The organism is Phenylobacterium sp. (assembly GCF_030680185.1).
In the GTDB taxonomy this organism is placed as follows: Bacteria; Pseudomonadota; Alphaproteobacteria; order Caulobacterales; family Caulobacteraceae; genus Phenylobacterium.
The window spans coordinates 1-56365 of sequence record NZ_JAUXVZ010000048.1; the positions used below are offsets into that span (position 1 = coordinate 1).

Consider the following 56365-nt stretch of genomic DNA (forward strand, 5'->3'; position numbering starts at 1 on the left):
GGGCGCGGATGATCGTCTCGAGCTCATCGCCGGTGCCCACCGGCACGGTGGACTTGGTCACCACCACGGTGAAGCCGTCCATCAGGTCGGCGATCTCTGCAGCCGCGGCATAGACATAGGACAGGTCCGCATGGCCATCGCCCCGGCGCGACGGCGTGCCGACGGCGATGAACACCGCATCGGCCTTGGCCACCGCCGCGGCGGCCTCGGTTTCGAAGAACAGCCGGCCAGCCGCCACATTGCGCGCCACCAGCCCCTCAAGCCCCGGCTCGAAGATCGGGATGCCCCCCGTCCGCAGGCGCTCGATCTTGCCCGCGTCCTTGTCGATGCACGTCACCACATGCCCGAAGTCGGCGAAGCAGGCCCCGCTCACCAGGCCCACATAGCCCGTCCCGATCATCGCTACTTGCATGCGTTGGTCCTAGATCCTTTAAGAACGCCGACGCCGGCCAAGCCCAGGCTCGCGGCGGCGATGTGGTAGAAGGAGCTGGCGGGCGACGGCTCCTCAACAAACGCCCCAGCGGCGCCCAGCCGATCCCGCCACCCTCCCCGCGCCGGGGTCTCAAGGTAGCGGGCCAGGGCCTGGGCGGGCGCGAGGGCGTCCTGCTCCAGGATCAGGGCGGCCTTCAGCCACTCGGTCTGCGGCCACAGGCGGGCGTTTGCGTCGCGCACGGTGAAATCGTCGTTCAGGGCGTTGATGGCCACGCCGCGCTTGGCGTCTATGCCGCGCAGGCCGGCGGCGTAGAGGCGCCGCGCGGCTTGGCCGCAATCGGCGTCGTCGGTGCGCGCAGCCCAGCGGGCCAGCAGCCAGGCCCACTCGAACTGGTGGCCGGGCTCGATGAGGCGGCCGTCGTCGCCGGGCGCCGGCGCCCAGGTCTCGTCGAAAAACTCCCGCAGGAAGCCGCCTTCGACGTCGATGAAGCGACTCAGGGCCAGCTCGACGATCTCGGCGGCCAGGGCCTGCCACTCCAGCCCGCCGCCGCTCTCGGCCCAGGCCATGGCGGCCTCAAGCAGGTGCATGTGGGCGTTGGCCTGGAAGGGATGGTCACCGGCTTCGCGAAATCCGCCGGCGGGGTGGCGCATGACCTGGAGGGCGGCGAGCAGACGCTGACCCTCGCCGGCCAGATCGGTATGACCGGGATCGGCCTGGTTCAGCGTCGCCATGGCCAGCAGGGCGAAGGCCTGATCATAGAGGGCTGCGGTCTCATCGAGGGGCTCGCCGTCGTTCGACACCACGGCGCGGAACAGGCCGTCTGGGCGACGATAGCGGGCCAGGAAATAGTCCATGCCGTGCCAGGCCGCCTGACGCCAGGGCCCCTGCCAGCCCATCAGGCCGGCGGTAGCGTAGACAAAAGTCTGGCGCGTCTGGACGCGGGAGCGCCGCGGCGCCTCCACCGGCGCGCCTTCCGGGGTCAAGGCTTCGCGGAAGCCGCCGCCCACGTGATCGGCCCCGAGCGTCCACCACAACGGCAGGGCGCTGGTCTTCAGCCACTGGTCGAACCAGACGGCCGCCTGACTGAGGGTTTGGAAAGGCGCGGCCGGCGCCACGGCCTCACGGCCCTTGGCCTTCAGCTGATCCACAGCGGTCTTGACCTGCTGGCTGGAGGCCAGGTCACAGACCAGAACCTGCCCCCCATCGGCCACCACGGCAATGTCCTTGACCCCCACCAAGGTCACCTGAAGGCCCGCTGGCGCGCGGACCAGGCAGTCGCTCGCGCCGACCATCAGGGCGTCGCCCCGGACGGCGTTGCCCGCCTCGTCCTTGTCGCTGGCCTGCCAGACCGCGTCCCAGGCGCCAAGGTCGGACCACGCGAAATCCACCGGCAGCACGGCCGCCCGCTGGGTCTTCTCCATGACCGCATAGTCGATGGAGATCTTGGGCGCCGTGCGGAAGCTCTCCGCCAGGGCGCCTTGGCCCAGAGCGCACGAGCCCACGGCGGCCCGGGCGGCTTGCGCGATGGCGGGTGCGAAGGCGTCCAGCTCGGCCAGCAGAACCTCGGCCCCGACCACGAAATTGCCGCTGTTCCAGAGATAGCCGGCCTCGATATAGGCCTGCGCCGTCGCCGCATCAGGCTTCTCGACGAAGGCCAGTACGGGGCGAACCGGTCCCGGCCCCTGGCCGGGCGAGATATAGCCATAGGCCGTCGACGGGCCATCGGGTCGCATGCCCAGGGTCACGATCTGCCCCTCACGCGCAGCGTCCACGGCGGTCAGGGCGGCGGATCGGAAGGCCGCCCCATCGGGCATATGGTGATCGGCGGCGACGACGACGGCCACGCCTTCAGAGTCGCGGCCAGCGATCCAGGCGCAGGCTGCGGCCATGGCCGGGGCGGAGTCGCGGGGCTCGGGCTCAAGAAGCACCGTGGCGGAGACGCCGATCTCGGCGAGTTGCGCGGCGATCAGCTCGCCGTGGGCGACACCGGCCACCACCACAAGATCGCCCGCCTCACCGAGGTCGGCCACGCGCAGCACCGTCTCCTGGAACATGGAGCGGGCGCCGACCAGGGGGAGAAACTGCTTGGGATGAGCCGGCCGGGACGCCGGCCAAAGGCGCGAGCCAGCGCCGCCGCACATGATGACGGGATAGATGGCCAACTGAAGTCTTCCCCCGCACTATGGCGTGTCGCGATGGGACCGAGATACGCCCCCTCGCGCGAAAATGCGCCGCCTCTCGGTTAGCGTGCAATTCCCACGCCGGCCAAGCCTAAAGCCGCTCATTCTGCGCGGCGGCTGCTTATCGGCTGTATTTATTGCGCGCGCATCACAGACGCCCCTGCGCCTGTGCGCGAACTCTGCGCATTTGGGGCTCAGGCGCCTTCGCCATAAAAGTCGCGACGCCAGGCGACGAAGCGCGGAACGCCCTCCTCCAGCGACACCTTGGGCGCATAGCCGGTGAGCGCCTTAAGCTTGGAGATGTCGGCATAGGTGGTGGTCACGTCCCCGGGCTGCATGGGCAGGAACACCTTCTGCGCCGTCCTCCCCAGCGCCTGCTCCAACAGCTCAATCATGCGCATCAGGCCCACCGGGCGGCTGTCGCCGATATTGAGGATGCGGTTGACGCCCGGCTCGGGCGGGTGATCCAGGGCGCCGATCACGCCATCGACGATGTCGTCGATATAGGTGAAGTCGCGGGCCATCTCACCCTGGCCGAAGACCTCGATAGGTTCGCCGGCCAGGATCTTCTCGGTGAACGAGAAATAGGCCATGTCGGGACGGCCCCAGGGACCATAGACGGTGAAGAACCGCAGGCCGGTCTGAGGAAAGCCGTAAAGCTTGCCATAGGCGAAGCTCATCAGCTCGCAGGCCCGCTTGGTGGCGGCATAAAGCGAGACCGGCGCGTCGACGGCGTCCTCCTCGCAAAAACCCACCCCATCGCCGGGTCGGTCGCCATAGACCGAACTGGACGAGGCATAGACCAGGTGCTCGAAGCCTGGCGCATGCCGGCAGGCCTCCATCACCGACAGATGGCCCGCCAGGTTGGAGCGCTCATAGGCGAAGGGGTTTTCGATCGAGTGGCGAACGCCGGCCTGGGCGGCTAGGTGCACTACACGGCGGGCGCGGCTTTCGGCCATCACGGCGGCGAAGGCCGGCGCATCGGCGATGTCCATGCGCACCATGCGGAACGCCGGATGAGCCTCCAGCCGAGCCGCCCGGGCCGCCTTCAGCGCAGGATCATAATAGGCGTTGAAGTCATCCACGCCGACCACGGCCTCGCCGCGGGCCAGCAGGCGCTCTGCCACATGCATGCCGATAAAGCCGGCTGCGCCGGTGACAATGACGGGCGCCGCCATGACCAAGCTCTGAACTCCGCATCAAGACCGCGGCGATTTGAGACCGCCGAAGCGCGCAGGGGTCGCATGAAACAAGGACAAGGTGAAGCGCGCGCAGCCGCGATGTTTAGTCCGACTTGTGCTGCGGCTTGTCCTTGCGGGAGGTAGAGGCCATCTTCTCCAGCTCCTTCTCGCTCATGGAATCGACCATGGACTTGGAGGCGCCTTTCAGATCGGACTTGGGCGTGTCGCCGCGCTTGGCCGAGAGGGCGGCGCCGGCGGCCTTCTGTTGAGCTGCGGACTTGGCGGGCATATCGCATCTCCTGAACTCGCGGTGATGCACAGCAAACCGAGCGTCATGGCCCGAAGTTCCAGACCCGTCAGGGAGCTTGGTGCGGACGGCGGGAATCGAACCCGCACTTCCTTTCGGAAAACAGATTTTCGTACCACTTCGGCTTTCGCCGCCCGCCCGGTCGCCCGGGCTGTTCGTGGTCTGGACTATCCCTTCGCCCTAGCCGCAAGGCCTTAGGCGCCGCCCGTCTAGTCTCTACACCTTCCCCCGGCGAACCGGGGGCTTGGCTCGGGATTAGCCTAGGTCGCCCCTTAGCCTTCCCCGAATTTGAGCGGTTCTACGCCGCGGATTTCCCCGCGGGCACTCTGAAGTCAAAGTCTGCTGCGTCTACCAGTTTCGCCACGTCCGCATGGTCAGGGTCGTGCCACAGCCACGGACGGCGCGCGAGGGAGAACTGAGCGAAAGGCGTTCGGCGAAAGGCCGGCTTAACCTCGGGCGCCTATGTTTGCCCCCTCGCAACCGCAACGGACAGATCAAGTGGAACGGCGCAGGTTTCCCCGCCCCTCCGTCCGAGCGTCCGACCGTCCCCGGACAAGAGTCGCCGTTCTGGGCGGCGAAATCGATCTGGCGCGCCCTGAAGAGGTGATGGCCGCGCTCACCGCCTGGGTCGAGGCCGACACGCCGGCTCTGATCGCCAACCACAATCTGCACAGTCTCTATCTTCTTCGGCGGCGCCCTGAACTAGCGACCTTCTTTGCTGCGGCCGACCTTATCGAGGCGGACTCGACCCCCCTCCTGGCCTTCGCCGCCCTGCTGGGCCTGCCAGCGCGGCCCTTCCATCGCTGCACCTATCTCGACTGGCGCCCCCACTTCTGGAGCCTGGCCGACCGTCATGGCTGGCGGGTCTTCTATCTGGGCGCGGCGCCCGGCGTGGCGCAGCAGGCGGCCGAGCGCCTGTCCGCTGACTATCCTGGCGCGGCGATCGGCGTCCACGACGGCTATTTCGATGCTGCGCCAGGGTCGGCCGACAACACAGCCGTGCGCGAGGAGATCGCCGCCTTCGCCCCCGATGTCCTGATGGTCGGCATGGGGATGCCGCGGCAGGAGCTGTGGATTTTGGACAACCGCGCCGCCCTGCCGCCTTGCGTGATCCTGCCGGTCGGGGCGGCTTTCGACTATGAGGCGGGCGCCCAGAAGGCGGCGCCCCGCTGGATGGGACGGGCGGGGCTCGAATGGCTGTTCCGCCTGGTGGCCGATCCCCGGCGGCTCTGGCGGCGCTATGGGGTCGAGCCCTGGTTCCTGCTCGGGCCAGCCCTCGCCGATCTCGGTGTGGCGCACCGCGAAGGCCGCCTATGGCGGCGGACGCGCTCAGGCCGCCTGCCGGTCACCCAGCCGGTCGGCGAGGCGGCCCCAGTTCAGCGTGGCCTGAATCTGGGCGTAGACCGCGGCGAGCCAGCCGCGCCGGCGCAGATCGAGAAAGACCTCGTCGCTGAGCGTCCGAAAACGGGACTCGTCGATGGTGAGAAAGCCTGACAGGGACACCTTGACCCCGTCGGGGACGTCCACGACGGCCGTGCGGCTTTCCAGCAGATCAAGCTCCAGCAGTCGTGCGATGAACGGCGTGGTGGCCCGCTCGGCGGCCTGGGCAGACCGGCAGAAGGCCATGGCCGAGTCCAGGATCGCGCTTGGCCCTTCATTCTCGAACAGGGGCGTACCGAAGGTATCGCTCAGCACCTCGGGCTGGTCGTCGATACACAGGGCGATCATCTCGCCGTCCTGCGCGAGCAGGAAGGGATAGCGTCGGACATAGCTGGGCACATAGGCGCCCTCGCGCCAGCGGCCTTTTCCGTCAACGAAGAGGTTTTCGCCGTCGCGCAGGCCGAGGATCGCCAGGGGCCGGGGACGGGCCTCCGCGGTGAAGGCGATCGGATACCACTGCGCGGCCAAGGGGATTTCAGAGAGGGTCAAGGGGACCGCGTTGGCCCCGCTCGCAAACCGGAAGTCCAGGGGCGTGCGCAGACGCATCGCCCCGTGTTTGGCGAAGGTGATCGGTGAAACATTCTGGTAGAAGAGCGGCGTCATGCCGGGGCCCGCCCCCTTATTTAAACGAACTTATCTGGAGTCGGTCCATCTAAACGGCTCCTCCGGCGCGGATGCAAGACTAGGGCCGCCGATAGACCCGGGTCTTTTCGCCCCATCAGCCATTCGGCGTGGCCGTCGCATCCGGCTCCAAAGCCGTATATTCGCCAGGCGCCGACCTGCGCCCTCGTATGAAGAGATACCCAAAAATGCTTCCTCTCCCCTTGGACATCGACCAGATCAAAGGCTTCCTGGATCCGGCGGAGGGGGCTGCTCTGCAGCGGGCGGCCCTGGCTGGCGCGCGCCTCGGCGCCTGTCTGGAGATCGGCGCCTATTGCGGCAAGTCGGCGGTCTATATCGGCACGGCCTGCAAGAGCGTGGGCGCCGCCCTGTTCTCGATCGACCACCACCGGGGCTCTGAAGAAAACCAGCCGGGCTGGGAATACCACGATGCCGAGTTGTGGGACGCCGAGGCCGGCGCGCTGGACACCCTGCCCGTCCTGCGCCGCACCCTGCGGGCTGCGGACCTGGAGGAGACCGTCATTCCGGTCGTCGGGCGTTCAGCCAAGGTCGCCGCCCTCTGGGGCGGGCGGCTGGGCTTTCTGTTCATCGATGGCGGCCACACCATGGAGGCGGCTCTGGCCGACTATCGCGGATGGACGCCCCACCTTGTGGCCGGGGGGCTGCTTGCGATCCACGACGTTTTCCCCGATCCGGCCGATGGGGGGCGCCCGCCCTTCGAAATCTATCAGCGGGCGCTGGCCTCCGACCTGTTTGAGGAGGTCGAGGCGGTCAAGAGCCTGCGGGTGCTGCGCCGTCTCTGACCTCGACGCGTCTCAGCGAACCAGAACGGAGGAGGCTCGCGTCAGGTCGTAGAGGGCGTCGTGGGCCAGGATGGCGGCAGCCTGGGTCCAGGTGGGCCGTTCCTGAGGCCAGATGATCGCCTCCTCGAACTGCCAGCCCATCCAGTAGACGCCGTCGGTATCGCGATGGGCGTCCTGCCAGGTCAAAACCTCCAGGGCCTGGGCGCGACGATCCAGGGCGACCAGGGCCATGACGAGTTCGCAGGATTCCGCCACGGTGGCCCAGGGCTGTTCGGCCACGCAGCGGCAGCCGACCCCGGGCTCGACAAACCGGCTCCATCCCGCGTCCAGCCGTTCCAGCGCGCGCTCGCCCTGAAGGGCGCCGCCGAGCATCGGATAGTACCAGTCCATGGCGAAGCCGGAGCGGTCGGCGGTCCGGTCGAACCGCTCTGGCCGATCGCGCAGAGCTTCGCCCAGCCGCGTCTGGGCCGCCCGCCAGGTCGGTTGGGGCTCGCCGACCAGATCCGCCAGCCGAAGGGCGCAGTCCAGGCTCTTGTAGATCGAGCCGCATCCGGCGCGGACGGCGTCGTCGGCCGATGTCCCGTGAGCTTCCTGCGACCAGGAAATATCCCCCTGCGGGTGCTGCAGGCTCAGGATGAAGTTCATCGCCGCCCGCACCATGGGCCAGTAGCGATCCGCGACCTCGGCCTCTCCGGTCAGGGTGACGAAATGCCAGACCGTGACGGCGCAATAGGCGGCGAAATTGGTGTCGCGAAAGGCCGGCGGCCGAACCCGGGCCATATGCAGACGATCGGCCATGGGCAGCATGTTGCCATACTCGCCCAGCCAGGCGCCGTCCGGGCCCTGCCGGGCCACCAGGCAATCCAGGCCGGCCCGGGCTGCGTCCCATTCGCCTGCGACCGCCAGGGCCATGACGCATTCGCCGTGGTTCCATGGGTCCCAGGGACCGCCTGTGAACCAGGGGATGGCGCCGTCAGGTTCCTGCGCCTCGAGCATGCAGGTCACCGCGCCGCCCAGGGGATCGCGCCGCCGCGGGGGCGCCCGGCGTGAAACCGCGCCAGGACTCATGCCGCCGCCTCGCCGGCCACGGCGGATTTCCGGAAATAGAAGGCGACGCTCTTGCCCATGATCGGATCGGCCAGCGCCTCCAGGCCCCGGGTCAGGGCCGGCTTTTCCATCAGGTCCCACACCAGGAACCGGTGGTAGGCCTTGATCATCGGATGATCGTCCTGGCGGCTCCAGAAGGCGCACTTCAGCCACCAATAGGGGCTGTGAAGTCCGTGCGCATAGTGCTGGCCCAGGAACCGGTAGCCCAAGCGCTCGATCTCGCGGCGCAGACTGTCCTCCTGGAAGATGCGCACATGACCGCCAGGCTGGTCGGCATAGCCGTCCTTGCCCGGCGCCAGCTTCCAGCAGATGGCCTCGGGCCAGGCGCGGGGCACGGTGGGTGAAAAGACACCGCCCGGCTTCAGGACCCGGCTGATCTCCGCCAGCACGGCGAAATAGTCATCCAGATGCTCGAGCACCTCCGAGCAGATGACCGCGTCAAAAGTCCCCGCGGCGAAGGGCAGGCGATAGGCGTCCCCCTTGATGAAGGCGCAGGCCCCGGGGTTTGCGGGCTTTGGCAGTTCGCCCACCCCGGCCATCGCCTTGCGAAGGGAAGGAAGATCCATGTCCAGGCCGACGACATTGACGCCGTCCTCCAGGTGGACGCCGTGGCAATGGCGCCCCTCCCCGCATCCCAGATCCAGAACCCAGTCGCCCGGCCGCAGGGCCAGGCGGTCGATCTTCACGGTCAGCACGCCGAGATCACCGCATCTTCGAGGACTGTCTCATAGGCCGCCGCCGCCCGATCCCAGGAAAACACCTCGCGGGCGCGGCGACGGCTGGCCTCGCTCAAGGTCGCGCGCTTGGCCGGATCGTCGAGCAACTGGGCGATGGCCGTCGCCAACGCCTTGGGATCACCCCGCCGCACCACGATCCCGGCCTCACCGACCACTTCGGGCAGAGCGCCGCCGTCGGTGACGACCACCGGCGAGGCGCAGCTCATGGCCTCGGCCGCTGGAAGGCCGAACCCTTCATAGAGAGACGGCGTCACACAGAGGGTCGCTCGCGCGTACTGCTCGGCCATCTCCTCGCCGGTCAGGTCGCTGATGAAGGTGACCCGATCGGCCAGGCCGAGGCTGTTGAGCAGCTTTCCCGTCGGGCCGTCCGGCTTGAGCTTGCCGATCACCACCAGCTCCAGGTCCGGATAGGCCGGCAGCAGGTCGGCATAGGCCTGGATCAGCACCCCCAGCCCTTTCAAGGGCACGTCGGCGCTGGCCGTGGTCAGCAGCCGCCGCTCGCGCCGACGCAGATCCGGCTGTGGCCGGAAGACATTCTGATCGACGCCAATGGGGATGGCGGTCATCCGTTCAGGCGCAATGTTCAGATACTGGGCGACGTCACGCCCAGCGCTCTTGGACACCACGATCACCCGGTCGAGCTTGGGGGCCACATGCTCCTGCATCGACAGGAAGCTGTACCAACGTCGGATCAGCCAACGGACCTTCCAATTGGGTTCGGCGTCGAGGGCCAGTTCCAGGTCTCGCCGGATCGGATGGTGGATCACGCCGACCACGGGCAGGCCGAGGCGCCGAGCGTCCAGCAGGCCATAGCAGAGCGACTGGTTGTCGATGACCACGTCATAATCGCCAGCATGAGCGCGCAGATGGCGAGCGACCCGGCGGCCGAACGTATAGGGCTCCATGAACTTGCCAGACAGGTGGCCGAAATACTCAGCCAGGTCCGTCCAGCTCAGCAGATGCTTCAATCGCAGGGACAGGTGCCCATTATGGGGTTGGGCATAGAGGTCCAGAGACGGGATTTTCACGAGCTCGACGCCCGCCGGCAGGTCGGGATAGGGCGGCCCTGACAGAATATCGACCTTGTGGCCGCGCGCCGCCAGCGCCCTCGCCGCCTGGAAAAGATACACGCCCTGCCCGCCGACGCGAGGGTCGGATCGATAGGACAGGAAGGCGATCCGCAAGGGACCGCCCTTCCGTGGTCGGCCGAAATGAGGCGGCTGGAGGACGTTGGTTGCTAGGGGGGCTTGGAGCATGGCCTCGGGGGTCTACAGCCTGGAGAAGCAGGAGCCTAGGCGAACCTCGCCATTCCCCTGCGTAAGATGTTCTAGAGAAACGCAGACAAGCGTCATTCGACCATATTCATGCTTGCGTCGGGCCATTGCCCAATTGTTGCGGCCTGTGTCGCGGTCCCAACTTTTCGCCCGCCCAAGGCCAGGCTTGCTACCGAAGCGGGCAAAGTGGACGTTGTTGAGCCCCGACGAAACACCCGTGATAGGCGAATTTTTTCGGCGCGGCCCTTGCGCTTTCTGATCGCCAATGGCCATTGGGCTGGTGTGCTCAAGCTTCCCCCCAGAGCCGGCGCATTTCGATCATAAGCCGCCCCTTAACGGTTCATTAACCATCCAATTTGGGCATGCGGCGCCCATATTGCGCACCGACTTGCTTGCCAAAGTGTCGCAGGTGACCACCTTAGAGTGGAACTTGCGAGGTTATCATGGTCACCGAAGCTTCAGCCCATTGGCCCATTGCGAGAGTGAAATCTCATTCTTCTGATAATTTCACTTCTATGATGTACCGCTTCCACTTGGCGGCAAGCACGCTGTTCAAGCTGACTTCATCGTGGCGCGCGAAGTGCGGCAATGATGCAGAGGCCCTTTATATATATACGGCCTTTTTGCTTGCCCTAGCGGCAGAGGCTGTAAAATCCGTCGGCCTGAACGAAGACGATTTGGCAGATGAAGTCACAGCGACTTTGTCCGCGTTCAGCATCGCATCAATGACCGGCATCCCTAGAGAGACCGTTCGGCGCAAGCTTCGCATCCTTTCAGAACGGGGCATGATCACCCCGGGGCCGGGTTCGGCCTACAGCCTGACACTCGCGCAAGAGGCGATCCGGGAGTTCGTTCAACGTGCGCAACCCCTGGAGCTCCCCTACGACTGGGAGGCCCTCCAGTGATCTCGCCGGACGCCCCTTCAGCTCAGATTTTCAATCTTGAATTGCGCCGGGAACCGGGCGCCGTAGACGCGCCGCAGCCAGCGGCGCCCTATTTCTTCGGTTCTGGCCTGCTCAGTCAGGATGGCGACCGGCGGGTGGTTGAATATTGCCTGCTGGACACCTTCGCCACCATTGCGCTGAAGTTCCGGGCCGAATGGACCCTGGCGCCCAGTCATGGACGCCTGCGCTGGCGCCCCGGGTCTGATGCTCTGGCCGGCCTCTTGATGCTGCGCCTGGCCGTGGCCCGCGAGACGGTGGTTATCGCCAGCCGCAAGGCCGAGGACTCCCTGCTGCCCATCGCCGCCATCGAAGAGGCGCGGCGGGTGGTCGAGGGCCAGGAATTCTACGAGAACCGCCGGCTTCGCGAACATGCGCCCGCCGCCTGCGCACGCATGGCGCGCGCCCATGCCGAAGCACTGGAGACCGAGTTCACCGCCTTTCTGGTGGCCGCTCGCCTGCACGAGGTCTGGGCGATCGGCGAGGAGGCCCTGCGCAATCCGCCAGAAGGCGGCGAGGCCGCCGTGATCGTGCCCTTCCCCATGGAGGAATCGCGCAGTTTCCAACCGCCGGCCCGGGAGCCGCGCCCCGTCGGCGCTCAGCTGCTCTCGCGCCTGCTTGATCCATTTACCGGGCGAACGCACGCGCCGCCCCCGGAAGGAAGACCCCAATGAGCCAGCCAGGCGATATCCTTCGCGCCGTCGTCGGCCCCCTGGGCTACCCGATCACCCGCGACACCCTGCCCTCGCCCGACACGGTGCGGTGGAACGCCCGGCGAAAGGCCGAGCTTTTGCTGGCCATTCGCGCCGAGCTGATCTCCCTGCGCGAGGCGGTCGCCCTCTACAAGCTGTCGACCGAGGAGATCGCGGGCTGGCTCAGCCTGTTCGAGCGCCATGGCCTCGACGGCCTGAAGACCACCCGGGCCCAGACCTATCGGCCGGCCAAGAGCCGCCGCGTCCAGACTCCGTCGCAGCCCTACGGCCAGCCGGCCCAGACCGCCCTCTCCTGACACCATCGGGCGGGCGCGCGCCGGGCCGTGGGTCAGGCCGGCGTTTCGATGACCTGCACCTGCTCGATGCCGGCCTCACGCAACACTGCGATGAGCTCGTTCAGGGTGGTCTCGACCTCATCGGGGTCGCGGCCTCGGATCACCAGGTTCGAACCGAACCCGTCGGCCCCATAGAAGGGGTAGCTGCCCAGCGAGAGCGCGGGGTGCGCCTTGGCCAGCCCCTCGAGGGGCGCAGCGATCGCGCCCTCCCCTGAGCCCTCGACCCGCAGGGTGCGCGAAACCACGACCGCGCCGCCCTTCAGCCGCGGCCCGACATCCTGCAGCATGCCCCGCATGATCTGCGGCACGCCAGCCAGGACGAAGACATTGCCGATGGTGAAGCCCGGCGGCCCCTGGACGGGGTTGTTCACCAGCACGCCCCCCACCGGGATCCGCGCCATCCGCCGACGCGCGGCATTCACCTCAGCCCCCCAGCGGGCCGTCATCATGGCCAGGATGTCGGGGTGTTCGACCAGTTCGACGCCGAAGGCTGCGGCCACCGCGTCGGCGGTGATGTCGTCATGGGTGGGGCCGATCCCGCCGGTGGTGATCACATAGTCATAGCGGGCGCGCAGGGCGTTAAGCGCCGCGACGATCTCCTCCAGCACGTCCGACACCGTGCGGGCTTCGGCCAGCTCCACCCCATGGGCGCCGAGATAGCGGGCGATGTCGCCAAGATTGGTGTCGCGGGTGCGGCCCGACAGGATCTCGTCGCCGATGATCAGCACTGCTGCGGTAACCCGCCCCGCCGTGAAGGGGTCCAAAGCCTCGCCCTCGGTCCTGTCCATCGCGCCCATCCTCACCTAAACCCTGACTGACGTCTCAAGGTACGGACTAACGCCACCGATGGATTTCCCGCAACCGCTCAAGCGCGGCCAGCTCGTGCAACGCTACAAGCGCTTCCTGGCCGATATCGTCCTGGAGGACGGGACGGAGATCACAGCCCACTGCCCCAATCCCGGCGCCATGCTGGGTCTGAACATGCCGGGCCTCCCGGTGTGGGTCTCACGCTCGCCGGACCCCAAGCGCAAGCTCGCCCACACGCTCGAACTGGTCGAGGTCGACGGCGGCCTGGTGGGGATCAACACCATGCATCCCAACCGCCTTGTGGCAGAAGCCCTGGCGGCGGACGCGATCCCCGAACTCACCGGCTATGCCAGCCACCGCCGCGAGGTGAAGTACGGTCAGGCCAGCCGCATCGACTTTCTGCTGGAGGCGCCCGACCGCCCCCGCTGCTGGCTGGAGGTGAAGAACTGCCATCTCCGGCGCGCCGGAACCCTGGCGGAATTCCCCGACTGCGTGGCGGCCCGCTCGACAAAACACCTGCGCGAACTCGTGGCCATGGCCGCACAGGGCGACCGGGCCGTGGCCTTGTTCGTCGTCCAGCGCACCGACTGCGACACCTTCGCCGCCTGTCACGACCTCGACCCGGCCTTCGCCCAGGGGCTTTCTGATGCGGCCGACCAAGGGGTCGAAGTGCTGATCTACGGATGCGATCTCACGCCGGACTACGTTCGCATCGTCCGCCGCATGACCTGGGCGCGTTAAGTCGCACCCCGCATGGGTCGATCCTCGATACTTGATTTTTCAACATCTTAGGTCCGACGCCCCCTAAATCCTGCGCGATCATGTCGCAGCGGTCAGTAACGCTCCGCCCATTCCCCTTCGCGATAGCTCCAACGGTCATTTCAGTTGGGGATCTTCCGTGTCTGCTCACTTGCTTTCCGGCGTCTTGCCGCTCGCCACCGCCCGCCACGCGCGGATTTCCGGCGCCTCGCGCCTTGTCCTCGCCGCCCTGGCCGGCGTCGCCTTAGGTCTGCCGGCGACGGCCGCCGCCGCACCCCTTTCCAATGAGGTCTTGAGCGGCGACTACATCAAGATCGGGCTCAACGACAAAGGCACCCTGGGGGTCGGCGGCAACACATCGCCCGGCGTGCTCTATGACGGGACTGGCATGGGAACCTTCAATCCCGCCTACGACTACCTGACGCCTGGGTCTCCCTTTGAAGGCTTCACGATCAGCGGCGTCGCGGGCTCAGCCTTCACCGCGACGAACAACAATTCCAACCTGGGCTCGGCCAATATTAGCGGCATCCTGACCAGCTATAATGGCGTCGCCCATGACGGCACGACCAGCGACAACCGAGCCGTCTGGACCGGAGCCTTTGGCGGGTTGTTCAACATCACCCACGACTACGCGTTCAACAACGATGGCCAACAGCTCAACATCGGCACGACGATCGAGGCGCTGGTCGATCTTACGAACCTGACCTTTGCGCGATTTATCGATCCCGATGCGGTGGCCGCCGCAGGGGACTCAAGCGCCACCAACAACTTCCGCGGCGCCACCGGCGTGCCGGAATCCGACCTGGTCTATGCTGAGGCGCTGGCCTCCAAATACGTCATCGGGCTCTATACCAACGACGCGACGACCCACAATTCCGCCGTCACGAGCTGGACGCCTGCGACCGCGCCCTATCTCGCCGGGACCAATGTCGGCAATGGCGACAACACCATCGGGCTGGGCTTCGATATCGGCACGCTGCTAAGCGGCTCGAGCATCACCCTGACCTATCGCTACATCTTCGGCACCGACATCGCCGCGGCCGTCCAGGCCAGCAGCGGCGGCGGCGCTCAAACCGCCCAACCGCCACCGCCGCCGCCCACGATCGACACCAGCGCATCCTACAGCGTCGACCAGCTGAAGACCGGCGAGGTCATCCCGGTGTTCGACGGCGGCGCTCTGACCCTGGGTTCCACCGGCGCCACCGACATCGATTTCACCATTCTCGCAGCGGGCGGCACCATCGACACCGCCGGCCACGACCTGACGCTGTCGGGCGCGGTCACCGGGGTGGGCCAGCTCACCAAGACCGGCCGCGGCGTTCTGACCCTGACCGGCGAAAACACCTATGCCGGCATCCGTCTGGCGGGGGGCGTCCTGGCCTTCAACCATGTCGGCGCCCTGGGCGGCGCAGGCAGCCACATCTCGATCTCCGAAGGCGCCCAACTGCGCACGCTGGGCGACGTCACGGTCGGCCAGTCCCTTAACATCGGCGCCGGGCAAGGGGGCGGGATCGACACCGGCGATCACCAGATGCGCCTGAACGGCGATATCACCGGCGGCGGCGCGGTCCAGAAGCTCGGCGCGGGCGTGCTCACCCTCAGCGGCGTCAATGACCACGGCCTTCTGGACATCCAGCAGGGCCGCGTCGTGGTCGAGAACCAGCAGGCTCTGGGCGCCTCCGGTGGGGTGATCCTCCTGCAGACGGGCGGAAGCTTCGCGGTCGGCGGCGACTTCGCCATGGACCAGTCCGTGGTCGTCAACGGCGCTAACAGCCAGTTCGACACTGGCGGCCACACGGTGAACCTCACCGGCGCCATCGCCGGAAACGCCTGCTTCACCAAGGTCGGCCTCGGCCATCTCAACCTGCTCGCCGCCGGCGCCAACGCCATCGGCGCCTGCGTCGAGGAAGGCCGCCTCAGCTTCAATAACCTCTTCGCCGGAAACGTCTGGGTTGAGGCCGGCGGAGAGATGGGCGGCAGCGGCAGCATCGCCGGCGATGTCGTCGCCAACGGCGTCATCGCGCCAGGCAATTCCCCTGGCCGCCTGGTGATCGCCGGTAGCCTGACCCAGGCGGCGGGCAGCACCCTCGCGCTCGATATTGACGGACGTACCGCCGGGATCGGCGCGGGGCATTATGACACCCTGGTCCTGACCGGCGCTGGCGGCGTCTATACCGCAGGCGGAACCATCGCGCCGATCACCCGGGGCATCACAGGCGCTGCGACCAACAGCTTCACCCCGTCCATTGGCGACGCCTTCCAGGTGATTACGGCGCAGGGCGGCGTCATCGGCGCCTATGAGGCCATCGTCCAGCCGGCCAACGGCATGCCGGCCAACGCCCGCTTTGAGGTGGTCTATCAGCCGGACGCCGTGATCCTGGTGGTCACGCCCGACCGCTACGCCGTCCTGGCCGGACGCGCCAACGGCCAGGCCGTGGGCGCGGCCCTCGACACCGTGCGCCCGGCCGCCCATGAGCGCGCCCAGGCCGCGCCGTTCACCCGCAGCCTGGCCGGTCTCAATGTCGATCAGACGGCTTTGACCCTGCATCAGGTCTCAGGCGAAATCCACGCCGCAACCCTCGACACAATGTTGCAGAGCCAGCGCGCCGCGCGCGCGCCGCTTCATGCCCGCATCACTGACGGTTTCGACACCGATCAGCGGGTGTGGGGCCGGGTGAATGTCGAAACCTGGGACGTCGAAGCCGACGCCTGGGCCCTGGGCTATGACAGCGAGCGCACCCATGTCGCCGTCGGCGCCGATCGCCGCCTTGGCGACCGCCTGCTGGTGGGCGCCGCCGTCGGCTATTCCGAGACGGACGTGGACGCGGCCGCCATGGGTGCTGCGACCACATTCTCCCATCAGGGCCTCGTCTACGCCGGCTGGCGCCAGGGGCCGCATTATATCGACGGTGCAGTGTCGGTGAGCCGCGACAGCTACAAGACGACGAGGACCCTCGCCCTCCCGGCCGGTCCCCAGACCGTCTTCGCCAAGCCGCAAGGCGAGGCCTATGGGGTCGATCTTGAGGCCGGCCGCGAGCTGGGTTTCCGGGCCCTGGACGTCACCCTCGCCGCCGGCCTGGCCGCCGACCGCATCGAGCGTGACGCCGTGGTCGAACAGGGCTCGGCCCTCACGGCCCTGGATTTGTCCGCCGCCACCCGCGAGGCCGTTCAGGGCCGCGTCGGCGTGCGAGTCAGTCGCCAGACGCCGTGGGGCGGCCTGACCCTGAAGCCGCAGGCCTCGGCCTTCGTGCTTCAGGAGTTCGCCGATGTGGAGGGCCGCAGCGAGGCCAGTCTCGATGGCGCGACCTTCACCAGCCGCGCCGCTTCGCCCGGCCGCACCAGCCTGCGCCTGTCGGCCGGGGTGGAGGCGATGGCCGGCGCCAACACCCGCCTCAGCTTCAACTACCGCTACGGCGCGTCCGATCAGAGCGAAAGCCACGCCCTGGCCGCGACAGCCTCCATCGCCTGGTAGGTGACTGCCAACGCCCGCCGCGGATGGACCTGCGGCGGGCGTTGAAGTTTTGTGCTAGGATTGCGACATAGCCCTCATTCAGACGTTTCGCCTGCGCCGCCCCTTGGCCGGCTGGCTGACTGCAGACGGACCGGGAGTTTCGCACCGCCATGAGCACCACCGACGTTCTTGAAGCCGAGTACCGCGACGGCCAGATCCGCACCCACGGGCCCGAGGGCTTCGAGGGCATGCGCAAGGCCGGCCGACTGGCCGCCGAATGCCTGGACATGCTGACGCCCTATGTCGTGCCCGGCGTCGTCACCGACGACCTGGACCGTCTGGCCCGCGAATTCATCCTCGATCACGGCGCCCTGCCGGCCTGCCTCTTCTATCGGGGCTATTCGAAGACGGTCTGCATCTCGGTCAACCACGTGGTCTGCCACGGCATTCCCGGCGAGCGGGTGCTGCGCGAAGGCGACATCGCCAATATCGACGTCACCTGCATCATCGACGGCTGGCATGGCGATCACAGCCGCATGTATGGGGTCGGCCCGGTCTCGGCCCGGTCCAAGCGCCTGGTGGAGGTCACATACGAGTCCATCGCCCGCGGCATCGCGGCGGTGAAGCCGGGCGCCACCACCGGCGACATCGGCTACGCCATCCAGTCCTATGTGGAGTCCATGCGCTGCTCCGTGGTCCGCGACTTTTGCGGCCATGGCCTGGGCAAGGTGTTCCACGACGCCCCGAACATCCTTCACTTCGGCCAGCCGGGTCAGGGCGAGGTGCTGAAGGCCGGCATGTTCTTCACCATCGAGCCCATGGTGAACCTGGGTAAGCCGGCGGTGAAGGTGCTGGCCGACGGCTGGACCGCGGTCACCCGGGACAAGTCCCTCTCGGCCCAGTGCGAGCACTCCATCGGCGTGACCGAAGACGGCGCCGAGATCTTCACCGCCTCCCCAGCCGGCCTCTTCCAGCCGCCCATCGAGACGGCCTGAGGCAGATCGCGCCTCAGTCGGCGATGTGGATCAGCATCTTGCCGCTGTTGGCGCCTTCGAACAGCCCAATCAGGCCTTCGGGCGCACGCTCGAAGCCGTCGAGCACCGTCTCCTGATACTTGATCTGTCCTGACTTCAGCCATTCGGTCATGTCGGCGACGAAGGCGGCGTTCAGGTGGGCGAAGTCGCTGGCTACGAAGCCTTCCATGCGGATGCGGCCATAGATCAGGCTGAACAGGTTCTGCACCCCTTCGCCGCCGCCATTATAGGTCGAGATCATGCCGCAGACGGGGATGCGGCCGCGGACATTCATCCGTGGCAGGGCGGCGTCCAGATGGGCGCCGCCGACATTTTCGAAATAGACGTCGATGCCGTTGGGGGTGGCGTCCTTCAGGGCCTGGGCCAGGTCCTGGGTCTTGTAGTTGATGACCGCGTCGAGCCCGACCTCGTCCCGCAGCCAGGCGGCCTTGTCGTCCGAGCCGGTCGAGCCGACCACATAGCAGCCCTTGATCTTGGCGATCTGGGCGGCCACCGAGCCAACCGCGCCGGCGGCCGTGGAGATGAAAACCTGCTCGCCGTCCTTGAGAGCGCCCGTCTCGAGCAGGCCGCCATAGGCCGTGATGCCGGTGCCGCCCAGGGCGTGCATATAGACGCTCAGCGGCAGCTCCGGGTCGCGCTGCAGGCGCGAGACGCCCTTGCCGTCCGAGACGAAGGTCTCACGGAACCCCGCCCCGTGCCGGACCAGATCGCCTTCCTTGAACTTCGGGTTCCGAGACTGGACCACCCGGCCGATGCCGCCGCCCAGCAGGGGCGCGTCCAGGGCCTGATCGGCGTCGAGGCGCGGCCGCATATAGGGGTCCACCGACATGATCAGCGCGCTCACCTGGATTTCCCCTTCGCCGGCGTCGGCCACGGGGACCTCCACCAGGGCGAAATCAGCGGCGACAGGTTTGCCGTTCGGACGGCGGACGAGGTGGATCTGGCGAGTCTGGGTCATGGCGGCGGTGATAGCGCCCATCGGGCGCTCGTCCCAGAGCTGACCTCGAGCTTTCCTTCGAATTCACCCGCGTCACGGGACTTGAGATGATCGCAGGCGTAGCAGGCTTTGTGGATATCGTCGCGACAGGGGCGCGCTGAGGCCTCCCTCGAGCGCCACCTCATAATCGCCGGAGCCCTCTGGCGTCAGGCCCCGCACGGCCCGGCTGTTCACCAGCCAGGACTTGTGTGTCCGGCAGAACCCCCTGGGCGCCAGTTCAGACTCCAGGGCGGCCAGCGAGCTGCGCATCAGCGGCCGGCGCCCGTCGCGCAGATGAAACTGCGCATAGTTGCCCGCGCTGCGCACCGCCAGGATGTCGTCCAGCCGCACGCGCGCCAGTCGGGCGCCGTCGCGGATGTCGAAGACGTCGTCCAACAGGGGCGCCGTGGGCCCGGGCTCGGCAGGCCGCGCGGTGTCCAATCGCCCGACCAGCCCATAGCAGCCGGCGAACATGGCGTAGGCCAGCACGTCCTTCCAGACCTCGTAGCGGTACTCGGCCATGGCCATGACCGGGTCATAGGGGTGATCGAGGACGCCAAAGGCCGTGGCGCGAAACAGGATGAACAGCCCCACATGCAAAAGGGAGAAGACCAGGGCGCCCACGGCCTGAGCCACCACCCGCGCGGGCCACCGCCATGTCCTGGTCCCCCTGAGCGCCACCCACGGCAGCCAAGCCAGGAGCGCGATCGCAAGCCAGCTCGAGCCCTCATAGACCAGGTGTTCGACGACCCGGCCTCGCCCACCCTGGGTGAATCCCAGCACGTTGAGCAGGCAGACCGCGGCGGCGGCGATCAGCACCACGCCCCAGCCGAGGACCAGCTGGCGGCCCGCCGGGTCGGTCGCAAGCCAGGCGAGCCAGTCTGGCCCGCGCCGCTCGTCCCCGCCGCCGCGCCGCTTGTCCCAGAGGCCTTTCGCCAGCCGGACGATCCCCTGACGAAGGAGGCGAACGCCCTGAGATGGAGTTTGCGCCATGAGCGACCCCGGCCTGCGCCGCCATGACCTGGACTGGATCCGCATCGGCGCCTTCCTGCTGCTGATCCTTTATCACGTGGGCATGTTCTATGTGCCGTGGGACTGGCACGTGAAGAGCCCGCAGCCGATCGCATGGCTGGAGCCGGTGATGCTGCTCACCAATCCCTGGCGGCTCTCCCTGCTGTTCCTGGTCTCGGGCGCGGCCACTCGCTTCATGGCCGACAAGCTCGCGCCCGGCGTCTTGGCCCGACAGCGCACGGCCCGGCTTCTGCCGCCGCTGGTCTTTGGGATGCTGATCATCGTCCCGCCGCAGTCCTACTACGAGATCGTCGAACAGCTGAGCTTCGACCAGGGCTATCTCGCCTTCTATGGCCGCTACCTGACCGCCTCGGGAAACTGGTGCGACGCCGACGGCTGCCTGATCACACCGACCTGGAACCACCTGTGGTTCGTGGCCTATCTGCTGGTCTACACCCTGGCCCTGGCCGGCCTCATCGTGTGGGCGAAGCCGGCCTTGCGTGGCCTGGAGCAGCAGCTCGAGCGGCTGCCGGCCTGGGCGCTCGTGGTCGCTCCCATCGCGTTTCTGGGGCTGGCTCGGGCCATCCTGCTGCCGAGGTTCGGGGTGACCCACACCCTGGTGGACGACGGGTACAATCACGTCCTGTCGTTCAGCATGTTCCTGTTCGGCTATCTCACGGCCAAGTCCGGGATCATCCGGGACCGCCTGATCGCGCTGCGCTGGCCGGCCCTCGGCCTGGCGATCTGCGCCTACCTGGCCTTCAGCCTCTATGCCTGGACCTGGCGGGACGCCACGACCGCCCCGGCCGCCGGCCTCGTCGTGACCATGCGGTTCGTCTATGCGGTCGATCAGTGGTGCGCCATCGTCGCCATTCTGGGGTTCGGCGCCAGACACCTCAACCGCAGCCACCCGGCCCTGAGCTACCTGACCCTGGCGGTCTTCCCCTATTACATCGTCCACCAGACCGTGATTGTCGTCGCCGGTCACCATCTGGCGCGGGTGGGCCTGCCTCAGGGCCTGGAGGCGGCCCTCCTGATCGGCCTCACCGTCGCCACGTGCGGCGTGACCTATGAGATCGTCCGCCGGACCGGCCTGCTCCGGCCCCTGTTTGGCTTGAAACCTGAAGCCTCGGCGAAATCATCACCAGATCGGGCCTTGCCAATCCAGAACGGATGAGGAACATTCTGGTCCCATGTCCGACGCCGCCGGCCTTTCCGAAGACCTCTCCCGCCAGGCTGAGCTCTGGGGCGCTGCGGCCGTCGCGCCGCATCATCTGGGTCATCGGGAACGTTTGCGCGACCGGGCGCTGAAGGGCGGGATCGAAGCCCTCCCCGACTACGAGCTGTTGGAGATGCATCTCTTTCGCTCGATCCCCAGAGGCGACGTCAAACCGTTAGCAAAGGCCTTGCTGGCCCGGTTCGGCTCGCTCGCCGCCGTGCTCGGCGCCTCGGTGGCCGAGCTGCGCAGCGTCAAGGGGGTCGGACCATCGGTGGCCCTGGACCTGAAGCTGCTGCATCACACCGCCCTGCGCATCGGCCGCGAACAGGTCGCCCGGCGGACGGTGATCACTTCATGGAGCCAGTTGCTGGCCTATGTGAAGCTGGCCCTGGCGCATGAGGCGCGTGAGCAGTTCCGGGTTCTGTTCCTGGATAAGAAGAACCAACTGATCGCCGATGAGGTGCAGAACCACGGCACGGTGGACCATGCGCCGGTCTATCCGCGGGAGGTGATGCGCCGGGCGCTCGAGCTGTCGGCCAGCGCCATCATCCTGGTGCACAACCATCCGTCGGGCGACCCGACGCCGTCCTCGGCGGATGTGGATATGACCCGGCAGGTGGTCGAGGCGGGCCGGACCCTGCGCATCGCCGTCCACGACCACCTGGTGGTGGGGCGCGACGGGGTGGCGAGCTTCAAGGCGTTGGGGCTGATGTAGCTCCGCCTCGCCGATGGGGCGGAGGCGTCGAGGGCGCGACGAACGCGCCCTCCTGGCGTCTCAAATGTTTACTGGCGCGCCTTGCGGGCGGCGTATCGACGATCGCGAGCTTCCTTTTGCTCGGCCTTGGTCAGGGCCTTGCGCGCCTTGCGCTCGCCGCGCTTGGCCTCGAGGGCTTCGGCCTCGACGGCTTCAGCGGCCAGGCGTGCGGCCTCTTCAGCCTCGGCGGCGGCCTGCTTCTTGGCTTCCTTGGCCGCCAGACGCTCCTGACGGACCCGCTCCAGCTCAGCTTCGCGCAGGGCGGCGCGTTCGGCGAACTGGGGATCGACGGCCGCGGGCTTGGGCTTGAAGTTGGCCAGCAGGGCCTTCTTGGCTTCGGCGGCGGTCTTCAGGCGTTCAGAGAAACTCGTGCGGTCGTTTTGGTTCATGTGGAGCTTTCGTCGTGTTGCGCCGCGTCGGCGGCTTCGGGTTCGGAGGGAGTTTCGGTATTGGCCTCGGCCGACCGGAAGGTGGCCGCACAGATCGCCTGCAAATGGCGGCGGACCGAATAGGTGGCCAGCAACGCGTCAACGGCGCGGAAGCCCTCGCCCTTCAGGCGCAGCTTCAGTTCAGGCAGATCGGCGACTTCGCCAGAGCGAGCGAGGAAATAGGCGCGTTCGAGGGTGGACATGGTGGTCCTCCTAGGTTCAGCAGGTCCAGCGCGGCCACGAGGGTCCTGGCCGCGTCGTTCAAGCACAAGTGTTCGCACCCCCATCCTTGAGGGCGTTCATCAGAATTGCCGGCGAGGATCGAAGTAGGCTCGGGCTCGATCCGAAGAGCGGGCGTGGAGAGCAACCGAACCAGTGCAATGTCCGGTCACCTTAGCATCAATGTGCGGCCGGCGCCAGCATAGCGGTCTCATGGGGGCGGCGGTTCAGTGGAAATTGCGCCGACAGCCTGGGCGGGCCTGGCCGTAGCCACGCGGCAGACGGTCCCGTCCGCCGTGGCCACCGCCTGGCCGGGCTCCAGCCTGTTCAGGACCCCCTCGATCTGGCCCTTGATCCACCACTGCTGGCCATCGCCCACATAGCGCGCGCCGCTGGCCGCCGGCGCCAGGGTGAGAAGCTTGGTCTCGCCGCGATATTCGATGATCGCCGTCTCGTCCCGGCGATAATCAACCCGCAGACGCTCGCCATTGGCGCAGCGATAGACAATGGCGCTGTCTTCCAGAATCGGACGGCTGCCCAGGGCCTGGGCCACCGGCTCGACCGCGACGATTTCAGGGCTTGGCGCAGGGCCGCCGGCCGGTTCGCAGGCGGCCAAGGCGGTCGTCGCGACCAGGGCTGGCGCCAACACGCTCAATGACAGGGAACGGACCATGGCGACCTCCTGGCTCAGTGTAACGCCATTCGGCCCCACCGCTAAATCACGGTCGACACCTATACGGCGGCGCGAGCCTCAGCCCGGGCGTCCGCTTCCCAGGCCCGGAAGTCGGCATCCTCGAGCAGGCGGGCCCCATAGGCGTCGGCCTCTGGCCCCCCGCCGAAGTCGGTCAGGGCCAGTTCGTAGGTTCGCAGGCGCGAAGCCACGGGGGTGAAGAAGGCGTCGGCGATCGACCAGGATCCGGCCAGGAATGGGCCGCCATGCCGGTCCAGCATCAGGTTCCACAGGGTGGCCAGACGGCGCAGGTCTGCGGCCAGGGCGTCGGTGACCTCGATTGGCGCCGGCGCCTGGTCCAAGGCCATGGGGCAGGCGCTGCGCAGGGCGGAAAAACCCGAATGCATGAGCGCGCTGGCGGCGCGGGCCTGGGCGCGGGCGGCGGGATCTTCCGGCCAGAGGCGCGCGTCTGGGAAACGCTCGGCGAGGTGTTCACAGATGGCCAGGGAGTCCCAGATCATCAGTTCGCCGTCCTTCAGCACCGGAACCTGGCCGAAGGGGGAATGCGGGGCGATCTGAGCCTGGGTCGCCTCCCCCTGGCGAAGCTCCACGAGGGTTTCGGTGAACTCGGCCCCGGCCTTGCGCAGCACCAGCCAGGGGCGCAGCGACCAGGTGGACCAGCGCTTCGTCCCAATGACCAGCTCCATCCTAACCTCCTCGAAATCTGGGTATCGCACTTGCCCAAGCCCAGGAGAGCCTGTCTAGAGTGCCTCAACGATAAGAAGCCTTATGCCCAGGAGACCCAGCCAGATGACAGATTCCACCGCGCCGGGCGCGCCCGCGCCAGATACGGCGGCTCCCCCGGCAGAGGGAATCACGCCCCTCGCCAAACCGGTGCGGACCTACGCCTTGAGCCTGCTGCTCGGCATCTACACCATCAACTTCCTCGACCGCCAGGTGGTGAACATCCTGGCCGAGCCGATCAAGCAGGACCTCGGTCTCGCCGACTGGCAACTCGGCCTGATGAGTGGTCTGGCCTTCGCCCTCTTCTACACCGTCCTGGGCATTCCGATCGCCCGACTGGCCGAGCGCGGCAACCGTCCGCTGATCATCGGCACAGCCGTGGCCGTCTGGAGCGGCTTCACCGCCCTTTGCGGCGTGGCGCAGAACTTCGTGCAACTGATCCTCTTCCGGATCGGCGTCGGCGTCGGCGAGGCGGGCTGCACCCCGCCCGCCCACTCCTTGATCAGCGACTATGTACCCAAGGAAAACCGATCCACGGCGCTCGCCTTCTATTCCATGGGCACGCCGATCGGCGGCCTCCTGGGTCTGATCTTTGGCGGTCTGATCGCTGACGCCTATGGCTGGCGGACCGCCTTCTTCGTGGCGGGCGTCCCGGGCATCCTGTTCGCCATCCTGGCCATCTTCACCCTGCCCGAGCCCCGCAAGGAGCTCGCCCGGCGCACCGTCAAGATCCAGACCAGCTCGGCGACCTTCCCCGAGACGATGAAGTTCCTCAAGGGCCGCAAGACCTTCTGGCACATCTCGTTCGCCGCCGCCATCAAAGCCTTCATCGGCTATGGCCACGCCCCGTTCACCGCCTCCTTCTTCCTCCGGAACTATCCCGAGCAGGTCCAGTCCCTGGCCTCTACGGTCGGGGCCACGGTGGGCTATAATCTGCAGTCGATCGGCTTCCTGGGGCTGGCGCTTGGCCTGATGTCGGGCACCGCCGGCGCGCTGGGCTCCTGGCTTGGCGGCTTCATCGCCGACAAGTTCGCCGCCCGCGATCTCCGCGCCCAGATGGTCGCCCCGGCGCTCGCCTCGCTGATCACCATCCCGATCTATATCGCCGCCGTGACGATCGGCAGCGTGCCGCTCGCCCTGTTGCTGCTGACGGTGAATGGCCTGCTCGGCACCATCTGGTATGGCCCGGTCTATGGCACGGCCCAGTCGATCGTGCCGCCGCACATGCGCGCCACGACCTCGGCGATCCTGCTGTTCATCATCAACCTGATCGGCCTGGGCCTTGGCCCGCTCGCCGTCGGCCTGCTCAGCGACTACTTCGCCGTGGGCATGAACATGGGCTCGGGCGAAGGCGTCCGCTGGGCGCTCATCGTGTCGGCCAGCTTCGGGCTGGTGGCCTTCTACTGCTTCTGGCGGGCCACCCAGACCATCCGCGAAGACCACGTCGGCTAAGGCCGTCTCGCCCGGCGCATCCCAGCGTCGGGCGAGACCCGCTTTGCCCTCTGGCGCAGCGGTCAAGCCTGTGTCCAGATGCCCCCAAAGGACGATAACAGTTCGGGGGAGTGAGACGTGACGGCCATCGATCCGGGGGCGACGATCGCGCCCAAGCCTCTCTATTCAGAGAGCTATAAAACCAGCGTCCTGGGCCTGCTGGTCCTGGCCTACACCTTCAATTTCATCGACCGCACGATCATCTCGACCATCGGTCAGGCGATCAAGGTCGACCTCGGCCTCACCGACACCCAGCTCGGCCTGCTGGGCGGCCTGGCCTTCGCCCTCCTCTACACCACCCTGGGCATCCCCATCGCCCGGCTGGCCGAGCGGCGGAACCGCGTCAACATCATCTCCATCTCGATCGTCATCTGGTCGGGGTTCACCGCGCTCTGCGGCATGGCCAACAACTTCCTTATGCTGATCCTCTTCCGTCTGGGGGTCGGCGTCGGCGAGGCCGGGCTGTCGCCGCCCGCCCATTCCCTGATCTCGGACTATTACGAGCCCCGCCGACGCGCCACGGCGCTGTCGATCTACTCGTTCGGCATTCCGCTGGGGACCATGTTCGGCGCGGTCGCCGGGGGCTGGATCGCCCAGAACATCTCCTGGCGCGCGGCCTTCGTCCTGGTCGGCCTGCCGGGCATCCTGGTGGCCATCGCCCTCAAGCTCTTCGTCAAGGAGCCGCCCCGGGGCTATTCCGAACAGGCGCCCGTGGTCGATACGCCCGTACTCGAGGGCGAGGAAACCGTGCCCCCGGCGACGATCAAGCCGCCCTCCATCCTGGCGGTGGCCAAGCGCATCTTCGGGCGCTGGAGCTTCTTCCACATGGTGGCGGGCATCACCATCGCCTCGTTCGCCAGCTATGGCACCGGCCAGTATCAGGCGGCCTACTTCATCCGCATGTTCGGCCTGGACCTGGCCACCGTCGGCCTGATCTTCGGCCTGATCGGCGGGGTCGCCGCCGGCGTCGGCACCCTGATGGGCGGCTTCCTCACCGACTGGGCCGGCAAGCGCTCGGGGCGCTGGTATGCGCTGGTGCCGGCCATCGGCCTGCTGATCGCCTGTCCGCTCTATATCCTCGTCTATCTGCAGAACGACTGGCGCTGGGCCGCGGCCCTGCTCCTGCTGCCGGGCATCTTCCACTATACCTATCTGGGCCCGACCTTCGGGGTGATCCAGAACGCAGTGTCCCTGCGGATGCGGGCCACGGCCACGGCCCTGCTGTTCTTCGTCCTGAACCTGATCGCGCTGGGCTTTGGCCCGCCCTTCTGCGGCTGGTGCATCGACATGATCAGCCAGCACCTGTTCGCCGCCAACAATATGGGGGACTTCTTCACCCTCTGCCCCGGCGGCATCGGCGCGCCCGGCGCTGGCCCTGTGGTGGATGCGGCCTGTCGCGCAGCCATCGCCGAAGGCTCCCGCCAGGGCATCATCTGGAACCTGCTGATCTATGCCTGGGCCGGCGTCCACTATCTGCTGGCGGCCATCACCCTGCCCAAGGACATGGCCTCGGCCCTGGCGGCGTCGGGCGAAGACTGACCCCTTCGCCTTGACAGGCGGGCGCCTTGGCCTCCATCAGCCGGTGTCCAAGGAGCCCGCCCATGATCCCCCGCTACGCCCGCGCCGACGCCGCCGACATCTGGTCGCCCCAGACCCGCTTTTCGATCATGTTCGAGATCGAGGCCCACGCCGCCGACGCCATGGCGGAATTGGGCGTGATCCCGAAGGAAGCGGCGGAGACCATCTGGGCCAAGGGCCGTGACGTGGTCTGGGACGCCGAGCGGATCGACGCCATCGAGCGCGAGGTGAAGCACGATGTCATCGCCTTCCTGACCCATGTCACCGAGGTGGTGGGGCCTGAGGCGCGATTCCTCCACCAGGGCATGACCTCGTCGGACGTCAACGACACCGCGCTGGCCGTCCAGCTCAGCCGCGCCACGGATCTGCTGATCGAGGATGTGGACCTGGTGCTGGCGGCCCTGAAGAAGCGGGCCTTCGAGCATCGGATGACCCCTTGCGTCGGCCGCAGCCACGCCATCCACGCCGAGCCCACCACCTTCGGCCTCAAGCTCGCCGGCCACTACGCCGAGTTCCAGCGCGCCAAGGAGCGCCTGGCCATGGCGAAGTTCGAGATCGCCACCTGCGCCATCTCCGGCGCCGTGGGCACCTTCGCCAATGTCTCGCCGCAGGTCGAAGCCCATGTGGCGCAGAAGATGGGCCTGGCCGTCGAGCCCGTCTCCACCCAGGTGATCCCGCGCGACCGCCACGCGGCCTATTTCTGCGCCCTGGCCGTCGTCGCCTCGTCCATCGAGCGCCTGGCCGTCGAGATCCGCCACCTGCAGCGCACCGAGGTGCTGGAGGCCGAGGAAGCCTTCGACGTGGGCCAGAAGGGCTCGAGCGCCATGCCGCACAAACGCAACCCGATCCTCACCGAGAACCTCACGGGCCTCGCTCGCCTGATCCGCTCGGCCGCCGTCCCGGCGTTGGAAAACGTCGCCCTGTGGCACGAGCGCGACATCAGCCACTCGTCGGTTGAGCGCGGCATCGCGCCGGACGCCACCATCCATATGGACTTCGCCCTGCGCCGCCTGGCCGGCGTGATGGAGCGGCTGGTGGTCTATCCGGAGAACATGGTCAAGAACCTCGACCGCCTGGGCGGTCTGGTCCACTCCCAGCGTGTGCTGCTGGCCCTGACGCAGAAGGGCTCCTCGCGAGAGGGCGGCTATGCGGCGGTCCAGCGCAACGCCATGAAGGTCTGGCGCGGCGAGGGCAATTTCCTGGACTTCCTCAAGGCCGATCCCGAGATCACCCTGGCCGACGACGAACTCGAGGCGCTGTTCGACCTCGGCTACCATTTCAAGCACGTGGACACGGTCTTCGCGCGGGTGTTCGGCGAGCAGGCCTAGGCGCCTGACCTAAATCACGGCCCCGCGGGGACCGGCGCTTCTACCCTGCCGTCGGCGGGCGGTTCCTCGTCCTTTGAGCGTCCCAGCCGATCGGCCAGCCGGAATACGAAGGGGTTGGCCAGGATCGAAATCAGGGCGCCGGCCAGCACCAGGTCGTGGGTCTCCCGGGCCATGATCCCGACAGACACCCCGACGCCCGCCAGGATGAAGGAGAACTCGCCGATCTGGGCGAGGCTGGCGGCGATCATCAGGCTGGAGCGCTTCTCCAGCTTGAACAGACTGGTGATGGCCAGGGCGGCGGCCGACTTGCCGACCACCACGATCAGCACCACGGCGATCACCGCCAGGGGCCGATCGACGATCACGGCGGGATCGAACAGCATGCCCACCGACACGAAGAACAAGACGGCGAAGGCGTCCCGCAGCGGCAGGGACCGCTCGGCGGCGTTGTGGCCCAGCGGCGAACTGCTCAGCACCACGCCGGCCACAAAGGCCCCCAGGGCGAAGGACGCCCCGAACACCGCATAGGCCAGGTAGGCGATGCCCAGCGCGATGGCCAGGACGCCCAGGGTGAAGAGCTCCCGTGACTTGGTGTGCGCGATCCTGACGAGCAGCCACGGTAGCACCCGGGCGCCGACGATCATCATGAAGGCGATGAAGATGGCGATCTGAAGCAGGGTCGAGCCAATCTGCAGAGCCACCGCGCCAGAGCTGGTCCCCACCTGGTTGAGCGCCATCAGCGGCACCAGGACCAGGGCGATGACCATCACCAGGTCCTCGACGATAAGCCAGCCCACGGCGGTCTGGCCGGCCTCCGTCTTGAGCGCCTTTCGTTCTTCGATGGCGCGGAGCAGCACGACGGTGGAGGCCACCGACAAGGTCAGCCCGAAGAGCGCCGCCTCCCCGTTAGAGAATCCCAGAAGCCGCCCCACGCCCCAGCCCAGCGCCGTCGCCACGGCGATCTGCACCACTGCCCCTGGAACGGCCACCCGCCGCACCTTGAGGAGATCGGCCGGCGAGAAGTGAAGCCCCACCCCGAACATGAGCAGGATCACCCCGATCTCGGCGAGCTGGCCCGCCAGGGAGACATCGGCCACCCATCCAGGCGTGAACGGACCCACAGCCACCCCCGCCAGCAGGTAGCCCACCAGCGGCGACAGCTTCAGCCGATTGGCCAGCATGCCAAAGACAAAGGCCAGGACGAAGCCTGCCACCAGGGTCAGAATCAGGGAGTCGTCGTGGGGCATCGCATCTCCGAAACGCGGAACGCGACGACAGCCGAAGGCCGCCTTCGCAAGCCCATTGCCGTCAGCCATGTCAGCAGGTCTATTTGTGGTAGCCGATCTGGGGCTCAGACGCCACCGGCGCCACCGACCGCCGGGGCGGCTTAACCCCGATCGCGTTGCAGGCGCCTTTTTTCGGTCTTCGGCGTTCTCAACAAGCTGAGCCGACGGACCCTCACCGCGTAGATGGGGGCCGCCACCGGAGGACGTAAGGTTTGATCACCTCGACGGCGCGACGCGCGGACATCGACTGGCTTCGTATCGGCGCGTTCGGCGTTCTGATCCTCTATCATGTGGGTCTGGTCTACGCGCCTTGGGACTGGCACGTGAACAGCCTTCATCGCGTCGACGCGCTGCAGTACGTGGCGCTCGCGAGCAATCCGTGGCGCCTCAGCCTGCTCTTCCTCATCTCCGGCGCGGCGCTGCGGTTCATGACCGTGCGGCGGCGAACGCCGGAGGTGGTCGGCGCGCGCATGGCCCGCCTGGTTCCCCCGCTGCTGTTCGGCATCCTCGTCCTGGTCCCGCCTCAGGCCTGGCTGGAAGCCCTGGACAAAGGGTGGTGGACAGGGGGCTTCGCCCTCTTCTGGCTCAAGGAGTTTTCGTTCCGCGGCCTCGCCGACGGCGTGCCCCTGAACCACCTGTGGTTCATCCTCTATATCGGGGTCTACAGCCTTGTGACCCTGGCCCTGTTGGGGCGCGACTCTCGGCTCGCGAAGGCCGAGTCCCTGCTGGAGAAAGCCTTCAAGGGTTGGGGCCTGGTTCTCGTCCCGATGGCCTATCTGGCCGCCTGCCGCTTGGTCCTGTTCCCGATCTTTGGCCAGACCAATCATCTGCCGAACGACTGGTACAATCACGCCATGTCCCTCGGCCTGTTCGCTCTCGGCTTTGTGCTGGTGGGGCGCGACGACATCTGGCGGCGCTTCGAGGCGCTTCGCTGGCCCCTGTTGGCCACGGCCCTTGCCGCCCTCGTGACGCTGATTTTCCTCGACATTGTGGCCCGGGAGTCGGCCGGGGCGATCGCCGCAAGGCGGACGGTGTTCGCCATCGATCAGTGGGCGAGCCTGATCGCCATACTCGGCTTCGCCAGCCGGCATCTGCGGGACGCGGAAGGACCCGCCCGGCGCTATCTGACGAACGCCATCTTCCCCTGCTATCTCGCTCACCAGACCTTGCTGGTGATCGCCGCATTTATCCTGAAGCCGCTGGCTCTGCCGATCGGTCTGGAGGCCACGCTGCTTGTCGGCGTGACCCTGGGCGGCAGCCTGCTGGTCTATGAGGGGGTGCGCAGGGTCGGCCCGCTTCGCCCACTTTGGGGCCTGAAGCCCGAGGCTCCGAAGGTGGCGACCCCACCGAGAGCTGCGACCTAAAGGACTCGCGAAGCCGCCACCAGCCGCTTCAAACGAAGAGGCCGGACAAGAACGCCGTCGATTTGCAGATGGGAGCCGCCCACGCCTTGGGGCGGCCGCCAAGACTATTCCCCGGCGCGAACCTGTTCGCGGGCCTGGGCCAGGAACTCGTCCATCTTCATGCGGACCTCGCCCTCGGAGACCTGGACGCCAGAGCCCTTCAGGTCCTCAAAGACCTTGCGCAGCACGTCCTCGTCGCCGGGTTGCTCGAGATCGGAGCGGACCACGGCTTGCGCGTAGGTCGCCACACGGTCCTCGGCCAGGCCCATCAGGCCAGCCGCCCATTCGCCCAGCATGCGGTTACGCCGCGCGCTGGCCTTGAATTCCTGTTCCTGATCGAGCGCGAACTTCCTCTCGAAGCCCCGCTCACGATCGTCAAACGTGGTCATGCGTTCCCCGATAAGCGACACGTCGCAGGCTCATACCCCCCGCTGGGCGAGCCCGCAATCGAAACACACAAGTCGCCAGCCGTTCGCAGGCGCGACGGCGCGACGCACAATGGCGGCAAGCGCAGGTTTGCGCGCCACGCGACCATCCGCTAATTTCCGCCCGCCTCATGTCGAGCGAGAGGCCGAGTCGGGACCGCGCGTGGACGTCCGCTGCGCGCGTTTTTTCATTTCCGACCGCGGCAAGCCCTCGTTCTGGGAGAAGGCGTTGCAGATGACCCGCCGCAAAAAGATCTACGAGGGCAAGGCCAAGATCCTCTACGAGGGTCCGGAGCCCGGCACCTTGATCCAGTATTTCAAGGACGACACCACCGCCTTCGACGCGACCAAGAAGGCCGTGCTGGAGGGCAAGGGCGTCATCAACAATCGCATCAGCGAGTATGTGATGACCCGCCTGAACTCGATCGGCGTGCAGAACCACTTCATCAAGCGCCTGAACCTGCGCGAGCAGCTGATCCGCGAGGTGGAGATCATTCCGCTGGAGGTGGTCTGCCGCAACATCGCCGCAGGCTCGCTGTCCACGCGGCTGGGTCTGCCCGAGGGCCAGGCCCTGCCCCGCTCGATCATCGAGTTCTTCCTGAAGGACGACAAGCTCCACGACCCGATGGTCACCGAGGAGCACATCACCGCCTTCAACTGGGCCTCGACCCAGGAGATCGACGACATCATGGCGCTGACCCTGCGGGTGAACGACTTCCTCACCGGCCTGTTCGGCGCTGTCGGCATCACCCTGGTGGACTTCAAAATCGAGTTCGGCCGCATCTGGGAGAACGACTTCGGTCGGGTCATCCTGGCCGATGAGATCAGCCCCGACTCCTGCCGCCTGTGGGATTCGACCACCAACGAGAAGCTCGACAAGGACCGCTTCCGCCGCGACCTGGGCGATGTGATCGAGAGCTATACCGAGGTGGCGCGCCGCCTCGGCATCATGAAGGAGATGCCCACCGTGATCCAAGGAGGACTCCACTAGTGAAGGCCAAGGTCCACGTTTTCCTCAAGCCAGGCGTCCTGGACGTCCAGGGCAAGGCCGTCGAGCAGGCCCTGCACGGCCTGGGCTGGTCCGGCGTCGAGGGCGTCCGCGTCGGCAAGACCATCGAGTTCGATCTCCAGTCGGCCGACCGCGCCGAGGCCGAGGCCGAGGTCAAGGCCATGTGCGACAAGCTGCTGGCCAATACGGTCATCGAAAGCTACCGGGTCGAACTGGCGTGAGGGCCCGGGGCGGCCTGGTGTGCAGCCTCGCAGGGCTCGCCCTGACCGCCTGCGCGCCGCCCGCCCCAGAGCCCGTCGCGGCGTTTGAGCTGAATTGCGCCGCGGGATTCGACGCCATCCGCAGCGAGATCCTCGCCCGCCCCGGCGTCAAACCGGCGCCCGACGCCCCTGGCGAGCCCTACGAGATCTTCAATGAAGAGACCGGCCGGGCTTCCTATATCCTGACCCGGCCGCAGGCTCCGGCTCATCCGGCGGTGTTCGTCCAGACCGCCACGCGGCGGGACGGGGCGCGGGTGATGGAGCACGAAGGCTGCGCCTTCGGCGACGTCGCCGAATACGACCAGCTTCTCGCCTACTGGGAATCGCTTGCCGCCGCGCGGTGAGGCCCAGCTTCTTTCAGCCGCTCCGCCGGCCCCACTTTGAACGACCAGGTTCGAACGCGACATGAAAGCCGCCGTCATCGTCTTCCCCGGCTCCAACTGCGACCGCGATTGCAAGATCGCCGTGGAGCGCTCCACCGGCGCCCAAGTCGACATGGTCTGGCACGGCGACAGCCGCCTGCCCGAGGGCCTCGACCTGATCGTTCTGCCGGGCGGCTTCTCCTACGGCGATTATCTCCGTTGCGGAGCCATGGCCGCCCTGTCGCCGGTGATGACCGAGGTCAAGGCCGCCGCCGAGCGCGGCGTCGCCACTGTCGGCATCTGCAATGGCTTCCAGGTGCTCTGCGAGGCGGGCCTCCTGCCCGGCGCCCTGTTGCAGAACGAGCGGCTGAAATATGTCTGCAAGCCCGTCAGCCTTGAGGTGACCAACGCCCAGACCCGCTTCACCTCGGGCTATGGCGGCCGCCGCGAGGTGGTCATGACGGTGGGCAATGGCGAGGGGAACTATTTCGCCGACGAGGCCACCCTCGACCGGCTGGAGGGCGAGGGCCAGGTGGTCTTCCGGTACCAAAACAATCCCAATGGCTCGGCGCGCGCCATCGCCGGCATCGTCAACGCCAAGGGCAATGTGCTGGGCATGATGCCTCACCCCGACCGCGCCTTCGAGGCCGAGCTCGGCTCGGCCGATGGGGCGCTCCTGTTCCAGAGCGCGCTCGCCAGCGCCTGAGCGCTGTCGCCGAAACTTCGCGAGCCACAACCGCGCAATAGAATGGCCTGATCGGCAAAGGCGGGCTATGCGCAGGCCCATGTCTTCGGTCCAGTCCGCCCTGCCGCCCCCCAGTCCTCTGGCCGTCCCGGTCCTGATGGGGGTGGTGTTCCTGAGCCTGATCGGCTTTGGGGTGGTGATTCCGCTCCTGCCCTTCTACGCCGTGGTCTTCTCCGCCAGCGCCTGGCAGGTCACGCTGATGTTTGCGGTGTTCGCCGCGGGCCAGTTCTTCGGCGAACTCATCTGGGGTCGGCTGTCGGACCGCATCGGCCGAAAGCCGGTAATCCTGGGCACCATTCTGATGGCCGCCCTGGGCTATGTGGCCCTGGCCTATGCGCCCAACATCTGGTTCGCCGTCCTCGCCCGCGCCGTGGCCGGCGTCTTCAGCGGCAATATCTCGACCATCCAGGGCTATATCGTCGACGTGACCCCGCCGGAGAAGCTGGCCGGGCGCCTGGGGCTGATTGGTTCGGCCTTCGGCATCGGCTTCGTGGTGGGGCCTCTGCTCGGCGGCCTGCTGGCGCGCCCGGAACTCGGCGCAGCCGGCTTCCAGCCGCCCCTGCTCACCGCCGCGGCCCTCTGCGTCGCCGGCGCGATCGGCGCCGCTGTCTTCGTGCGCGAGAGCCGCAGCCGCGCGGCCGCCGGCGCCCAGCGTCCCGGCCCGCTTCAGGCCCTGGCCAGCACCCTGGCCGACCCGGTCCTGCGGCGGCTGATGGGCGGCACCTTCCTGTCCTTCGCCGGGTTCTCGGCCATGTGGTCCATCTTCGGCCTGTGGGGGGCTGCGGAATATGGCTGGGACCCGAAGATGATCGGCTTCGTCATGGCCCTGACCGGCGTCGCGGCGGCCACGAGCCAGGGCCTGCTGGCTGGCTGGGCCGTGCAGCGGATCGGCGAGCGCCCCACCGTGCTGATCGGCCTGACCGTCACCGCCGTCTTTCTCTTCCTGGAGGCCCTGGGGCCGCCCGTCACCGTGGCTATCGTCCTGATGATCATCCTGGTGATCGGTCACACCACCAGCCAGCCGGCCACGTCATCGCTGATCTCCAGGGCGGCGCCGGCCGGACGGCAGGGCGAGACGCTCGGGGCCAACAATGCGTCCAGCGCTGCGGCCCGCGTGCTGGGGCCGGTGATGGCGGGCTTCCTGTTCTCAGGCGTGGGAACCTGGGCGCCGTTTGTCCTGGCCGGCGTCCTGATCCTGCCGGCCGCGCTGCTCATCGGCCTGGGCGACCGGCGCTGAGCGCAAGGACATTGAGCGCACGGGCGGCAGTTCGCCCCGCGCCACCGCCATGCTCATCTGCAAGCTCTGGGCGATCATCTCGGCCCGGGCGATGAACAGGTCGGCCGCCGCCGGCTCGCAGGTCTCCGCCGCCGTCGCCCGCCAAATCCCCAGCCAGTGGGCGAAGTGCTCAGCCCCGACTCCGGTCAGGCGCATATGCGCCGGCATGGGCGCGCCCTTGAAGCGACCCGTCGCCAGGGTGACGGAGGACCAGAAGTCGCAGAGCTTCTCCAGGTGGTCGTCCCAGTCGGCGATCTTGGCCTCAAAGATCGGCCCCAGCAGGGGATCGGCCCGCACCTTTCCGTAGAAGGCGTGGACCTGGGCCTGGATCACCGCCTCGGTGACCCCGGCCGCCCGGCCAGGCGCCAGGGCTAGGCGGCGCGCGGCGGCGGCGGCGCGCTCTTCAGGGGTGATGTCTCTCATGGGGCCATCCTGCCGCAGCAGCGCCGCCCAACGCTACTCCGGAGCGATACCTATATTTCGCTATTAGGAATCGTTTGCAACTAGAGCCGATGCGGCTAGGAAGGGGCTGCGGCTTGCCCGCGCCAACTCTGGAGGCTGTTCCGTGCTCTGCCCCTGGCCCTTGGCCCCCTCGTTCAAAGCCCCGCGGCTGGAGACCCGGTCGTGAGCGGAAGAGCCGTACGTGCGCCCGCTTGGCGGCGAGGCGCCGATGTCGCGGCCCGCACGGTCGCGGCCATCGGCCTGGGCTATCTGCTGGCCGCGCTGGCCGCCGCCGCCCTCGCCCGATGGCTGCCCGTACCGCGGCTTGAGGCGACCATGACCGGCAGCCTGATCTCATTTGCGGTCTTCGCCGCGGTCGCCATGTGGGCCTTCGCCGCGCGCGAGGCCTGGCGGGTCTGGGCCTATGGCTGCCTGGTCGCCTCCGGCCTTGCGGTGCTGATCTGGCTGTCTCTGCTGATGGAGCCGCGGCTGTGAAGGGATCGTTCCGCCAGTCCATGGCCTGGCTCCACACCTGGTCGGGTCTGGTGTTCGGCTGGGTGCTGTTCGCCATGTTCATGACCGGCACGGCCAGCTATTTCCGCCCCGAGATCACCCGCTGGATGGAGCCGGAAACCGGCCGACCGGCGAGCTACGCCCAGGCCGCCCAGGGCGCCGTCGCCTATCTGACCAAGACCGCGCCCGACGCCAAGAGCTGGTCGATCACCCTGCCCGACGAGCGCCAGGCCACCGCGCGGCTCTTCTGGCGTCCCGCGCCGACGCCTGGCGAAGAGGCGCCGCGGGGACGCGGCCGCAGCGAGAACCGGGCGATCCTCGACGCCGCGACCGGCCAGCCCGTGAGCCCCCGCGACACCCGGGGCGGCGAGTTCTTCTATCGGGTGCATTTCCAGATGCACTATCTGCCGGTGCTCCAGGGACGCTGGGTGGCGGGGCTCTGCGCCATGTTCATGCTGGTGGCGATCGCCTCCGGGGTCGTCACCCACAAGCGGATCTTCAAGGACTTCTTCACCTTCCGGCCACGCAAGGCCGCCCAGAGATCCTGGCTGGACGCCCACAACCTGACGGCGGTCTTGGCCCTGCCCTTCCACCTGATGATCACCTATACGGGCCTGGTCACCCTGATGGGGCTCTACATGCCCTGGGGCGTCGCGGCGAACTACAAGGCGCCGGAGACCTATTTCGAAGCCATGTTCCCGAGGGCTGAGGAGGTGGAGCGCAGCGGCGTCGCAGCCCCCCTGGCCGATCTCCCCAAGGTGCTGGCGACCGCCTCCGCGCACTGGGGCGGCGGGCGGCCGTGGATCGTCAATGTCAGCAATCCGGGGGACGCCTCGGCCGTCATCGAGGTCACTCGCCATTCCGGCGACCAGCTGGCCTATTCCGGCGGAACCCTGACCTTTAATGGCGTCACGGGCCAGTTGATGACGGCGAGCCCGCAGCCCGGCCCCGCCGTGCTGACCAACCGGGTCATGTATGGCCTGCACATGGGACGCTTCGCCGATCCCATCCTGCGCTGGGTCTATTTCCTGTGCAGCCTGGCCGGCTGCGCCATGGTGGCCACTGGCCTTGTTCTCTGGACGGTCAAGCGTCGCAGCCAACTGCCCGATCCCGAGCGCCCCCATTTCGGCTTCCGCCTGGTGGAACGGCTCAACATCGGGACCATAGCCGGCGTGCCGGCCGGCATGGCCGCGATGCTGTGGGCCAACCGCCTGCTGCCGGTCGGCATGGCGGGCCGCGCGGAGTGGGAGGTCCACGCCTTCTTCATCGCCTGGGGGGCCATGATCGCCTGGGCCTGCGCCCGGCCGACCAGGCGCGCCTGGGTCGAGACCCTGTCGGCCTCGGCCTTCCTGGTGGCCGCCCTGCCCCTGGTGAGCGCCGCGACCACCTCGCGCAACCTGGTCAGCCACCTGATGACCAGCGACTGGGCCATGGTCGCCTTCGACCTCACCCTGCTGGCGCTGGGCGGCGCCCTGGCCTTCTGCGCCCTCAAGGCCGGCGCCTATCGCACGGCGCCCAAGCCGCGCCGACGGAACCGAACCGAGGAGGCGCCCGCATGATCCTGACCGCCGCCTTCCTGCTGGCCTATGCCGGTTTCGCCGCGCTTTGCGTCTCCATGACCAAGCATCAGGTCGAGACTGTGGGCCGCCGCCTCGACGTCCGCGAACAGTCCCTGGCCAAGGCCGGCGGCGCTGCGGGCCTTGCGGCCGCCTTCGCCTGCGCCGTCGTCGCCGAAGGCTGGCGCTTCGGTTCGGTCCTCTGGAGCGGCGTGATCATGCTGGCCGCCCTGGCGCTCGCCCTCCTGCTCGCATACCGCCCGAGGACGGCCGCCCGCGCAGCGGCCGTCAGCGCCTATTTCGCCCCCCTGCTGATCGCCGCCTGGGCCTTGGTGACATTTATCAGGGCCTGAAACGGCTCTGACGCCAAGGTTGGCGCGCCGCGGCGTTCGGCCTATGAACCGCTCCGACCTCTGGAGCCCGACCATGACCACCGACACGCCCCCCGATCGCCTGGCCACCAATCCTGACAGCCCCCACTATGACGAGGCGGCCCTGGCCCGCGGCGTGGGCGTGCGGTTCAAGGGCGTCGAAAAGAACAATGTCGACGAATATTGCGTCAGCGAGGGCTGGGTCCGCCTGGCGGTGGGCAAGACCCTGGATCGCAAGGGCAATCCCGTGACGGTGAAGCTGCAGGGTGAGGTCGAGCCCTACTTCCGGGACGACGGCCAGGGCTGATTTCCACGACGCGGCCTTGTGGCCCGCGCCACGGCGCCCCAGGTTCCCGGCCAACGGAACAAGGGAGACGCCCATGAGCGACGCTGTGAAGACCACCGGCCTGGAACTGCGGTCACTGATAACCTCCGACGGCGAGCTTCGCCTGTCGTTGGAGCGCGTGCCGACGCCCGAGCCCGGCCCGGGCCAACTGCTCGTGAAGGTGCAGGCCTCGCCGATCAACCCCTCGGACCTCGGCCTGCTGCTCGGGCCGGCCGACATGGCCACGCTCAAGGCCAGCGGCGAGGGCGCCGACGCCACGCTCACCGCCAAGGTGCCGCCGCAGCGGATGGGCGCGCTTCGTCCGCGTCTGGACCAGTCCCTGGCCGTGGGCAACGAGGGCGCTGGCCTGGTGATCAAGGCCGGCCAAGGCGCCGAAGCCTATCTGGGCAAGACCGTCGCCATGCTGGGCGGCGCCATGTACGCCGAACATCGCCTGGTGGGCGCGGCTGAGGTGATGGTCCTGCCGGAAGGCGCCACGGCGGCCGACGGCGCCTCGTGCTTCGTCAATCCGCTGACTGCGCTCAGCATGGTCGAGGTCATGCGCCGCGAAGGCCACAAGGCCCTGGTCCACACCGCGGCGGCCTCGAACCTCGGCCAGATGCTGAACAAGATCTGCCTCAAGGACGGCGTCCCCCTGGTGAACATCGTCCGCAGCGACGCCCAGGCAAAGATCCTGCGCGACATCGGCGCGAAGTACGTCCTCGACAGCACGTCCGACACCTTCATGGCCGATCTGACCGACGCCATGGAAGAGACCGGCGCGACGCTCGCCTTCGACGCCATCGGCGGCGGCGATCTGGCCAACAAGATCCTGGTGGCCATGGAGGCGGCGCTCAACCGCAAGGCCGAGGTCTACAGCCGCTACGGCTCGCCGGTTCACAAGCAGGTCTACATCTATGGCGGCCTGGAGCTGCGCCGCACCGAGATCGACCGCAGCATCGGCATGGCCTGGGGCGTGGGCGGCTGGCTGCTGACCTACTTCCTGCAGAAGATCGGGGCTGCCGACGCCCAGAAGCTGCGCGACAGGGTGATGGCCGAGCTGACCACCACCTTCGCCAGCCACTACACGGCCGAGATCTCCCTGGCCGAGGTGCTCAAGCCGGAGACCGTCGCCGCCTACACCCGCAAGGCGACCGGCGAGAAGTACCTGGTGAACCCCGCCAAGGCCTAAGGGCCGTTCCGGTCCGCCGAACGACCAGCCCGCCAGGCCATCGAAGGCCTGGCGGGTGCGGCGTCACCCCCCGGTCGCTCTGCAGCCCGAGCCTGATGCGATCGGACGCAATCGCCTGATCGTTGAATCAGGCTCTAAACTCCGAGTCTTGAGCGCGTTTGGTTCCGATAACCGGTTCCCACTTATCGGAACGCGCTCTAGAAGGCCGCCATGACCGCTGCGCCCGCGAAATCCCTGGCCGATACGGCCGCCGAGTTCGGCCTCAAGGCCGAGGAATATGACCTGATCGTCCAGCGCCTGAACCGCGAGCCGAACCTCGTGGAACTGGGCGTCTTCTCGGTCATGTGGAGCGAGCACTGCTCCTACAAGTCGAGCCGAAAACACCTGGGCAAATTCCCGACGACGGGACCGCGGGTGATCCAGGGGCCCGGCGAGAACGCTGGCGTCGTGGACATCGGCGATGGCCAGGCCTGCGTCTTCAAGATGGAGAGCCACAACCACCCCTCCTATATCGAGCCCTATCAGGGCGCGGCGACAGGCGTGGGCGGGATCATGCGCGACGTGTTCACCATGGGCGCGCGGCCTGTGGCCCTGCTGAACGCCCTGCGCTTTGGCGATCCTTCGCACCCCAAGACCAAGCGCCTGGTGTCTGGCGTCGTCGCCGGCATCGGCGGCTATGGCAACTGCGTCGGCGTGCCCACCGTGGCCGGCGAGACCAACTTCCACCGCGGCTATGACGGCAACATCCTGGTCAACGCCATGTGCGTGGGCCTGGCCGACGCCGACAAGATCTTCTATTCCGCCGCCCCCGGCCCTGGCCTGCCGGTGGTCTATTTCGGCTCCAAGACCGGCCGCGACGGCATCCATGGCGCCACCATGGCCTCGGCCGAGTTCGACGACGCCTCGGACGAGAAGCGCCCCACCGTTCAGGTCGGCGACCCCTTCGCCGAAAAGCTGCTGATCGAGGCAACCCTCGAGCTGATGGCCTCGGGCGCCGTGGCCGCCATCCAGGACATGGGCGCGGCCGGCCTCACCTCCTCATCCGTCGAGATGGCCGGCAAGGGCGGGGTCGGCATCGAGCTTGACCTTGACGCCGTGCCCCAGCGCGAAGAGGGCATGAGCGCCTATGAGATGATGCTGTCGGAGAGCCAGGAGCGGATGCTGGCCATCCTCAAGCCCGGCCGCGAGGCCGATGGCCAGCGCATCTTCGAGAAGTGGGGCCTGGACGCCGCCACCATCGGCCAGACCACCGACACCGGTCGCATCGTGCTGAAGCACCAGGGCGAGATCGTCTGCGACCTCCCGCTGGCGCCCCTGTCTGACGACGCGCCCCTCTATGACCGTCCCTGGGTCGCGCCGAGCGCGCAGCCGACCCTGGTCGCCGCCGACGTGCCGGCCCCCGCGGATTACGCCGCGGCCGTCCGCCAGCTGATGGGCAGCCCCGACATGGCGTCCAAGCGCTGGATCTGGGAGCAGTACGACCGCCACGTCATGGCCGACACGATGGAAGACTCCGCCACGGGCGCCGACGCCGGCATCGTGCGGGTCCATGGGACCAAGAAAGCCCTGGCCGTCACCTCTGACTGCACCCCGCGCTACGTGCTGAACGACCCCTTCGAGGGCGGCAAGCAGGCCGTGGCCGAGGCGTGGCGCAACCTGACGGCGGTGGGCGCCACCCCCATCGCCATCACCGACAACCTCAACTTCGGCAATCCCGAACGGCCCGAGATCATGGGCCAGATCGTCCGGGCTATCGAGGGCATGGCGCAGGCCTGCCGCGAGCTCGACTTCCCGGTCGTGAGCGGCAATGTCTCGCTCTACAATGAGACCAACGGCCAGGCCATTCCGCCGACCCCCACCGTCGGCGCCGTCGGCCTGATCGCCGACTATGACCGCCATGCCGACTTCTCCAGCCTGAAGCCCGGCGATGCGCTCGTCCTGCTGGGGGAGACCCGCGGCGAACTGGGCGCCAGCATGTACCTGCGCGAAATCCTCGGCCGCGAGGACGGCGCGCCCCCCAAGGTCGACCTGGCTCGCGAGCGCCGGACCGGCGACTTCGTCCGCGACATGATCGAGGGCGAGCAGATCGCCGTGGTCCATGACCTGTCCGACGGCGGCCTGATCGCCGCCGCCGCCGAGATGGCCCTGGCGTCCGGCGTCGGCATGACCCTGGAGCTTCAGGGCGCGCTGCCCCCTCAGGCCGAGCTGTTCGGCGAGGATCAGGCCCGCTATCTGGTGGCGGCGGCTGACGCTGACCCGCTGCTGGCGGCGGCCAAGGCTGCGGGGATTCCTGCGCGTCGCGTGGGTCTGGCCGGGGGCGCAAACCTCGGCGTGGCCGGGCTGTTCGAATTGCCTCTGGAACAGCTTAAGGATGCATACGAAGGATGGATGCCGGCGTACATGGGGTAAAGCGGAGCCTCTGTCAGGCGGCCGCGTTAAAGGTCGCCATGAAAACCTCCCTCCCCCATCTCGTCGCGCCCGCCCTCCTCCTGAGCCTCGCCGCATGCGCCGGCGCGCCCACCCAGGGTCAGTTCCTGTCCAGCTATGAGGACCTGACGCCCCGCACCGACATGGTTCGCGCCGGCGCCCTGGACCGCGCCGATAAAACCGCCCTGGCGAGCATCCAGTCGGTCCGCATCGAGCCGACGGTCTTCGCCCCCAGCACCAACGCCAAGGCCTGGATGACGCCCGAAGAGCAGACGATGATGCTGCGCGAGGTGGACGCCCAGCTCTGCTTCGAGCTCTCCGAACGTTTCGAGATCGCCGGGCCGGACGCCGCGCCGACCACGCCTCGGGTGCGCGCCGCCGTCACCGAGGTGATTCCCACCAATCCCGCGGGTTCAGCCGCTTCCGCAGCGGCGGGCTTTTTCATTCCTGGCCCCGTGGGCGTCCGGGTTCCGGGCGGCCTGGGCGGCCTGGGCGCCGAGGCCGAGCTGCTGGACGTGGCCGACCAGCAGATCGCCGCCATCGTCTGGCGTCGCACCGCCACCGCCATCGGCACGGACAATCCGTCACTCAGCCGCGTGGGCGACGCCCTGCAGTTCGTCGAGCCTTTCGCCGACGCCGCAGCCGCCACCATGACCCCTGAGGACCACAAACCGCGCGAGATCACCGCCGCCACCGATCCCTGCAAGGAATACGGCTCGCGGTTCCGCGTGGAAGGCTTCGGCGCCCGTTTCGTCACCGGCCTCTATGTGCCGCAGATGAGCGCCGCCCGCGCCGCCGAGGCCGAGGCCGAAGACGCCGCGCGCCCTGAAAAATGACGGCCATGGCCGGCTGTCTGCGGCCACGTTAGACTCCGCGCCCGCCAACCCACAGGAGTCTCCAAAATGGCCGGTCTCAAGGACAAGCGCGGCTTCATCGACAAGGACCGCCTCGACCTGTCGGAGCGCAAGGCCGTCGAATACTGGATGAAGCGCTGGGGCGTGACCCGCGACCAGATCACCGCCGCCCATCGCAAGGTCGGCCGGATGACGAAGGATATCGCCGCAGAGCTTGGCAAGCGCCGCTGAATTTCGCCGGTTGTTTATGCCTTAGCCAAAGCGCGCGCACGCCACAGCCCAGCCGCAAGCTTTGCCGTAAATCTTGGATAAGGCAAAGCTTTTGGCGCAGGTTGAGGCGTCATCTGGATGACATCGTTCCGTCATCATGTGGTTTTGGCGCCGCATAGGCTCCAAAATCGGGTCATATTTAGGCGCTTTTGATCCATATCTCGCCAAAATGAGCCCTTCGGGGCGTGCGGCTCCCATCCTTCCATGTTCGAAATTTCGGCAACCGAACTTTCATGGGACGAGCCGATGCCGACCAGAACCAACCTTCTCGCCACCACGCTGCTGTCCAGCGCCGCCGCCCTGACGGCGCTGGCCCTGCCACAAATGGCCGTGGCCCAGGACGAAGCCGTCGCCGTTGAGGAACTGGTGGTCACCGGATCCCGCATTCGGCTGCAGGATTTCGTGTCTCCCAATCCGGTCAGCACGCTTACCGGCGAGGCCATCGAGCGCTCGGGCGTGACCAACGTCACCGACCTGATGGAGAGCTACCCCGCGCTGGTGGGCTCCACCGACACCCAGGCGCTCTCCAACGCCGCCGACCGCGGCAGCGTCGGCCTGAACCTGTTGAACCTGCGTAACCTCGGGACCAAGCGGACCCTGGTGCTGGTGGACGGCCGCCGCCACGTCGCCGGCCAGGCCGGCTCGGCCGCTGTCGACACCAACGCCATTCCCGTCGCCCTGATCGACCGGGTCGAGGTGCTGACCGGCGGGGCCTCGGCCATCTATGGGGCCGACGGGGTCTCGGGCGTCGTCAACTTCATCACTAAGCGCAACTTCGACGGCCTGGACGTCCGCGCCCAGTATGGCTGGTCGGACCTGGGCGGCGGCGGGGAAAGCTTCGTTAGCGCCCTGGGCGGCCGCAACTTCATGGACGGCCGCGCCAACCTCACCGTCGGGCTGGAATATTCCAACCGCGACGCCCTGGATCCGAGAGATCGCGACTTCTCCCGGGCAGGCAGCCGCGAAACCCTGGTCAACAACCCGGCTGACTATCCTAACCAAAACCCCGGCGTGGACCGCGGCGCGTGGGGCGACACCGACCTCGTCTTCGCCCGGGACGCCCGCTACATCGACACCGGCCTGGGCGGCGGGGTCTATACCCGAGCGGACTTCGACCCCAACACCCTGTCGGGCGTGAGCTTCCAGGGCGACGGCGCCCCCTGGCGGGACGGCCTCTATACGGGCGGCTTCACCATGCTGGGCGGCTCAGGCACGCCGATCGATCTGTTCCAGACCGAACTGATCCCCGGCCTGGAGCGCTGGACCGGCTATGTCGGCGGCATGTTCGAGATCGCGCCGAACCACCGGATGTTCGCCGACTTCAAGTACAACAACGCCAAGACCAGCTTCAAATCCCAGCCGACCTTCGACTACGGAATCCTGGTTCCGATCGATAACCCATACATGCCCGACTCCATCCGCGCCGACGCCTTGGCGCCGGGCGGCACCGCAGCCGCCGACACCAGGCTCGATACGCCCGGCGTGCTGGTGGCCCGGGACAATTTCGACCTCGGCAATGTGCGCCGCGAGATCGAGCGGGAAACCTTCCGCGGCGTGATCGGCTTCGAGGGCGATCTGTCCCCGTCGGTGGCCTACAACGTCTCCTACACCTACGGGCAGACCAAGGAATCCAACACCGAGCTCAACAACCGCAACAATCTGCGCTGGTTCGCCGCCATCGATGCGGTGCGAGACCCGAGCTCGGGCAATATCGTCTGCCGCTCCACCCTCGATCCCTCGGCCATTCCCGACGGCGACCTGTTCGGGACCACTGTCGATCCTGACGCGTGGAACAGTGTCTATGTGGGCGGCGGTCAGGCGGCCGGCTGCGTGCCGATCAATATCTTCGGCGAGGGCGGCATCTCGCCGGAAGCCGCCGCCTGGATCAATGACGCGGCCACCTCGAACGCCAAGATCGAGCAGGAAGTCTTCAGCGCCTACATCACCGGCGACTCCTCCCAGGCCTTCTCGCTGCCCGCCGGTCCCGTCGGCTTCGTGCTGGGGACCGAGTATCGCAAGGAAAAGAGCAGCGACACGCCGTCGGACGATGAGCTGCTGGGCGCCCAGCTCGGCTACAACGTCACCTGGCTTGGTCAGGGCGCCGTGGAGAGCGGCGAGTTCGAGGTCCACGAACTGTTCGGCGAACTGGCCGTCCCCATCCTCCGCGACCTGCCGCTGGTGGAGTCCCTCGACCTCAACCTCGCCTACCGGTTCTCCGACTATTCCACGATCGGCACCACCGACACCTGGAACATCGGCGCCCAATGGCGGGTGACGCAGGACCTGATGATCCGCGGCAGCCGGGCCCGGGCCGTGCGCGCGCCCAACATCACCGAACTCTTCCTGCCGCAGAGCCAGACCTTCCGGACCATCACCGACCCCTGCGACACGCGCAACGTCCAGTCCGGCACCGAATTCCGCGTCGCCAACTGCACCGCGGCCCTGGGCTTCAACCCGGTCGATGTGGAGTTCATCAACACCACGTCGTCTTCGGTGGAAGGTGTGATCGGGGGCAATCGGGACCTGGGGGCCGAAACCGGCGACACCCAGACCCTTGGCCTGGTCTTCACTCCGCGCTTTGCGCCGGGCCTGTCCATGTCGCTGGACTATTACCGCATCACGCTGACCGACGCGGTGAATCTGTTCACCGCCAACGCCATCATCGAGAGCTGCTACGATCTGGAACAGCCCAACGACTTCTGCGGCCTGTTCACCCGCGCCCCGGGCAGCCAGTTCGTGGACTCCTTCCAGGAGTATTCGGTGAACGTCTCGTCCTACGAGACGGCCGGCTTCGACTTCTCGATGCAGTACCTGCTGAACCCGGTGGACTTCGGCGTTGTGCGCGACATCGGGACCTTCCAGTTCAATCTGGTGGCCAACCGGCTGACCAAGCTGGACTTCGTCGAGATCGAGGGCGCCCAGGCGTCCAGCGAGTTGGGCTTCGCCGGCGCGCCGAAGTGGCAGGCCAACTTCGACGTGACCTGGATGTGGAACGACCTGATGGTCAACTACGGCTTCAACTGGTTCGACGAGACCAAGCGCTTCACCGATGAGCGCCGCGCCTCCAATCCCAACTATGTGCCGGACGGCTATTGGTACTGGTCGCCGCGGGAAACCCACGACATCCAGGTCCAGTACACCTTCCAGGATCGCTACCAGGCCTATGCCGGGGTGAACAACTTCACCAACCAGCTGCCCGACCGGGGCTCCACCGGTACGGCGGGCACAGGCGCCGCCCCCTTCACCGAGGGCGCCTCGCCCGTCGGGCCGCTGGGCCGCTACTTCTATGTGGGCATGAAGAGCAGCTTCTAAGGCTCTCATCCCATCGGGGCGAGGGAGGGCGGTCGCATGCGGCCGCCCTTTCTCGTTCGGGGCCCGAAAGGCCATGCTAGGCTGGCGCCAATCCCAGCCTCTTCCCTATGAGCTCGCCCATGGATCGCAGAACGTTTCTCTTCTCCGCCGCGGCGGCGACGGCCCTGGCCACCAGCGCCCGGAGTCAGGCCCTCAATCCTCAGGACCAGCGTCTGCGGGCCCTGTTCGACCAGATGTTCGAGGACATGCTGGATCATTCGCCGCAAAGCGTGACGCGGCTTGGCCTGCATCAGGGCGCGCGGATGGCGGCCAAATCGCAGCTGAACAGCGCCTCCATCGCCGATCTCGCCGCCGACAAGGCCCGCACCGCCCGCCATCTCGGACAGCTCAGGGCCCTGGATCCGGCCAGCCTCAGTCCTTCGGAAGTCCCGCACTATGAGGCGGTGCTCTTCACCCTCAGCGCCGACGCCGAGGCCAATAGCCGCTATGCCTACGGCGACGCGGGCGCCGGCGATCCCTATGTGATCTCGCAGCTGAACGGCGCCTATCGCTCGGTCCCGGACTTCCTGGGCACCCAGCACGGCATCGAGACCAAGGCCGACGCCGAGGCCTATCTCGCCCGCCTCTCCCAGTTCGCCGAGGTCATGGACCAGGAAACCGAGCGCAGCCGCCGGGACGTTGGCCTCGGCGTCATCCCGCCCGACTTCGCCCTGGAGCGGGCGCTCACCCAGATGGAAGGCCTGAAGGGCGATCCGTCCGCCTCCCCGCTCGTCACATCGATCGCCGACCGCGCCCGCGACAAGGGGATCGACGGCGACTATGCCGGCCAGGCCAGCGCCATCTATCTGGAAAAGGTCATCCCGGCCCTGGATCGCCAGATCGCCTGGGTCCGCTCCCTGCAGCCCCAGGCCGTCCACGACGCCGGTTGCTGGCGCCTGCCCGTTGGCGAGGCCTATTACCGCGACGCCCTGAAAAGCTCGACCACCACGACGCTGACCCCCGACGAAATCCACGAACTGGGCTGGGAGCAGGCCAAGGCCCTGTCGGCCCGGGCTGAAGTAATCCTCCAGGGCGAGGGCCTGACCCAGGGCTCGGTGGGGGAGCGGATCCAGGCCCTCTTCAAGGACCCGAAGTACCTCTACGCCGACACCGACGAGGCCAAGGAGCAGCTGATCGCCGACCTGAACGCCCAGGTGGCCGAGATCACGCCTCGCCTGCCCCAGGCCTTCGGCGCCCTGCCCCAGGCCGCCGTCGAGATTCGCCGGGTGCCCAAGTTCATCGAGGCCGGCGCGCCGGGGGGCTATTACAACCGCCCCGCCCTGGATGGCTCGCGGCCCGGCATCTACTGGATCAACCTGCGGGATTCGGCCGAAAACCCCAGCTGGACGCTGAAGACCCTGACCTATCACGAGGCCATTCCGGGCCACCATCTGCAGCGCTCCCTGCAGCAGGAGGCCGACCTGCCCATGCTGCGCAAGATCGCCGGCTTCTCGCCCTACAGCGAAGGCTGGGCGCTCTATTCCGAGCAGCTGGCCCTGGAGATGGGCATGTATGAGAACGACCCCCTGGGCGAGCTCGGCCAGATCCAGGCCTCCCTGTTCCGCGCCGCGCGCCTGGTGGTCGACACCGGCATGCACGCCAGGCGCTGGAGCCGCGAAAAGGCCATCGAGACCATGACCCAGATCGACGGCAGCCCTGCCAGCTCGGCGGCCACCGAGATCGAACGCTACAGCGTCTGGCCAGGCCAGGCCTGCAGCTACATGGTCGGCAAGCTCACCTGGCTGCGCCTGCGCGAAAAGGCCAAGACCGCTCTGGGCGACCGCTTCGCCCTGCCGGCCTTCCACGACGCCACCCTGCTGTCGGGCGCCATGCCGTTGACCGTGCTGGAGAGCGTGGTGGACCGCCACATCGCCGCGCGCAGCATCTAGGAGGGACCGTTCACGGCAAGGGCGAGGCGACCCGGCCGGCTGCCCCAGGCCTCAGCCCGCGCCGACCTCGCCGATCTCCGCGCAGGTGTCGAGGAGGTGTTCGACCACCGTCTCCAGGTGATCGCCCTGCATGAGACGCTGGGGCCCCGAAATGGTGATGGCGGCGGCGGGGACGCCGCCTGGCCCAGGCAGTACGGCCGCCACCGCCAAGGCCCCTGGCGTCAGGGCGGCGCTGACCGCATAGCCCTGCCGTCGAGCCGAGGCGACCTCCGCCATGAGCTGCTCCACCGACAGGCCCGTATCCGGGCTCGCCGTCAGGCCGCGCTCAATCACAGGCCTTGCGTCGGCCATTCTGCTGAGGAACGCGCGGCCCGACGCGGTGATGATCATCGGCGCCCGCGTGCCGTTCATTGGGGTGTAGCGCAGCAGGCGCGCGGTCGCGACGCGGTCAAGGAACAGCACCTCGTCGCCTACCGGCGCCACGAGCAGAGCGGTGTCTCCGGTCAGGACGTGCAGCTTGTGCAGATGGGGTGAAACCGCCCGGCGCAGGCCATTGGCCGTGATGATGCTGACCCCGATCTCCCAGGCCTTCAGGGTCGCGGCGTAGCGGGTGGTCTCCGGGTCACGCTCCACATAGCCGAGTTCCACCAGCGTGCTGAGCAGACGGTGGACATTGCTCTTATGCAGGCCGACGGCCTCGGTGATCGCGGCCAGCCGCATGGGGCGGCGCGAGCGCGCCAGGACCTCGAGAACCAGGAAGGCTTTGGCGACGGTCGTGTCCATGAGGCTCGCCCCGCAGGAAGAGTGGTCTGTTCTGAATATCGGAACGATGTCGCGATGGATAGACTCCATTTTTGAATTCGTCCAGGATGACAAAATAATCCGCCGTTTTTTGAGTGGAGCGTCAATTTTGGGGGAAGCCATGTTGAGATCTCTGTCCCTGCGCAGCGCGTCGACCTGCGCCCTTCTGGCCGGTGCGAGCCTCGCCGCAAGTTCCGGGCTGGCGAACGCCCAGACCACCGAGGTCACCGAGGTCGTGGTCACCGGCTCGTTCATCCGGGGCACGCCGGAAGACGCCGCCTTGCCGGTCGATGTGCTGAGCGCCCAGGACCTTCAGAAGCAGGGCGCGCCCGCCCTGGTGGACGTCATCAAATCCATCCCCGGCGTTCAGAGCGTCCTTGGCGAAACCAACCAGTTCGCCAGCCAGGCGACGACTGGCTCGGGCAACATCAATCTTCGCGGCCTGGGCGCCGTCCGCACCCTGGTGCTGATGAACGGGCGCCGCCTGACGAGTTCGCCCGGCGGCAGCGGCGTGGACACCAACCTCCTTCCCACCGCCGCGATCGGCCGGATCGAAGTGCTGAAGGACGGCGCCGCGGCCACCTATGGCTCCGACGCCATCGGCGGGGTGGTCAACTTCATCACCCGCAGCGACCTCAACGGTTTGGAGCTGAACGGCAGCTACACCCACATCGATGGCTCAGACGGCGACTACAGCCTCAGCGCCAACTACGGATGGGTGGGTGACCGGGGCGACATCCTGCTCTCGGTGGGCCATCGCCATCGGTCCGAACTCGACACGCTGGAGCGCGACTGGGCGGTCAATTCGTATCTGGAAAATCCCAACGGCAGCTGGTCGGGTTTCGGCAATCCCGGGACCTATATCGCCGGCGCGACACGGATCGTCGATCCGGCCTGCCAGACCTTGGGCAACACCCTGGTGACCTCTGCCGCTGGGACGCAGAGCTGCTATTTCCAGTTCGGCCGCTTCAACAATCTGGTGGAGACGGAAAACCACTATCAGGTCTACGGCCAGCTCAACTGGGACCTCGGTGAGACCACGCGGTTCCACGCCGAGGCGCTCTATGCCAGCCACGACGTGCCGCACGAGGGGACCTCACCCTCCTACGGGCCCACCCAGGCGTTCGGACCGGGCGCGGCGTCGGGCTCCTTCATCATCCCCCGCAGCAATCCCGGCCTTTGCGGGACTGCGGGAACCGCCGCCTGCCTGCCCGGCAGCCTGTTTGGTCAGCTCACCCCGGCTCAGCAGGCCGCCGTGAACGGCTCGGGCTTCGTGGCCGGCAATATTCTGCTGTGGCGGCCCTATGGCGCTGGCGGCAATCCGCTGACCGGTGGCTCCAAGCCCGATAAGCGCTTCTTCGAGGGCATGCGCTTCTCCGCCAGCCTCAGCGGCGAGTTTGGCGGCGGGATCGGCTGGGACGTCGCCGCCACCCACATGATCAACCGCAGCGACATCGTCACCTACGACATTCCTGTCGCGCGTCTCCATTACGCTCTGAACGGCCTTGGCGGCCCAGGCTGCGACACCGATCCCGCCACGCCAGGGGTGCAGGGCGGCGTTCCGGGGGTGGGCTCTTGCCTCTACTACAACCCCTTCTCCAGCGGCATCGCGGCCAACGCCGCCACGGGCGAGACCAATCCCAACTACCTGCCCGGCTCTCCGGCGGCCCAGGCCAACAGCCAGGAGATCGGCCGCTGGCTGTTCCAGCCCTATGGCTATCAGTCCGAGGCGACCCTCACGGTCATCGACGCCGTGCTGAACGGCCAGGCGCCGATCGACTTTGGCGCCGGCCCGGTCGGCTGGGCGCTGGGCGCCCAGCACCGAACCAACGGGTTCTCCCGGGACGTCAACGACATCAACAACATCGCCCTCAATCCCTGCCCCGAGGAAGGCGTCACGAACTGCGTCACCGGGCGCGGCAACGGCGTCTTCGGCTTCCTCGGCCCGCTGACGGAACAGGACCTGGAGGGAAATGTCCTGGCCGCCTTCGGTGAGCTCCAGGTCCCGATCACCGAAGCCCTCTCCATGCAGCTGGCCCTTCGCCATGAGGAACACAGCAACGGCGTGGGTTCGACCACCAACCCGAAGATCGCCCTGCGCTGGCAGGCGACCGACTGGCTGGCCCTGCGCGGCTCGGCCGGCACGACCTTCCGCGCGCCAACCCAGTCCAACCTGCTGTCGGACGCCAACACCACCCAGGCCTTCATCACCCAGACCAGCGGCTACAGGGCCTTCGACACCTTCGGGAATCCCGACCTCAAGCCGGAAACCGCCAATACCTACAATGTCGGCGCCATCGTCAGCCTGGGGAATTTCAACGCCACGGTCGACTACTGGACGTTCGACTTCCAGGACACGATCGAAGCTGAATCCGGCGCCGGTCTGCTCTCGACCATCTTCCCCAACGGCGCTTCGACGACCCTGCCCAATGGCTGCGTCGATCCCGCCCTCGCGGCGCTGGTCGCGCGCTTCACCTTCCAGAGCGGCGTGTGCGCGCCCAACAATATCCAGCGTGTGCGGCTGGGGATCATCAACGGCTCGGACATCAAGACCTCCGGCGTCGACTTCTCCGCCACCTACCGGGCCAATGATGTCTGGGGCGGGGCGATGACCTTTGGCCTCGATGGCTCCTACCTGCTGAAATACGACTCCGCCGCCTCGTTCATCGAAGGGGTTCAGGTGCAGGGCGCCCAGGAGCTGGCGGGAACGCACGGCGGCACGGCGGGCGGAAGCTCGTTCCCCGAACTGCGGGCCAATGTCTTTGCCGAGTACGCCCGGGACATTCACAACCTGCGTCTGACCGTGCGCTACATCGACAGCATGCAGGATGTGCGCGATGGCCGCTTTGGCGGGACCAACATCTTCGGTCCCAATGGCGCGGTCGCCGGCTTCACCCTGCCCGAGGGCGCGAAGCTGGACGCCTTCGTCACCGCCGATGCGAGCTACCGGGTCCTGCTGCCTTGGGAGACGACGATGACGGCCACGGTGGTGAACCTGTTCGACACCGATCCGCCCTTCGCCCGTCGCGATCTCAGCTATGACCCGGCGACCGCCAACCCCCTGGGCCGCACCTATCGATTGAACGTGACCAAGCGGTTCTGATCTTTCCCCGAACCGAGGGTCCCACCTGAGGGCCGGCCGCCTGGCCGGCCCTTTTTCTCTGGAGGCTTCAGGCCTCCGTCGCCCGGCGCAGCAGGTCGAGCGCCGCGGCGGCGAAGGCTTCCATATTGGCCTGGCGGTCGTCCGAGCCGGTGCGAAGGGTGGTGACCAGCTCGACAGGCCCCGACAGCGCAATGCAGGTGTGGCCGGCCGGGTCGCCATAGCCGTTGCCGGTCGGCCCCGCCGCGCCCGTCTCCGACAGGCCCCAGTCGGCGCCGAACCGCTCGCGGACCGTGCGGGCCAGCAGCAGCGCATAGGGTTCGGACGCCGAGCGCATGCCGGCCACGGCCTCGCGCGGGATCTCCAGCAGGCTCATCCGCGCCTTGCCCGTATAGACCACCGCGCCCCCCAGATAGTAGGCCGAGGCGCCCGGCACGGCGAGCAAGGCCGCCGAGATCAGACCGCCGGACGAACTCTCGGCCACCGCCACCTTCTGTCCGCCCGCCTTCAGGCCTCGCCCACCTGCGCCGCCAGTTCCGCCAGATTGCTCATGCTCGTCTCACTCCCGTTTTCGTCGCAAACCTAGCAGGCCTCGGCGACGAACGTCTTGGCCGCAAGCCGTCTCCGGCCCATGATGGCGTCAATTAGAAGCGCCGCGATTTTCGGGAGGATTTTCACATGGACGCCCAATCACAATGGACGGGCCTGGACGCCACGCGTCTGGACCGCATCGCCGACCACCTGCAACGCAACTATATCGAGCCGCAGAAGATCGCCGGCTGTCAGGTCCAGGTCGCCCGCCACGGCCACATCGCCTACGAGAAGGCCTTCGGCTCCATGGACCTGGAGCGGGCCAAGCCGATGCGCGACGACGCCATCTTCCGCATCTATTCCATGACCAAGCCGATCACCTCGGTCGCGCTGATGATGCTGTACGAGCAGGGCCATTTTCAGCTGAACGACCCGGTCAGCCGGTTCGTGCCGTCCTGGCGCAACCACCGCGTCTGGGTGTCCGGCGAGGGCGACGACCTGGTCACCGAGGCGCCGCACCGGCCGGTGACCTTCCGCGACGTGCTGAGCCACACCAGTGGCCTGACCTATGGCGGTGGCCTGCCCGGCGTGGGCGTCCAGCATCCGGTGGACAAGATCTACCGCGGTCTCAAGGTGCGCTCCGTGGGCGGCGCGGACTCCATGCAGGAGTTCATGGACAAGCTTGGCCAGGTGCCCCTGCTCTATCAGCCGGGCACGCGCTGGATGTATTCCCTGGCCACCGACGTCTGCGGCGCCCTGGTCGAGATCATCTCCGGCAAGCCCTTCGACCAGTTCCTCAAGGAAGAGATCTTTGAGCCCCTGGGCATGGTCGACACCGCCTTCCACGTCACGCCCGACAAGATCGAGCGCTTCTGCGCCAACTATCAGCGCGGGCCCGACAAGAAGCTGAAGCTGATCGACGATCCCGGCGGCGAGAGCCAGTTCGTCCGCGAGCCCGGCTTCAAGTCCGGCGGCGGCGGCCTGACCGGCACGGTGGCCGACTATGGCCGCTTCACCGAGATGCTGCGCCGCGGCGGCGAACTGGACGGCCATCGGATCCTGGGGCCCCGCACCCTGGAAATGATGCACATGAACCATTTGCCCGGCGGCAAGGACCTGACCCAGCTGGCCATTGGCGCCTTTTCCGAGACCGCTAATGAGGGCGTGGGCTTCGGCCTCGGCTTCGCCTCGACCATGGGCCAGGTGGAGACCGGGTCCCTGGGCGTCGGCGACTATTACTGGGGCGGCGCGGCCTCGACCATCTTCTGGGTCGATCCCAAGGAGGACCTGACCCTGGTCTTCATGACCCAGCTGATGCCGTCGGGCACCTTCAACTTCCGCGGCCAGCTCAAGAGCCTGATCTATTCGGCCATCACCGACTGAGGTCGCGCGCGCGGGGCCGGCCTCGGTCGGCCCCGCCGCTCACTCGGCCAGCTTCGACAGCACGAAGGCGAACAGGAAGCCCGCCACGGCGATGAGGCCCGAGGCCTCGTGCGCCTCCTCCGTCGCCTCGGGGATCATGGTGTCGACCAGCATGGCCAGGATGGCGCCCGCCGCCACGGCGGTGACCGCCGCGATCACCTCGGGCGGCGCGTCGGCCAGGGCCGCATGGCCCAACATCGCGGCTGCGCCAGAAGCCAGGGCGATGGTCCCCCAGACGCCGAACACATAGCGCGCCGAACGCCCGGCCCGCTTCATGCCCGCCACGCTCGAAAGACCCTCGGGCAGGTTCGACAGAAAGACCGCCGCCACCGTCACCAGGCTGACGCCGGTTCCGTCCAGCAGGCTGACCCCGATCACCACCGACTCCGGCACGCCGTCCAGCAGGGCGCCGATGGCGATGGCCAGCCCGCCGTTCGCCGTGGCGGCGGGCTGCGACTCCGCCGGATTGAAGCCCGAGCGCTTGCGATGCCGGGCGCCCGCGCGGGAGACCGCGATATTGGCCAGGGTGTAGGCCAGGGCGCCGCCCAGAAACCCGCCGCCTGCCGCAGCCAGTCCCCCTTGCGTGAAGGCCTCGTCCATCAGGTCGAAGGCCACGGCCGAGATCAGCACGCCGGACCCCGCCGCCATGACCCCGGCGATCAGCCGCTTGGGCAGGTCGAGGAACCAGGCCAGGAGCGCGCCGACCATCAGGGCCGATCCGCCGACAAGGCCCCAGAAGCCTGCCTCCAGCATCTCTGCTCCTTATTTCCAGTGGCCGACCCGACCAGATCGGGCGATCCTTGACGCCCCATGCTCCGGTAGAAGGGCTGCGCCATGGATCTTCTGGTCAATATCGATGTGCCCGACCTTGAACGCGCCGAGGCCTTCTATGTGGCGGCGCTCAACCTGACGCCGACGCGGCGGTTCGGCCAGGGCGGCGTGGAGTTGTCGGGCCTGCCCGTGCGGCTCTATCTGCTGGAAAAGCCCGAGGGCTCCATCGGCGCCGGCGACCAGCCCCGCCACTATGGCCGCCATTGGACGCCGGTCCACATGGACGTGGTGGTGGACGATCTCGAAGCCGCCCTCGCCCGCGCCCTCGCCGCCGGCGCCACCCTGGAGCAGCCGGCGCGCACCGAGGTCTGGGGCAGGATCGCCCTGCTCGCCGACCCCTTCGGCCACGGCCTCTGCCTGATCCAGTTCCTCAACCGCGGCTATGACGAGGTGAGCACGGCGGTTTAGGGCGCAGCCTCAATCCGCCGCACGGTCCCCGATCCAGGCCCGCGTGGCGCTGAGAATTTCGTCGGACAGCGCCTCGTCGTCGGCTGTTCGCGCCAGGATGACCGCGCCGACCATCGAGGCCCAGAGGCCGATCGCCTTCTGCCGGGCCTGCGGCGCATCCGTAGACGAGATCGAGGCGGCGATCCGGCTGATCTGCGAGCGGAGACTGTCGGTCATGGCGGCTCGAGCTTCGGGCGTCTGGCGCCGCGTATCGGCGGCCAGAGCCGCCATGGGGCACCCCTGCGCCACGCCATCCCGATGCCGGGGCGACAGATAGCCGTCCAGGAAGGCGTCAAGACCCTGCCCGGTCGTCTCGCCCCCCTCCGAAATGTGCGCCAAGGTCTGGGCGATCAGGTCGTCCTTGGATGCAAAGTGGCCGTAGAAGCCCCCGTGCGTAAGGCCAGCGGCCTGCATCACCTCGGCCACACTGACCGACGCGAAACCCCGCTCACGAAAGAGCCGCCCCGCGGCGTCCAGGATACGCAGGCGGTTGGCCTGCATCTGCTCTCGGCTGACTTTCATCGACGCTCTCCACCATTGACACTTACATGATGGCCATCATATTTGGCAACATTCATGATAGTTATCATGATTAAGCCCGACGACCCTGGAGATTCCCAATGCCCGCCCTGCCTTCCGTCCTGATCACCGGCGCCTCGAGCGGCATCGGCGCCACCTATGCCGATCGCTTCGCCCGTCGAGGTCATGACCTGATCCTCGTCGCGCGGGACACGGCG

53 protein-coding genes and 2 pseudogenes (1 of these 55 cut by a window edge) are annotated in these 56365 nt (G+C 67.6%); 33 read left to right on the forward strand and 22 right to left on the reverse strand.

Annotated elements, in window-relative coordinates; all coding sequences use genetic code 11:
• From Q8L83_RS11235 to Q8L83_RS11250, 4 genes and pseudogenes are all read right to left on the reverse strand, one after another.
• Positions 1-412, reverse strand: a pseudogene (locus Q8L83_RS11235) (UDP-glucose 6-dehydrogenase); the annotation flags it as partial.
• Positions 403-2595, reverse strand: a complete 2193-nt coding sequence (locus Q8L83_RS11240; RefSeq protein WP_305286954.1) for an AGE family epimerase/isomerase — start codon at positions 2593-2595, stop codon at positions 403-405. The pseudogene Q8L83_RS11235 and the gene Q8L83_RS11240, both read right to left, overlap by 10 nt.
• Before the next feature lie 212 nt (positions 2596-2807).
• A complete protein-coding gene (locus Q8L83_RS11245) occupies positions 2808-3791 on the reverse strand; it encodes an NAD-dependent epimerase/dehydratase family protein (RefSeq protein WP_305286956.1) in 984 nt (327 codons plus the stop codon).
• A gap of 106 nt (positions 3792-3897) precedes the next feature.
• Positions 3898-4083, reverse strand: a complete 186-nt coding sequence (locus tag Q8L83_RS11250) for a DUF3008 family protein (protein ID WP_305286958.1) — start codon at positions 4081-4083, stop codon at positions 3898-3900.
• Positions 4084-4707: 624 nt separating this feature from the next.
• Here Q8L83_RS11250 and Q8L83_RS11255 point away from each other — a divergent pair.
• Positions 4708-5337, forward strand: a pseudogene (locus Q8L83_RS11255) (WecB/TagA/CpsF family glycosyltransferase); the annotation flags it as partial.
• 93 nt (positions 5338-5430) lie between these two features.
• Here the strand turns inward: Q8L83_RS11255 and Q8L83_RS11260 are convergent.
• On the reverse strand, positions 5431-6144 hold the full coding sequence (locus tag Q8L83_RS11260) for a SapC family protein (RefSeq protein ID WP_305286960.1): 714 nt from the start codon (positions 6142-6144) through the stop codon (positions 5431-5433).
• A gap of 206 nt (positions 6145-6350) precedes the next feature.
• Here Q8L83_RS11260 and Q8L83_RS11265 point away from each other — a divergent pair, with 206 nt between their 5' ends.
• Entirely contained in the window at positions 6351-6965 is a 615-nt protein-coding gene (locus tag Q8L83_RS11265; protein WP_305286962.1) for a class I SAM-dependent methyltransferase, read from the forward strand.
• A gap of 12 nt (positions 6966-6977) precedes the next feature.
• Here Q8L83_RS11265 and Q8L83_RS11270 read toward each other — a convergent pair whose 3' ends face one another.
• From Q8L83_RS11270 to Q8L83_RS11280, 3 genes are read right to left on the reverse strand one after another with little or no spacing between them, the layout of a single operon-like run.
• The gene (locus Q8L83_RS11270; protein WP_305286964.1) at positions 6978-8033 is read right to left on the reverse strand and encodes a hypothetical protein; all 1056 of its coding nucleotides are present in this window, start codon (positions 8031-8033) and stop codon (positions 6978-6980) included.
• Entirely contained in the window at positions 8030-8767 is a 738-nt protein-coding gene (locus tag Q8L83_RS11275; RefSeq protein ID WP_305286966.1) for a class I SAM-dependent methyltransferase, read from the reverse strand. The genes Q8L83_RS11270 and Q8L83_RS11275 overlap by 4 nt, the downstream gene beginning before the upstream one ends.
• Positions 8761-9993 (reverse strand): glycosyltransferase family 4 protein, encoded by a 1233-nt coding sequence (locus tag Q8L83_RS11280; protein WP_305286968.1) that lies wholly within the window; start codon positions 9991-9993, stop codon positions 8761-8763. Before Q8L83_RS11280 ends, Q8L83_RS11275 begins: the two co-directional genes overlap by 7 nt.
• Before the next feature lie 533 nt (positions 9994-10526).
• On the opposite strand from Q8L83_RS11280, the gene Q8L83_RS11285 reads away from it, so the two are divergent.
• The 3 genes from Q8L83_RS11285 to Q8L83_RS11295 are packed head-to-tail and all read left to right on the forward strand — an operon-like array spanning position 10527 to position 12033.
• Positions 10527-10988, forward strand: coding sequence for a helix-turn-helix domain-containing protein (locus Q8L83_RS11285; protein ID WP_305286970.1), 462 nt, complete (start codon positions 10527-10529; stop codon positions 10986-10988).
• 41 nt (positions 10989-11029) lie between these two features.
• Positions 11030-11698 (forward strand): hypothetical protein, encoded by a 669-nt coding sequence (locus Q8L83_RS11290; RefSeq protein ID WP_305286972.1) that lies wholly within the window; start codon positions 11030-11032, stop codon positions 11696-11698.
• Positions 11695-12033, forward strand: coding sequence for a DUF1153 domain-containing protein (locus tag Q8L83_RS11295; RefSeq protein WP_305286974.1), 339 nt, complete (start codon positions 11695-11697; stop codon positions 12031-12033). Before Q8L83_RS11290 ends, Q8L83_RS11295 begins: the two co-directional genes overlap by 4 nt.
• A gap of 32 nt (positions 12034-12065) precedes the next feature.
• Here Q8L83_RS11295 and Q8L83_RS11300 read toward each other — a convergent pair whose 3' ends face one another.
• Positions 12066-12860, reverse strand: a complete 795-nt coding sequence (locus Q8L83_RS11300) for a competence/damage-inducible protein A (RefSeq protein ID WP_305286976.1) — start codon at positions 12858-12860, stop codon at positions 12066-12068.
• Between the two features lie 58 nt (positions 12861-12918).
• On the opposite strand from Q8L83_RS11300, the gene sfsA reads away from it, so the two are divergent.
• The 3 genes from sfsA to map all read left to right on the forward strand — a co-directional run bounded on the left by sfsA (position 12919) and on the right by map (position 18084).
• Positions 12919-13620 (forward strand): DNA/RNA nuclease SfsA, encoded by a 702-nt coding sequence (gene sfsA / locus Q8L83_RS11305; RefSeq protein WP_305286978.1) that lies wholly within the window; start codon positions 12919-12921, stop codon positions 13618-13620.
• Positions 13621-13777: 157 nt separating this feature from the next.
• A complete protein-coding gene (locus Q8L83_RS11310) occupies positions 13778-17110 on the forward strand; it encodes an autotransporter domain-containing protein (protein ID WP_305286980.1) in 3333 nt (1110 codons plus the stop codon).
• 149 nt (positions 17111-17259) lie between these two features.
• Positions 17260-18084 carry a type I methionyl aminopeptidase gene (gene map / locus Q8L83_RS11315; protein ID WP_305286982.1) on the forward strand — a complete coding sequence of 275 codons (825 nt, stop codon included), beginning with the start codon at positions 17260-17262 and terminating at the stop codon, positions 18082-18084.
• A gap of 13 nt (positions 18085-18097) precedes the next feature.
• Here the strand turns inward: map and Q8L83_RS11320 are convergent, their stop codons facing one another.
• Together Q8L83_RS11320 and Q8L83_RS11325 are read right to left on the reverse strand one after the other, a co-directional pair.
• Positions 18098-19102 (reverse strand): NADP-dependent oxidoreductase, encoded by a 1005-nt coding sequence (locus Q8L83_RS11320; RefSeq protein ID WP_305286984.1) that lies wholly within the window; start codon positions 19100-19102, stop codon positions 18098-18100.
• 51 nt (positions 19103-19153) lie between these two features.
• Positions 19154-20092, reverse strand: a complete 939-nt coding sequence (locus Q8L83_RS11325) for a LytTR family DNA-binding domain-containing protein (RefSeq protein ID WP_305286986.1) — start codon at positions 20090-20092, stop codon at positions 19154-19156.
• On the opposite strand from Q8L83_RS11325, the gene Q8L83_RS11330 reads away from it, so the two are divergent.
• Together Q8L83_RS11330 and radC are read left to right on the forward strand one after the other, a co-directional pair.
• Entirely contained in the window at positions 20091-21287 is a 1197-nt protein-coding gene (locus Q8L83_RS11330; RefSeq protein ID WP_305286988.1) for an acyltransferase family protein, read from the forward strand. The two genes, Q8L83_RS11325 and Q8L83_RS11330, sit on opposite strands and share 2 nt — an antisense overlap.
• Positions 21288-21303: 16 nt before the next feature.
• A complete protein-coding gene (gene radC / locus Q8L83_RS11335; RefSeq protein WP_305286990.1) occupies positions 21304-22044 on the forward strand; it encodes a DNA repair protein RadC in 741 nt (246 codons plus the stop codon).
• Positions 22045-22112: 68 nt separating this feature from the next.
• On the opposite strand, the gene Q8L83_RS11340 is transcribed toward radC, so the two are convergent.
• The 4 genes from Q8L83_RS11340 to Q8L83_RS11355 form a co-directional block, all read right to left on the reverse strand.
• The gene (locus tag Q8L83_RS11340; protein ID WP_305286992.1) at positions 22113-22472 is read right to left on the reverse strand and encodes a DUF6481 family protein; all 360 of its coding nucleotides are present in this window, start codon (positions 22470-22472) and stop codon (positions 22113-22115) included.
• On the reverse strand, positions 22469-22714 hold the full coding sequence (locus Q8L83_RS11345) for a hypothetical protein (protein ID WP_305286994.1): 246 nt from the start codon (positions 22712-22714) through the stop codon (positions 22469-22471). The genes Q8L83_RS11340 and Q8L83_RS11345 overlap by 4 nt, the downstream gene beginning before the upstream one ends.
• A gap of 227 nt (positions 22715-22941) precedes the next feature.
• Positions 22942-23403, reverse strand: a complete 462-nt coding sequence (locus tag Q8L83_RS11350; RefSeq protein WP_305286996.1) for an MliC family protein — start codon at positions 23401-23403, stop codon at positions 22942-22944.
• Positions 23404-23462: 59 nt separating this feature from the next.
• Complete coding sequence (locus Q8L83_RS11355; protein WP_305286998.1) at positions 23463-24107, reverse strand: glutathione S-transferase family protein; 645 nt, start codon at positions 24105-24107, stop codon at positions 23463-23465.
• 103 nt (positions 24108-24210) lie between these two features.
• Between Q8L83_RS11355 and Q8L83_RS11360 the strand changes: the two genes are divergently transcribed.
• The 3 genes from Q8L83_RS11360 to purB all read left to right on the forward strand — a co-directional run bounded on the left by Q8L83_RS11360 (position 24211) and on the right by purB (position 28541).
• Positions 24211-25596, forward strand: coding sequence for an MFS transporter (locus Q8L83_RS11360; RefSeq protein ID WP_305287000.1), 1386 nt, complete (start codon positions 24211-24213; stop codon positions 25594-25596).
• 117 nt (positions 25597-25713) lie between these two features.
• Complete coding sequence (locus Q8L83_RS11365; RefSeq protein ID WP_305287002.1) at positions 25714-27174, forward strand: MFS transporter; 1461 nt, start codon at positions 25714-25716, stop codon at positions 27172-27174.
• Positions 27175-27236: 62 nt separating this feature from the next.
• Entirely contained in the window at positions 27237-28541 is a 1305-nt protein-coding gene (gene purB / locus Q8L83_RS11370) for an adenylosuccinate lyase (RefSeq protein ID WP_305287004.1), read from the forward strand.
• A gap of 14 nt (positions 28542-28555) precedes the next feature.
• On the opposite strand, the gene Q8L83_RS11375 is transcribed toward purB, so the two are convergent.
• On the reverse strand, positions 28556-29788 hold the full coding sequence (locus tag Q8L83_RS11375; RefSeq protein ID WP_305287006.1) for a cation:proton antiporter: 1233 nt from the start codon (positions 29786-29788) through the stop codon (positions 28556-28558).
• A 251-nt stretch (positions 29789-30039) separates the two neighbouring features.
• On the opposite strand from Q8L83_RS11375, the gene Q8L83_RS11380 reads away from it, so the two are divergent.
• Positions 30040-31191, forward strand: a complete 1152-nt coding sequence (locus tag Q8L83_RS11380; RefSeq protein ID WP_305287008.1) for an acyltransferase family protein — start codon at positions 30040-30042, stop codon at positions 31189-31191.
• 104 nt (positions 31192-31295) lie between these two features.
• Here the strand turns inward: Q8L83_RS11380 and Q8L83_RS11385 are convergent, their stop codons facing one another.
• Positions 31296-31619, reverse strand: a complete 324-nt coding sequence (locus tag Q8L83_RS11385; protein ID WP_305287010.1) for a DUF1476 domain-containing protein — start codon at positions 31617-31619, stop codon at positions 31296-31298.
• A gap of 271 nt (positions 31620-31890) precedes the next feature.
• On the opposite strand from Q8L83_RS11385, the gene purC reads away from it, so the two are divergent.
• The 5 genes from purC (at position 31891) to Q8L83_RS11410 (ending at position 35268) form a co-directional block, all read left to right on the forward strand.
• On the forward strand, positions 31891-32646 hold the full coding sequence (purC, locus tag Q8L83_RS11390) for a phosphoribosylaminoimidazolesuccinocarboxamide synthase (protein ID WP_305287012.1): 756 nt from the start codon (positions 31891-31893) through the stop codon (positions 32644-32646).
• Positions 32646-32885: a phosphoribosylformylglycinamidine synthase subunit PurS gene (gene purS, locus Q8L83_RS11395; protein WP_305287013.1), complete on the forward strand. Its 240-nt coding sequence runs from the start codon at positions 32646-32648 to the stop codon at positions 32883-32885. The genes purC and purS overlap by 1 nt, the downstream gene beginning before the upstream one ends.
• A 17-nt stretch (positions 32886-32902) precedes the next feature.
• Complete coding sequence (locus Q8L83_RS11400) at positions 32903-33268, forward strand: hypothetical protein (protein WP_305287015.1); 366 nt, start codon at positions 32903-32905, stop codon at positions 33266-33268.
• A 61-nt stretch (positions 33269-33329) separates the two neighbouring features.
• On the forward strand, positions 33330-33992 hold the full coding sequence (gene purQ / locus Q8L83_RS11405) for a phosphoribosylformylglycinamidine synthase subunit PurQ (protein ID WP_305287017.1): 663 nt from the start codon (positions 33330-33332) through the stop codon (positions 33990-33992).
• A gap of 79 nt (positions 33993-34071) precedes the next feature.
• Positions 34072-35268 carry an MFS transporter gene (locus tag Q8L83_RS11410; protein ID WP_305287019.1) on the forward strand — a complete coding sequence of 399 codons (1197 nt, stop codon included), beginning with the start codon at positions 34072-34074 and terminating at the stop codon, positions 35266-35268.
• Here Q8L83_RS11410 and Q8L83_RS11415 read toward each other — a convergent pair.
• Positions 35179-35730 (reverse strand): group III truncated hemoglobin, encoded by a 552-nt coding sequence (locus Q8L83_RS11415; RefSeq protein ID WP_305287020.1) that lies wholly within the window; start codon positions 35728-35730, stop codon positions 35179-35181. The two genes, Q8L83_RS11410 and Q8L83_RS11415, sit on opposite strands and share 90 nt — an antisense overlap.
• Before the next feature lie 201 nt (positions 35731-35931).
• Here Q8L83_RS11415 and Q8L83_RS11420 point away from each other — a divergent pair, with 201 nt between their 5' ends.
• The 10 genes from Q8L83_RS11420 (at position 35932) to Q8L83_RS11465 (ending at position 48496) form a co-directional block, all read left to right on the forward strand.
• Entirely contained in the window at positions 35932-36243 is a 312-nt protein-coding gene (locus Q8L83_RS11420; RefSeq protein WP_305287022.1) for a hypothetical protein, read from the forward strand.
• Complete coding sequence (locus Q8L83_RS11425) at positions 36240-37820, forward strand: PepSY domain-containing protein (protein WP_305287024.1); 1581 nt, start codon at positions 36240-36242, stop codon at positions 37818-37820. The genes Q8L83_RS11420 and Q8L83_RS11425 overlap by 4 nt, the downstream gene beginning before the upstream one ends.
• Complete coding sequence (locus Q8L83_RS11430) at positions 37817-38170, forward strand: DUF3325 family protein (RefSeq protein ID WP_305287026.1); 354 nt, start codon at positions 37817-37819, stop codon at positions 38168-38170. The genes Q8L83_RS11425 and Q8L83_RS11430 overlap by 4 nt, the downstream gene beginning before the upstream one ends.
• 43 nt (positions 38171-38213) lie before the next feature.
• Positions 38214-38495 (forward strand): DUF3297 family protein, encoded by a 282-nt coding sequence (locus tag Q8L83_RS11435; protein ID WP_305287028.1) that lies wholly within the window; start codon positions 38214-38216, stop codon positions 38493-38495.
• 73 nt (positions 38496-38568) lie between these two features.
• Complete coding sequence (locus Q8L83_RS11440; RefSeq protein WP_305287029.1) at positions 38569-39705, forward strand: zinc-binding dehydrogenase; 1137 nt, start codon at positions 38569-38571, stop codon at positions 39703-39705.
• Positions 39706-39915: 210 nt separating this feature from the next.
• Positions 39916-42114, forward strand: coding sequence for a phosphoribosylformylglycinamidine synthase subunit PurL (gene purL, locus Q8L83_RS11445; RefSeq protein WP_305287031.1), 2199 nt, complete (start codon positions 39916-39918; stop codon positions 42112-42114).
• Positions 42115-42152: 38 nt separating this feature from the next.
• Positions 42153-42968: a DUF3313 domain-containing protein gene (locus Q8L83_RS11450; RefSeq protein ID WP_305287033.1), complete on the forward strand. Its 816-nt coding sequence runs from the start codon at positions 42153-42155 to the stop codon at positions 42966-42968.
• A gap of 66 nt (positions 42969-43034) precedes the next feature.
• A complete protein-coding gene (locus tag Q8L83_RS11455) occupies positions 43035-43217 on the forward strand; it encodes a DUF3606 domain-containing protein (RefSeq protein ID WP_293320868.1) in 183 nt (60 codons plus the stop codon).
• Between the two features lie 285 nt (positions 43218-43502).
• Positions 43503-46568, forward strand: coding sequence for a TonB-dependent receptor domain-containing protein (locus Q8L83_RS11460; RefSeq protein ID WP_305287035.1), 3066 nt, complete (start codon positions 43503-43505; stop codon positions 46566-46568).
• A gap of 119 nt (positions 46569-46687) precedes the next feature.
• Positions 46688-48496, forward strand: a complete 1809-nt coding sequence (locus Q8L83_RS11465; protein WP_305287037.1) for a DUF885 family protein — start codon at positions 46688-46690, stop codon at positions 48494-48496.
• A gap of 51 nt (positions 48497-48547) precedes the next feature.
• On the opposite strand, the gene Q8L83_RS11470 is transcribed toward Q8L83_RS11465, so the two are convergent.
• Positions 48548-49279 carry an IclR family transcriptional regulator gene (locus tag Q8L83_RS11470; RefSeq protein ID WP_305287039.1) on the reverse strand — a complete coding sequence of 244 codons (732 nt, stop codon included), beginning with the start codon at positions 49277-49279 and terminating at the stop codon, positions 48548-48550.
• A 139-nt stretch (positions 49280-49418) separates the two neighbouring features.
• Between Q8L83_RS11470 and Q8L83_RS11475 the strand changes: the two genes are divergently transcribed.
• Positions 49419-52400 carry a TonB-dependent receptor domain-containing protein gene (locus tag Q8L83_RS11475; protein ID WP_305287041.1) on the forward strand — a complete coding sequence of 994 codons (2982 nt, stop codon included), beginning with the start codon at positions 49419-49421 and terminating at the stop codon, positions 52398-52400.
• 67 nt (positions 52401-52467) lie between these two features.
• Here the strand turns inward: Q8L83_RS11475 and Q8L83_RS11480 are convergent, their stop codons facing one another.
• A complete protein-coding gene (locus tag Q8L83_RS11480; RefSeq protein WP_370868387.1) occupies positions 52468-52881 on the reverse strand; it encodes a CinA family protein in 414 nt (137 codons plus the stop codon).
• Between the two features lie 194 nt (positions 52882-53075).
• Here Q8L83_RS11480 and Q8L83_RS11485 point away from each other — a divergent pair, with 194 nt between their 5' ends.
• Positions 53076-54311 (forward strand): serine hydrolase, encoded by a 1236-nt coding sequence (locus tag Q8L83_RS11485; protein ID WP_305287043.1) that lies wholly within the window; start codon positions 53076-53078, stop codon positions 54309-54311.
• Between the two features lie 39 nt (positions 54312-54350).
• On the opposite strand, the gene Q8L83_RS11490 is transcribed toward Q8L83_RS11485, so the two are convergent.
• The gene (locus Q8L83_RS11490; protein WP_305287045.1) at positions 54351-55103 is read right to left on the reverse strand and encodes a ZIP family metal transporter; all 753 of its coding nucleotides are present in this window, start codon (positions 55101-55103) and stop codon (positions 54351-54353) included.
• 81 nt (positions 55104-55184) lie between these two features.
• Between Q8L83_RS11490 and Q8L83_RS11495 the strand changes: the two genes are divergently transcribed.
• Positions 55185-55589: a VOC family protein gene (locus Q8L83_RS11495; protein ID WP_305287047.1), complete on the forward strand. Its 405-nt coding sequence runs from the start codon at positions 55185-55187 to the stop codon at positions 55587-55589.
• A gap of 9 nt (positions 55590-55598) precedes the next feature.
• On the opposite strand, the gene Q8L83_RS11500 is transcribed toward Q8L83_RS11495, so the two are convergent.
• The gene (locus Q8L83_RS11500; RefSeq protein ID WP_305287050.1) at positions 55599-56150 is read right to left on the reverse strand and encodes a TetR/AcrR family transcriptional regulator; all 552 of its coding nucleotides are present in this window, start codon (positions 56148-56150) and stop codon (positions 55599-55601) included.
• A gap of 98 nt (positions 56151-56248) precedes the next feature.
• Here Q8L83_RS11500 and Q8L83_RS11505 point away from each other — a divergent pair, with 98 nt between their 5' ends.
• A protein-coding gene (locus Q8L83_RS11505; protein ID WP_305287052.1) for an SDR family oxidoreductase crosses the window boundary here: on the forward strand, positions 56249-56365 show its 5' end (the start). It continues 672 nt past the right edge of the window; 117 of the gene's 789 nt are visible here — the first part of the coding sequence; its start codon is at positions 56249-56251; its stop codon lies off the right edge, out of view.

Coding starts and splice junctions, on each gene's coding strand:
- purQ (WP_305287017.1), top strand. CDS start 33,330: ATGAAAGCCGCCGTCATCGTCTTCCCCGGCTCCAACTGCGACCGCGAT.
- Q8L83_RS11440 (WP_305287029.1), top strand. CDS start 38,569: ATGAGCGACGCTGTGAAGACCACCGGCCTGGAACTGCGGTCACTGATA.
- Q8L83_RS11285 (WP_305286970.1), top strand. CDS start 10,527: ATGGTCACCGAAGCTTCAGCCCATTGGCCCATTGCGAGAGTGAAATCT.
- Q8L83_RS11245 (WP_305286956.1), bottom strand. CDS start 3,791: ATGGCGGCGCCCGTCATTGTCACCGGCGCAGCCGGCTTTATCGGCATG.
- purC (WP_305287012.1), top strand. CDS start 31,891: ATGACCCGCCGCAAAAAGATCTACGAGGGCAAGGCCAAGATCCTCTAC.
- Q8L83_RS11475 (WP_305287041.1), top strand. CDS start 49,419: ATGTTGAGATCTCTGTCCCTGCGCAGCGCGTCGACCTGCGCCCTTCTG.
- sfsA (WP_305286978.1), top strand. CDS start 12,919: ATGGATTTCCCGCAACCGCTCAAGCGCGGCCAGCTCGTGCAACGCTAC.
- Q8L83_RS11490 (WP_305287045.1), bottom strand. CDS start 55,103: ATGCTGGAGGCAGGCTTCTGGGGCCTTGTCGGCGGATCGGCCCTGATG.
- Q8L83_RS11485 (WP_305287043.1), top strand. CDS start 53,076: ATGGACGCCCAATCACAATGGACGGGCCTGGACGCCACGCGTCTGGAC.
- Q8L83_RS11340 (WP_305286992.1), bottom strand. CDS start 22,472: ATGAACCAAAACGACCGCACGAGTTTCTCTGAACGCCTGAAGACCGCC.
- Q8L83_RS11325 (WP_305286986.1), bottom strand. CDS start 20,092: ATGGCGCAAACTCCATCTCAGGGCGTTCGCCTCCTTCGTCAGGGGATC.
- radC (WP_305286990.1), top strand. CDS start 21,304: ATGTCCGACGCCGCCGGCCTTTCCGAAGACCTCTCCCGCCAGGCTGAG.
- purL (WP_305287031.1), top strand. CDS start 39,916: ATGACCGCTGCGCCCGCGAAATCCCTGGCCGATACGGCCGCCGAGTTC.
- Q8L83_RS11260 (WP_305286960.1), bottom strand. CDS start 6,144: ATGACGCCGCTCTTCTACCAGAATGTTTCACCGATCACCTTCGCCAAA.
- Q8L83_RS11375 (WP_305287006.1), bottom strand. CDS start 29,788: ATGCCCCACGACGACTCCCTGATTCTGACCCTGGTGGCAGGCTTCGTC.
- Q8L83_RS11435 (WP_305287028.1), top strand. CDS start 38,214: ATGAACCGCTCCGACCTCTGGAGCCCGACCATGACCACCGACACGCCC.
- Q8L83_RS11265 (WP_305286962.1), top strand. CDS start 6,351: ATGCTTCCTCTCCCCTTGGACATCGACCAGATCAAAGGCTTCCTGGAT.
- Q8L83_RS11345 (WP_305286994.1), bottom strand. CDS start 22,714: ATGTCCACCCTCGAACGCGCCTATTTCCTCGCTCGCTCTGGCGAAGTC.
- Q8L83_RS11460 (WP_305287035.1), top strand. CDS start 43,503: ATGCCGACCAGAACCAACCTTCTCGCCACCACGCTGCTGTCCAGCGCC.
- Q8L83_RS11500 (WP_305287050.1), bottom strand. CDS start 56,150: ATGAAAGTCAGCCGAGAGCAGATGCAGGCCAACCGCCTGCGTATCCTG.
- Q8L83_RS11360 (WP_305287000.1), top strand. CDS start 24,211: ATGACAGATTCCACCGCGCCGGGCGCGCCCGCGCCAGATACGGCGGCT.
- Q8L83_RS11330 (WP_305286988.1), top strand. CDS start 20,091: ATGAGCGACCCCGGCCTGCGCCGCCATGACCTGGACTGGATCCGCATC.
- Q8L83_RS11270 (WP_305286964.1), bottom strand. CDS start 8,033: ATGAGTCCTGGCGCGGTTTCACGCCGGGCGCCCCCGCGGCGGCGCGAT.
- Q8L83_RS11465 (WP_305287037.1), top strand. CDS start 46,688: ATGGATCGCAGAACGTTTCTCTTCTCCGCCGCGGCGGCGACGGCCCTG.
- Q8L83_RS11250 (WP_305286958.1), bottom strand. CDS start 4,083: ATGCCCGCCAAGTCCGCAGCTCAACAGAAGGCCGCCGGCGCCGCCCTC.
- Q8L83_RS11295 (WP_305286974.1), top strand. CDS start 11,695: ATGAGCCAGCCAGGCGATATCCTTCGCGCCGTCGTCGGCCCCCTGGGC.
- Q8L83_RS11430 (WP_305287026.1), top strand. CDS start 37,817: ATGATCCTGACCGCCGCCTTCCTGCTGGCCTATGCCGGTTTCGCCGCG.
- Q8L83_RS11320 (WP_305286984.1), bottom strand. CDS start 19,102: ATGGGCGCTATCACCGCCGCCATGACCCAGACTCGCCAGATCCACCTC.
- Q8L83_RS11355 (WP_305286998.1), bottom strand. CDS start 24,107: ATGGAGCTGGTCATTGGGACGAAGCGCTGGTCCACCTGGTCGCTGCGC.
- Q8L83_RS11455 (WP_293320868.1), top strand. CDS start 43,035: ATGGCCGGTCTCAAGGACAAGCGCGGCTTCATCGACAAGGACCGCCTC.
- Q8L83_RS11410 (WP_305287019.1), top strand. CDS start 34,072: ATGTCTTCGGTCCAGTCCGCCCTGCCGCCCCCCAGTCCTCTGGCCGTC.
- purB (WP_305287004.1), top strand. CDS start 27,237: ATGATCCCCCGCTACGCCCGCGCCGACGCCGCCGACATCTGGTCGCCC.
- Q8L83_RS11495 (WP_305287047.1), top strand. CDS start 55,185: ATGGATCTTCTGGTCAATATCGATGTGCCCGACCTTGAACGCGCCGAG.
- Q8L83_RS11470 (WP_305287039.1), bottom strand. CDS start 49,279: ATGGACACGACCGTCGCCAAAGCCTTCCTGGTTCTCGAGGTCCTGGCG.
- Q8L83_RS11350 (WP_305286996.1), bottom strand. CDS start 23,403: ATGGTCCGTTCCCTGTCATTGAGCGTGTTGGCGCCAGCCCTGGTCGCG.
- map (WP_305286982.1), top strand. CDS start 17,260: ATGAGCACCACCGACGTTCTTGAAGCCGAGTACCGCGACGGCCAGATC.
- Q8L83_RS11450 (WP_305287033.1), top strand. CDS start 42,153: ATGAAAACCTCCCTCCCCCATCTCGTCGCGCCCGCCCTCCTCCTGAGC.
- Q8L83_RS11300 (WP_305286976.1), bottom strand. CDS start 12,860: ATGGACAGGACCGAGGGCGAGGCTTTGGACCCCTTCACGGCGGGGCGG.
- Q8L83_RS11415 (WP_305287020.1), bottom strand. CDS start 35,730: ATGAGAGACATCACCCCTGAAGAGCGCGCCGCCGCCGCCGCGCGCCGC.
- Q8L83_RS11385 (WP_305287010.1), bottom strand. CDS start 31,619: ATGACCACGTTTGACGATCGTGAGCGGGGCTTCGAGAGGAAGTTCGCG.